The organism is Vibrio sp. 2433-A1, from assembly GCF_056726085.1.
This window is the reverse complement of the sequence record NZ_JBRESC010000017.1, coordinates 1-57,671: the sequence shown is the minus strand read 5'-3', so window position 1 is coordinate 57,671 and position 57,671 is coordinate 1. Positions and strand designations below refer to the sequence as shown.

General features: G+C 45.5%; 53 protein-coding genes, 1 rRNA gene and 1 pseudogene (1 of these 55 running past the window's edge). 40 read left to right on the top strand and 15 right to left on the bottom strand.

The window, feature by feature from the left end:
• Both ACU01J_RS16515 and ACU01J_RS16510 read right to left on the bottom strand, forming a co-directional pair.
• Positions 1-126, bottom strand: the start of a protein-coding gene (locus tag ACU01J_RS16515) for a hypothetical protein (protein ID WP_029790001.1). It extends 216 nt beyond the left edge of the window; 126 of the gene's 342 nt are visible here — the first part of the coding sequence; it begins with the start codon at positions 124-126; the stop codon falls past the left edge of the window.
• 259 nt (positions 127-385) lie between these two features.
• Positions 386-586, bottom strand: a pseudogene (locus tag ACU01J_RS16510) (magnesium chelatase domain-containing protein); the annotation flags it as partial.
• Between the two features lie 472 nt (positions 587-1,058).
• On the opposite strand from ACU01J_RS16510, the gene ilvG reads away from it, so the two are divergent.
• From ilvG to acuI, 6 genes are all read left to right on the top strand, one after another.
• Positions 1,059-2,705 carry an acetolactate synthase 2 catalytic subunit gene (gene ilvG / locus ACU01J_RS16505; RefSeq protein WP_481086706.1) on the top strand — a complete coding sequence of 549 codons (1,647 nt, stop codon included), beginning with the start codon at positions 1,059-1,061 and terminating at the stop codon, positions 2,703-2,705.
• Position 2,706: 1 nt separating this feature from the next.
• Positions 2,707-2,991: an acetolactate synthase 2 small subunit gene (gene ilvM / locus ACU01J_RS16500; RefSeq protein WP_004411027.1), complete on the top strand. Its 285-nt coding sequence runs from the start codon at positions 2,707-2,709 to the stop codon at positions 2,989-2,991.
• Positions 2,992-3,003: 12 nt separating this feature from the next.
• The gene (ilvE, locus tag ACU01J_RS16495; protein WP_481086705.1) at positions 3,004-3,948 is read left to right on the top strand and encodes a branched-chain-amino-acid transaminase; all 945 of its coding nucleotides are present in this window, start codon (positions 3,004-3,006) and stop codon (positions 3,946-3,948) included.
• Between the two features lie 11 nt (positions 3,949-3,959).
• Positions 3,960-5,801 carry a dihydroxy-acid dehydratase gene (ilvD, locus tag ACU01J_RS16490; protein ID WP_481086704.1) on the top strand — a complete coding sequence of 614 codons (1,842 nt, stop codon included), beginning with the start codon at positions 3,960-3,962 and terminating at the stop codon, positions 5,799-5,801.
• 3 nt (positions 5,802-5,804) lie between these two features.
• On the top strand, positions 5,805-7,352 hold the full coding sequence (ilvA, locus tag ACU01J_RS16485) for a threonine ammonia-lyase, biosynthetic (RefSeq protein ID WP_481086703.1): 1,548 nt from the start codon (positions 5,805-5,807) through the stop codon (positions 7,350-7,352).
• A 194-nt stretch (positions 7,353-7,546) separates the two neighbouring features.
• Positions 7,547-8,527, top strand: a complete 981-nt coding sequence (gene acuI / locus ACU01J_RS16480; RefSeq protein ID WP_481086702.1) for an acrylyl-CoA reductase (NADPH) — start codon at positions 7,547-7,549, stop codon at positions 8,525-8,527.
• A 113-nt stretch (positions 8,528-8,640) separates the two neighbouring features.
• Here the strand turns inward: acuI and ACU01J_RS16475 are convergent, their stop codons facing one another.
• Entirely contained in the window at positions 8,641-9,582 is a 942-nt protein-coding gene (locus ACU01J_RS16475) for a LysR family transcriptional regulator (protein ID WP_481086701.1), read from the bottom strand.
• Between the two features lie 153 nt (positions 9,583-9,735).
• Complete coding sequence (locus ACU01J_RS16470; protein ID WP_481086700.1) at positions 9,736-9,927, bottom strand: hypothetical protein; 192 nt, start codon at positions 9,925-9,927, stop codon at positions 9,736-9,738.
• Between the two features lie 135 nt (positions 9,928-10,062).
• On the opposite strand from ACU01J_RS16470, the gene tusA reads away from it, so the two are divergent.
• Positions 10,063-10,311, top strand: coding sequence for a sulfurtransferase TusA (tusA, locus tag ACU01J_RS16465; RefSeq protein WP_053439990.1), 249 nt, complete (start codon positions 10,063-10,065; stop codon positions 10,309-10,311).
• Positions 10,312-10,356: 45 nt separating this feature from the next.
• On the opposite strand, the gene ACU01J_RS16460 is transcribed toward tusA, so the two are convergent.
• On the bottom strand, positions 10,357-10,617 hold the full coding sequence (locus tag ACU01J_RS16460; protein WP_004417254.1) for a hypothetical protein: 261 nt from the start codon (positions 10,615-10,617) through the stop codon (positions 10,357-10,359).
• A 161-nt stretch (positions 10,618-10,778) separates the two neighbouring features.
• A complete protein-coding gene (locus ACU01J_RS16455) occupies positions 10,779-11,333 on the bottom strand; it encodes a TMEM165/GDT1 family protein (protein ID WP_481086699.1) in 555 nt (184 codons plus the stop codon).
• A 453-nt stretch (positions 11,334-11,786) separates the two neighbouring features.
• Between ACU01J_RS16455 and glyQ the strand changes: the two genes are divergently transcribed.
• The 5 genes from glyQ (at position 11,787) to ACU01J_RS16430 (ending at position 20,743) form a co-directional block, all read left to right on the top strand.
• On the top strand, positions 11,787-12,707 hold the full coding sequence (glyQ, locus tag ACU01J_RS16450; RefSeq protein ID WP_481086698.1) for a glycine--tRNA ligase subunit alpha: 921 nt from the start codon (positions 11,787-11,789) through the stop codon (positions 12,705-12,707).
• A 2-nt stretch (positions 12,708-12,709) separates the two neighbouring features.
• Positions 12,710-14,776 (top strand): glycine--tRNA ligase subunit beta, encoded by a 2,067-nt coding sequence (gene glyS / locus ACU01J_RS16445; protein ID WP_481086697.1) that lies wholly within the window; start codon positions 12,710-12,712, stop codon positions 14,774-14,776.
• 191 nt (positions 14,777-14,967) lie between these two features.
• Positions 14,968-17,055, top strand: a complete 2,088-nt coding sequence (locus ACU01J_RS16440) for an alpha-amylase (RefSeq protein WP_481086696.1) — start codon at positions 14,968-14,970, stop codon at positions 17,053-17,055.
• A gap of 193 nt (positions 17,056-17,248) precedes the next feature.
• The gene (locus tag ACU01J_RS16435; protein ID WP_481086695.1) at positions 17,249-18,496 is read left to right on the top strand and encodes a valine--pyruvate transaminase; all 1,248 of its coding nucleotides are present in this window, start codon (positions 17,249-17,251) and stop codon (positions 18,494-18,496) included.
• A 90-nt stretch (positions 18,497-18,586) separates the two neighbouring features.
• A complete protein-coding gene (locus ACU01J_RS16430; RefSeq protein WP_481086694.1) occupies positions 18,587-20,743 on the top strand; it encodes a bifunctional diguanylate cyclase/phosphodiesterase in 2,157 nt (718 codons plus the stop codon).
• On the opposite strand, the gene ACU01J_RS16425 is transcribed toward ACU01J_RS16430, so the two are convergent.
• The 6 genes from ACU01J_RS16425 to ACU01J_RS16400 form a co-directional block, all read right to left on the bottom strand.
• Complete coding sequence (locus ACU01J_RS16425) at positions 20,740-21,174, bottom strand: Hsp20 family protein (protein WP_481086693.1); 435 nt, start codon at positions 21,172-21,174, stop codon at positions 20,740-20,742. The two genes, ACU01J_RS16430 and ACU01J_RS16425, sit on opposite strands and share 4 nt — an antisense overlap.
• 420 nt (positions 21,175-21,594) lie before the next feature.
• On the bottom strand, positions 21,595-24,012 hold the full coding sequence (gene gyrB / locus ACU01J_RS16420) for a DNA topoisomerase (ATP-hydrolyzing) subunit B (protein ID WP_481086692.1): 2,418 nt from the start codon (positions 24,010-24,012) through the stop codon (positions 21,595-21,597).
• A 13-nt stretch (positions 24,013-24,025) separates the two neighbouring features.
• Entirely contained in the window at positions 24,026-25,108 is a 1,083-nt protein-coding gene (recF, locus tag ACU01J_RS16415) for a DNA replication/repair protein RecF (RefSeq protein ID WP_134836163.1), read from the bottom strand.
• A 1-nt stretch (position 25,109) separates the two neighbouring features.
• Positions 25,110-26,210, bottom strand: a complete 1,101-nt coding sequence (gene dnaN, locus ACU01J_RS16410) for a DNA polymerase III subunit beta (protein ID WP_481086691.1) — start codon at positions 26,208-26,210, stop codon at positions 25,110-25,112.
• 71 nt (positions 26,211-26,281) lie between these two features.
• Positions 26,282-27,688 (bottom strand): chromosomal replication initiator protein DnaA, encoded by a 1,407-nt coding sequence (dnaA, locus tag ACU01J_RS16405; RefSeq protein ID WP_481086690.1) that lies wholly within the window; start codon positions 27,686-27,688, stop codon positions 26,282-26,284.
• A 44-nt stretch (positions 27,689-27,732) separates the two neighbouring features.
• Complete coding sequence (locus tag ACU01J_RS16400) at positions 27,733-27,963, bottom strand: hypothetical protein (protein WP_481086727.1); 231 nt, start codon at positions 27,961-27,963, stop codon at positions 27,733-27,735.
• 127 nt (positions 27,964-28,090) lie between these two features.
• Here ACU01J_RS16400 and ACU01J_RS16395 point away from each other — a divergent pair, with 127 nt between their 5' ends.
• The 23 genes from ACU01J_RS16395 to glmU all read left to right on the top strand — a co-directional run bounded on the left by ACU01J_RS16395 (position 28,091) and on the right by glmU (position 48,264).
• Positions 28,091-28,837: an amino acid ABC transporter substrate-binding protein gene (locus ACU01J_RS16395; protein WP_481086689.1), complete on the top strand. Its 747-nt coding sequence runs from the start codon at positions 28,091-28,093 to the stop codon at positions 28,835-28,837.
• Positions 28,838-28,957: 120 nt separating this feature from the next.
• On the top strand, positions 28,958-29,629 hold the full coding sequence (locus ACU01J_RS16390; protein ID WP_134836158.1) for an amino acid ABC transporter permease: 672 nt from the start codon (positions 28,958-28,960) through the stop codon (positions 29,627-29,629).
• Complete coding sequence (locus ACU01J_RS16385) at positions 29,626-30,363, top strand: amino acid ABC transporter ATP-binding protein (RefSeq protein WP_053440003.1); 738 nt, start codon at positions 29,626-29,628, stop codon at positions 30,361-30,363. The genes ACU01J_RS16390 and ACU01J_RS16385 overlap by 4 nt, the downstream gene beginning before the upstream one ends.
• A gap of 230 nt (positions 30,364-30,593) precedes the next feature.
• Positions 30,594-30,728 (top strand): 50S ribosomal protein L34, encoded by a 135-nt coding sequence (rpmH, locus tag ACU01J_RS16380; RefSeq protein ID WP_004411068.1) that lies wholly within the window; start codon positions 30,594-30,596, stop codon positions 30,726-30,728.
• Positions 30,729-30,773: 45 nt separating this feature from the next.
• On the top strand, positions 30,774-31,097 hold the full coding sequence (rnpA, locus tag ACU01J_RS16375) for a ribonuclease P protein component (RefSeq protein ID WP_004411073.1): 324 nt from the start codon (positions 30,774-30,776) through the stop codon (positions 31,095-31,097).
• Positions 31,064-31,327, top strand: coding sequence for a membrane protein insertion efficiency factor YidD (gene yidD, locus ACU01J_RS16370; protein ID WP_134836157.1), 264 nt, complete (start codon positions 31,064-31,066; stop codon positions 31,325-31,327). Before rnpA ends, yidD begins: the two co-directional genes overlap by 34 nt.
• Before the next feature lie 2 nt (positions 31,328-31,329).
• Positions 31,330-32,952, top strand: coding sequence for a membrane protein insertase YidC (yidC, locus tag ACU01J_RS16365; protein WP_481086688.1), 1,623 nt, complete (start codon positions 31,330-31,332; stop codon positions 32,950-32,952).
• Between the two features lie 120 nt (positions 32,953-33,072).
• Entirely contained in the window at positions 33,073-34,434 is a 1,362-nt protein-coding gene (gene mnmE, locus ACU01J_RS16360; protein WP_481086687.1) for a tRNA uridine-5-carboxymethylaminomethyl(34) synthesis GTPase MnmE, read from the top strand.
• A gap of 49 nt (positions 34,435-34,483) precedes the next feature.
• A complete protein-coding gene (gene mioC / locus ACU01J_RS16355) occupies positions 34,484-34,924 on the top strand; it encodes an FMN-binding protein MioC (RefSeq protein WP_481086686.1) in 441 nt (146 codons plus the stop codon).
• Between the two features lie 470 nt (positions 34,925-35,394).
• Entirely contained in the window at positions 35,395-37,290 is a 1,896-nt protein-coding gene (mnmG, locus tag ACU01J_RS16350; RefSeq protein WP_481086685.1) for a tRNA uridine-5-carboxymethylaminomethyl(34) synthesis enzyme MnmG, read from the top strand.
• On the top strand, positions 37,290-37,922 hold the full coding sequence (gene rsmG, locus ACU01J_RS16345; RefSeq protein WP_481086684.1) for a 16S rRNA (guanine(527)-N(7))-methyltransferase RsmG: 633 nt from the start codon (positions 37,290-37,292) through the stop codon (positions 37,920-37,922). Before mnmG ends, rsmG begins: the two co-directional genes overlap by 1 nt.
• 14 nt (positions 37,923-37,936) lie before the next feature.
• Entirely contained in the window at positions 37,937-38,710 is a 774-nt protein-coding gene (locus ACU01J_RS16340; RefSeq protein WP_481086683.1) for a ParA family protein, read from the top strand.
• Between the two features lie 24 nt (positions 38,711-38,734).
• Positions 38,735-39,616, top strand: a complete 882-nt coding sequence (locus ACU01J_RS16335) for a ParB/RepB/Spo0J family partition protein (RefSeq protein ID WP_481086682.1) — start codon at positions 38,735-38,737, stop codon at positions 39,614-39,616.
• A 189-nt stretch (positions 39,617-39,805) separates the two neighbouring features.
• The gene (locus ACU01J_RS16330) at positions 39,806-40,201 is read left to right on the top strand and encodes a F0F1 ATP synthase subunit I (RefSeq protein WP_481086681.1); all 396 of its coding nucleotides are present in this window, start codon (positions 39,806-39,808) and stop codon (positions 40,199-40,201) included.
• Between the two features lie 3 nt (positions 40,202-40,204).
• Complete coding sequence (atpB, locus tag ACU01J_RS16325) at positions 40,205-41,017, top strand: F0F1 ATP synthase subunit A (protein WP_053440011.1); 813 nt, start codon at positions 40,205-40,207, stop codon at positions 41,015-41,017.
• A gap of 44 nt (positions 41,018-41,061) precedes the next feature.
• Complete coding sequence (gene atpE, locus ACU01J_RS16320) at positions 41,062-41,319, top strand: F0F1 ATP synthase subunit C (RefSeq protein ID WP_004411110.1); 258 nt, start codon at positions 41,062-41,064, stop codon at positions 41,317-41,319.
• Between the two features lie 73 nt (positions 41,320-41,392).
• Entirely contained in the window at positions 41,393-41,863 is a 471-nt protein-coding gene (atpF, locus tag ACU01J_RS16315; protein WP_481086680.1) for a F0F1 ATP synthase subunit B, read from the top strand.
• 14 nt (positions 41,864-41,877) lie between these two features.
• Positions 41,878-42,411 (top strand): F0F1 ATP synthase subunit delta, encoded by a 534-nt coding sequence (atpH, locus tag ACU01J_RS16310; protein WP_481086679.1) that lies wholly within the window; start codon positions 41,878-41,880, stop codon positions 42,409-42,411.
• A gap of 13 nt (positions 42,412-42,424) precedes the next feature.
• The gene (gene atpA / locus ACU01J_RS16305; RefSeq protein ID WP_481086678.1) at positions 42,425-43,966 is read left to right on the top strand and encodes a F0F1 ATP synthase subunit alpha; all 1,542 of its coding nucleotides are present in this window, start codon (positions 42,425-42,427) and stop codon (positions 43,964-43,966) included.
• 42 nt (positions 43,967-44,008) lie between these two features.
• Positions 44,009-44,875 carry a F0F1 ATP synthase subunit gamma gene (gene atpG, locus ACU01J_RS16300; protein WP_053440013.1) on the top strand — a complete coding sequence of 289 codons (867 nt, stop codon included), beginning with the start codon at positions 44,009-44,011 and terminating at the stop codon, positions 44,873-44,875.
• Positions 44,876-44,909: 34 nt separating this feature from the next.
• On the top strand, positions 44,910-46,313 hold the full coding sequence (gene atpD / locus ACU01J_RS16295; protein WP_481086677.1) for a F0F1 ATP synthase subunit beta: 1,404 nt from the start codon (positions 44,910-44,912) through the stop codon (positions 46,311-46,313).
• 18 nt (positions 46,314-46,331) lie between these two features.
• A complete protein-coding gene (locus tag ACU01J_RS16290; protein WP_481086676.1) occupies positions 46,332-46,754 on the top strand; it encodes a F0F1 ATP synthase subunit epsilon in 423 nt (140 codons plus the stop codon).
• A gap of 148 nt (positions 46,755-46,902) precedes the next feature.
• Entirely contained in the window at positions 46,903-48,264 is a 1,362-nt protein-coding gene (gene glmU, locus ACU01J_RS16285; RefSeq protein ID WP_134836147.1) for a bifunctional UDP-N-acetylglucosamine diphosphorylase/glucosamine-1-phosphate N-acetyltransferase GlmU, read from the top strand.
• A 61-nt stretch (positions 48,265-48,325) separates the two neighbouring features.
• Here the strand turns inward: glmU and punC are convergent, their stop codons facing one another.
• Entirely contained in the window at positions 48,326-49,525 is a 1,200-nt protein-coding gene (gene punC / locus ACU01J_RS16280; protein ID WP_481086675.1) for a purine nucleoside transporter PunC, read from the bottom strand.
• 151 nt (positions 49,526-49,676) lie between these two features.
• Between punC and punR the strand changes: the two genes are divergently transcribed.
• The gene (gene punR, locus ACU01J_RS16275) at positions 49,677-50,588 is read left to right on the top strand and encodes a DNA-binding transcriptional activator PunR (RefSeq protein WP_481086674.1); all 912 of its coding nucleotides are present in this window, start codon (positions 49,677-49,679) and stop codon (positions 50,586-50,588) included.
• Between the two features lie 122 nt (positions 50,589-50,710).
• Here the strand turns inward: punR and fadA are convergent, their stop codons facing one another.
• Positions 50,711-51,886, bottom strand: coding sequence for an acetyl-CoA C-acyltransferase FadA (gene fadA / locus ACU01J_RS16270; RefSeq protein ID WP_481086673.1), 1,176 nt, complete (start codon positions 51,884-51,886; stop codon positions 50,711-50,713).
• A 15-nt stretch (positions 51,887-51,901) separates the two neighbouring features.
• A complete protein-coding gene (fadB, locus tag ACU01J_RS16265) occupies positions 51,902-54,073 on the bottom strand; it encodes a fatty acid oxidation complex subunit alpha FadB (RefSeq protein ID WP_481086672.1) in 2,172 nt (723 codons plus the stop codon).
• Between the two features lie 266 nt (positions 54,074-54,339).
• Here fadB and ACU01J_RS16260 point away from each other — a divergent pair, with 266 nt between their 5' ends.
• The 4 genes from ACU01J_RS16260 to ACU01J_RS16245 form a co-directional block, all read left to right on the top strand.
• Complete coding sequence (locus ACU01J_RS16260; RefSeq protein ID WP_481086671.1) at positions 54,340-54,957, top strand: YigZ family protein; 618 nt, start codon at positions 54,340-54,342, stop codon at positions 54,955-54,957.
• 51 nt (positions 54,958-55,008) lie between these two features.
• Positions 55,009-56,466, top strand: coding sequence for a TrkH family potassium uptake protein (locus ACU01J_RS16255; protein ID WP_481086670.1), 1,458 nt, complete (start codon positions 55,009-55,011; stop codon positions 56,464-56,466).
• A gap of 9 nt (positions 56,467-56,475) precedes the next feature.
• Complete coding sequence (gene hemG, locus ACU01J_RS16250; RefSeq protein ID WP_481086669.1) at positions 56,476-57,003, top strand: menaquinone-dependent protoporphyrinogen IX dehydrogenase; 528 nt, start codon at positions 56,476-56,478, stop codon at positions 57,001-57,003.
• A 543-nt stretch (positions 57,004-57,546) separates the two neighbouring features.
• Positions 57,547-57,671: ribosomal RNA gene (locus ACU01J_RS16245) — 16S ribosomal RNA — on the top strand; the annotation flags it as partial.

Here is a 57,671-nt window from a genome sequence, read left to right as displayed (position 1 = left end):
TATCATCTCATCATTCGCAATTTCTTTCACTAGGTCTGTCGTTTCAGAGTCACCACACTTTGGTACAGATGGAGAGCACCCTCCTAGTAGGACAATCAAAGGTAGGGCCAATGCAGCTTTTTTCATAGAAAATTCCTTGTAACATTATGATATTAGAAAACATATTCTATATCATTCCATTGCATAACAAAATGTGTCATATCAAATTTCTATTGAATCCGACCAGAGCGAAAGACAAAATATAGGTCTCTGTGAACCATCCTAAACGACTTTTCTCAAGCTGTTGAGCCAATAGCTCAAACACTTTCAAAAACTCCCTCTATATATAGCAATGCATAAAAAAATATAGCAATGCATAAAAAACTTTCCTGTAAACTTTACATAGCATAGTAATCCGCTTGGCGGGAAACTCAAAGCGAGAGTTAATGATCGCGCTGCGCACTCTATCTCTGGACTCTTTGACCGTTGTCTCGGGCAAGCCAACCAATGTAAAGCCTGGCATGCCATTACTAATGTGGACTTCGACCGTCACCGCAGGCGCTTCAACCCCGACACAGGCTCGGCTATGGATAACTGCTAGGCCCATAATCTGACCACCTGACTATTGTTGTTCATTTATACCCCTGATAGTTCGTTCATTTTGATATTAATGTTGTTATATAGCTTGGCTAGATGCTGAAAGAATGTGAAAAAAGAATGAGTTTTTGCTTGTCATTTAACGGAATTGTATGTTACCACTAGAGACGCAGACATTTTCGTGCCTAACTAGGCACACATATAACTAAAGAAATAAAGATGAACTTCAACGCCCGCACTAACGCACTGATTGCCCTGATTATCGTGGTCATTATTGACACCACGCGGGGTCTAGTGGGCGAAAGATAGCCACAGAATAGAAAAAACCCCCGCACTGAAAAGTCCGGGGGTTTTTTACAATTAGTACGCCGTAAATTTAGGCATATAACGAATTTAAAAGCTCATATAAGGGCTGCAGGAAGAATGGGAGCGCACATGATGTGCAACACAACAACAAATGAAAGACCACCAGGAGGTTTACGATGACAGGTGCTGAGTTAGTCGTAGCCGCTTTGGCACAGCAGGGGATAAAAACGGTATTTGGTTACCCAGGCGGGGCCATCATGCCAATCTATGATGCTCTATATGATGGTGGGGTTGAACACATCCTCTGTCGTCATGAACAAGGTGCAGCAATGGCTGCTATCGGTATGGCCCGCGCAACACAAGATGTCGCTGTCTGCATGGCGACATCAGGTCCAGGAGCAACCAACCTAGTCACAGGTTTAGCGGATGCCTTTATGGACTCTATCCCTCTAGTGGCAATCACAGGTCAGGTTGCAAGCTCTCACATTGGTACTGACGCATTCCAAGAAATGGATGTGATCGGCATGTCTCTCTCATGTACTAAGCACAGCTACCTAGTGACTGACATTAATGAACTGGCGCCAACCTTAGCCGAAGCCTTCGAAGTCGCTAAAACAGGTCGCCCTGGTCCTGTCATTGTCGATATCGCCAAAGATGTCCAGCTTGGTCAGGCTCCTGTAGACGCATTGCCTAGCTATACCCCACCAAAAGCACCCGTTGCTGACGCTGAGGGCATCGCAAAAGCTCAAGAATTATTGTCACAAAGCTCTCGTCCTGTTTTGTACGTTGGTGGTGGTGTACAACTTGGCCACGCGACTGACTCTGTGCGTGAATTCCTACGTTTAAATCCAATGCCATCAGTAAGTACCTTGAAAGGTCTAGGCACAATTGAACGTCATGACCCACACTACCTTGGCATGCTAGGTATGCACGGCACTAAAGCCGCTAACCTAGTGGTACAAGAGTGTGACTTGCTGATTGCAGTGGGCGCACGCTTTGATGACCGAGTAACAGGCAAGCTCGATACTTTTGCACCAAACGCTAAAGTCATTCACATCGATATCGATGCCGCGGAGCTGCACAAGTTGCGCACCGCAAATGCAGCGGTTCGCGCTGAGATCCCAGCCGCTCTTCCTCAGCTAGAGTTAACTCACGACATCACGCCTTGGGTTAAACACAGCGAAAGCCTACGTAGTGGCTTTAAATGGCGCTACGACCATCCGGGTGAACTTATCTACGCTCCGGGATTACTAAAACAGCTTTCCGATCTAATGCCAGATAGCTCAATCATCTCAACCGATGTGGGTCAGCATCAAATGTGGGCAGCGCAACATATCCAGCCGCGCGATCCACAAAACTTCATTACATCAGCTGGTCTAGGCACCATGGGCTTCGGGCTTCCTGCTGCGATGGGTGCTGCCGTCGCTCGCCCTGATGATCAATCTATACTTATTACTGGGGATGGCTCATTTATGATGAACATCCAAGAGCTCGGTACGCTAAAGCGTCGCCAGATCCCGGTAAAAATGGTGTTACTAAACAACCAACGCCTTGGCATGGTTCGTCAGTGGCAATCACTGTTCTTTGACGGCCGCCATAGCGAGACCATCCTAGATGACAATCCTGACTTTGTAATGCTAGCTAAAGCCTTTGATATTCCTGGCAAAACCATCACTAAGAAAGAAGAAGTTGAGCCGGCACTAAAAGAAATGCTAGAAAGTAAGACGTCTTATCTTCTTCATGTTCTAATCGATGAGGAAGAAAACGTCTGGCCACTTGTACCACCAGGTGCTTCAAACAATGAGATGCTGGAGAATACATAACATGGAAAGATACCTAATCGACATCAAAGCAGACGATAAACCTGTTCTGTTAGAGCGTGTTCTTCGCGTTGTTCGCCACCGTGGCTTTATTGTTAAACAAGTGGCAGGCACACAAAACCACGAAAGCAAAGTCGCGAGCGTTGAGATCATCGTTGATAGCGATCGCCCAATTTCATTTCTCACTAATCAGATCGAGAAACTTTGGGACGTACGCACCGTTGAAGTGACGCAAATTGCGCGCGACGAACTACCGAATAACAACCTACAACAAAAGATTTGTGCATAAGGAAGGCAATAAATGGCTACAAAAACTGCAGATTACATTTGGTTCAATGGTGAAATGGTTCCTTGGGCAGAGGCAAATGTACACGTGTTAACTCACGCGATGCACTACGGTACTTCGGTTTTCGAAGGGGTTCGCTGTTACAACACACCAAAAGGTCCAATTGTCTTCCGCCATCTAGAGCACGCAAAACGTCTAAAAGATTCAGCGAAGATTTACCGCTTCCCGATTCCTTACACGGTTGAAGAGATCATGGAAGCGACGCGCGAAACACTACGTCAAAACAAACTGGACAGTGCATACATTCGCCCATTGGGTTTTGTTGGTAACGTTGGCCTTGGCGTTTGTCCTCCAGCAGATACTGAAATGGATCTGATTATTGCTGCCTTCCCTTGGGGTTCTTACCTAGGTGAAGAAGCACTAGAAAATGGCGTAGATGCAATGATCTCAAGCTGGAACCGCGCTGCACCTAACACGATTCCTACTGCAGCAAAAGCGGGGGGTAACTACCTGTCATCACTACTCGTCGGCGGTGAAGCTCGTCGCCACGGTTATGCTGAGGGTATCGCTCTAAGTGTCGACGGTTACCTCTCTGAAGGTGCCGGTGAAAATATTTTCGTAGTTAAAGATGACGTGATCTGCACTCCACCAGCAACCAGCGCAATCCTACCGGGTATTACTCGTGACTCGATTATGACGATTGCACGCGATCGCGGCTACGAAGTTCGTGAAGCGAACATTGCACGTGAAGCGCTGTACCTAGCAGATGAAGTGTTTATGACGGGCACTGCAGCGGAAATCGTTCCTGTTGCAACCATCGATAAGATTGAAGTGGGCACAGGTAAACGCGGACCAATCACCAAAGAGCTGCAAGAAGCATACTTTGGCCTATTCAACGGCACCACCGAAGATAAGTGGGGCTGGTTAGATTACATTTACCCAGAAGACGCGGCGAAATAAGGAAATAGAAGATGCCTATATATAGATCAGCAACCACCACTCATGGCCGTAACATGGCGGGTGCTCGTGCCCTTTGGCGTGCAACTGGGGTAAAAGACGAAGATTTTGGTAAACCAATTATTGCCGTTGTTAACTCATTCACTCAATTTGTACCGGGCCATGTCCACCTAAAAGATATGGGCCAATTAGTAGCGGGTGAAATCGAAAAAGCCGGTGGTATTGCGAAAGAATTCAACACAATTGCGGTCGATGACGGTATCGCAATGGGTCACGGCGGTATGCTTTACTCACTGCCATCTCGTGAACTGATCGCAGACTCGGTAGAGTACATGGTCAACGCACACTGTGCTGATGCGATGGTCTGTATATCTAACTGTGACAAAATCACTCCAGGGATGCTAATGGCATCAATGCGCCTCAACATTCCAGTAATTTTCGTCTCTGGTGGTCCGATGGAAGCGGGTAAAACTAAGCTTTCTGACCAGATCATCAAGCTCGACCTTGTTGATGCAATGATCCAAGGCGCAGACCCGAAAGTATCGGACGAGCAGAGTGAGCAAATCGAGCGTAGCGCATGTCCAACTTGTGGCTCATGTTCAGGTATGTTCACCGCGAACTCAATGAACTGTCTGACTGAAGCGCTGGGCCTTTCTCAACCGGGTAACGGTTCAATGCTAGCAACCCACGCCGACCGTGAGCAGCTATTCATCAATGCAGGTAAACGTATCGTTGAACTGACGCGTCGTTACTACGAGCAAGATGACGAATCAGCACTACCACGCAATATCGCTACCTTTGATGCGTTTGAAAACGCGATGGCGCTAGATATCGCGATGGGCGGTTCAACCAACACCATTCTTCACCTACTCGCAGCCGCACAAGAAGGTGAGATTGACTTCGATATGGAAGATATCGATCGCCTATCTCGCAAAGTGCCACACTTATGTAAAGTGGCACCATCAACGCAAAAATATCACATGGAAGACGTACACCGCGCAGGTGGTGTCATGGCTATCCTTGGTGAACTAGACCGTGCAGGTCTACTGCATAATGACGCTCGCACCGTGCTTGGTCTTTCAATGAAAGAGCAGCTAGCGAAGTACGACATCATCCAAACTGAAGACGCAGAGGTACTGAAGTTCTTCCGTGCTGGCCCTGCTGGTATTCGTACCACTAAAGCATTCTCTCAAGATTGTCGTTGGGATCGTCTTGATGATGACCGTGCTGAAGGTTGTATTCGTACCAAGGAAAATGCCTTTAGCCAAGAAGGTGGTCTCGCGGTACTTTCAGGCAACATCGCTCTTGATGGCTGTATTGTTAAAACAGCAGGCGTTGATGAAAGCATCCATAAATTCACAGGCCCAGCAGTCGTCTTTGAAAGCCAAGAAGATGCCGTAGAAGGCATCTTAGGTGGCAAAGTAAAAGCAGGCGATGTTGTGATCATCCGTTACGAAGGTCCTAAAGGTGGTCCGGGTATGCAAGAAATGCTTTACCCGACTACCTACCTAAAATCTATGGGTCTGGGTAAAGAGTGTGCACTTCTGACTGATGGTCGTTTCTCTGGTGGTACATCTGGTCTATCAATCGGTCACGCTTCTCCTGAAGCAGCAAACGGCGGCGCAATTGGTCTGGTTAAACAAGGCGATATTATCGCGATTGATATTCCAAACCGTTCAATTTCTTTACAAGTTTCTGAACAAGAGCTTGCTGAGCGCCGTGCGAAACAAGATGAGTTAGGCTGGAAACCAGTCGACCGTCAACGTGAAGTTTCATTTGCACTAAAAGCGTACGCAAGTATGGCGACCAGTGCTGACAAAGGTGCAGTACGAGATAAATCAAAGCTAGAGGACTAGCTTATGAGTGACTCAATACTTTCAGGGCAAGAACCTCAAACTGGCGCGGATTACCTGCGCCAGATCTTAAGAGCGCCTGTATATGAAGTGGCAACGGTAACACCACTTCAAGAAATGCCCCGCCTGTCGGCACGTATTGGTAACAATGTGCAGATCAAGCGAGAAGACCGCCAGCCGGTACACTCGTTTAAACTGCGCGGCGCGTACAATATGGTCTCGAGCCTGACTGAAGAACAAAAAGCCGCGGGTGTGATTGCAGCATCTGCGGGTAACCATGCTCAAGGTATGGCGCTATCAGGCACAAAGCTTGGCATTAAGACCACTATAGTGATGCCTAAAACCACCCCTGACATAAAGGTCGAGGCGGTACGCAGCTTTGGCGGTAACGTGGTTCTACATGGCAGCAATTTTGATGAGGCGAAAACCGAAGCTGAGCGACTATCAGAGCAATATGGCTACACCTTTGTGCCACCATTCGATCACCCACTGGTGATTGCGGGGCAAGGTACGATTGGTATGGAGATGCTGCAGCAAAATGGTCACCTCGACTACATCTTCGTTCCTGTCGGTGGCGGCGGTCTTGCAGCCGGTGTTGCGGTGCTGGTGAAACAGCTAATGCCAGAAATCAAAGTGATTGCTGTTGAACCAGAAGATTCAGCCTGTCTAAAAGCAGCGCTAGATGCCGGTGAGCCAGTAGTACTCGATCAGGTCAGCATGTTTGCCGATGGTGTTGCGGTTAAGCGCATTGGTGAAGAGACCTATCGTTTATGTGAAAAGTACATTGATGGTCATATCGCTGTTTCTAGTGATGAAATCTGCGCGGCAGTCAAAGACATCTTTGAAGACACCCGTGCGATTGCTGAACCTTCTGGTGCACTCGCCCTTGCAGGTCTTAAGAAGTTCGCTGAGCAGAATAAGCTCGAAGGCAAGCAGCTAGGCACTGTGCTGTCAGGGGCTAACACCAACTTTCATGGTCTGCGTTACGTCTCAGAACGTTGTGAGCTAGGTGAAAAGCGTGAAGGTCTGTTGGCTGTCACCATCCCTGAGCGTCAAGGTGCATTCTTTGAGTTCTGTAACTTGATTGGTGGCCGAGCAGTGACTGAGTTTAACTATCGCTACAACGACAACAAACTGGCGAACATCTTTGTTGGTGTCCGTCTGCAAGGTGGTCAAGAAGAGTTAGACAACATCATTCATGATCTGCGTGACGGCGGCTACCCTGTCGTTGACCTCTCTGATGATGAGATGGCAAAACTGCACGTACGCTACATGATTGGTGGTAAACCATCGAAGCCGCTTAAAGAACGTCTATACAGCTTTGAGTTTCCAGAATACCCAGGTGCCCTAGTGAAATTCTTAAGCACCCTTGGTACTCACTGGAATATCAGCCTATTTAACTACCGTAACCACGGTGCTGACTATGGTCGGGTACTGTGTGGCTTTGAGCTTGATGAGTCAGACTTATCCCGCTTCTCTGCCCATTTACGGGAGTTAGGCTATCAATGTAAGGACGAAACCGACAACCCGTCGTACAAGTTCTTCCTTTCATAAAGTATTAAGCCCTTAACCCACTCGGTTAGGGGCTTTTTTGTTATCCCCCCCTAAACAACGTTTCACTTGCTTATACTTTGGTCAAAATGCGTAATACGCATAGATATAATGCTAAAGTTTCATTTTTGTCATAGCCAGTTTAGGTCTACACTGAATCCAGTTTTTAAATTGCTGCTCTATTTGTGGAGATAACTATGTTTAACGCACTGATTCTAAACCAAGAAGAAAAACGTACTATTGCAACCATCGAACAGATCGATGAAGCACTATTGCCAGAAGGCGAAGTACTGATCGATGTTGATTACTCATCACTAAACTACAAAGACGGTTTAGCAATCACGGGTAAAGGTAAAATAATTCGCAACTTCCCGATGGTGCCAGGTATCGATCTCGCAGGTACGGTAGTGAGTTCTGAAGATGACCGCTACCAAGCAGGTGACAAAGTTGTCCTAACTGGTTGGGGCGTGGGTGAAAACCATTGGGGCGGCATGGCACAGCGCGCACGTCTAAAAGCAGACTGGCTAGTCCCACTACCACAAGGCCTAGATAGCAAAAAAGCGATGATGGTCGGTACAGCTGGCTTTACTGGCATGCTGTGTGTTCAAGCGCTACTTGATGCTGGTATCAAACCAGAAGATGGTGAAATCCTAGTGACTGGCGCAAGTGGCGGCGTAGGCTCTGTAGCAGTAACACTGCTAGCTCAACTAGGCTACCAAGTTGCTGCAGTAACAGGCCGCGTTGAACAAAACGGTCCACTACTAGAAAAACTTGGCGCTAGCCGCATTATCGACCGCGTAGAATTTGAAGAACCAGCACGTCCGCTTGAAAAGCAAATCTGGGCAGGTGCGGTTGATACTGTCGGCAGCAAAGTACTAGCGAAAGTACTGGCGCAAATGGATTACAACAGCGCAGTAGCTGCTTGCGGTCTGGCTGGTGGTTTTGATCTACCAACTACAGTAATGCCGTTCATTCTACGCAATGTACGTCTGCAAGGTATCGATTCAGTATCGTGCCCAACCGAAAAACGTATCGCGGCATGGGAAAAACTGGTTGAGCTACTACCTGACAGCTACTTCGAGCAAGCATGTACCGAAGTAGAGCTAGCTGAAGCACCAAAATACGCTGAAGACATCACTAACGGTCAAGTGACAGGCCGCGTAGTTATCAAGCTTTAATCGCTTCTGTCATTGCTTACAGTGAGGAACGAGCGAGTAAGGAATCTCTCAACGTAAGAGATTCCGGACATTTCGTTCCTCAATTTCGGAATGACGTCTCTCGTTATTTTCGGTCAATCCAAACCAATATCTTCTATTCGTTTAGCAATCAAGCGACTGCATTCTTCCTTTACGATTCCACGTAACCACTCCTGAGCAGGTGAGTGCTCACAACGCGGGTGCCATATCATCGAGTAATCAAACGGAGTAAATTGAAACGGTAACGGCTTTATCACTAAGTCGTAACGCTCAGCGACCAGATAGGCCAAATCAGCGGGTACAGTAATAATGATTGGCATGGTATCAACAATCGCTAGCGCCGCTTCAAGGTGGTATGCGCGCAGCGCCATCTTACGTCTTGGCTGGTCAACTAAAGCGCCTTCAATTAACGCCTTAACACCATCACTGATCGCAATCATCGCATGGGGATAAGTCAGATAGTCTGCCAGACTCATCTCTTCATCGGCAAGCGGGTGCTGCTTTGAAAGCAAACATAACACACCAACACGACCGAGTATTTCACTACGTAGCGGCGCAACTGGACCAATTGGACGACAAATGGCTAAATCTGCACCCTCTGCGGTGAGCTGATCCGCCAAACGGTCATGCTGCAGCGGTAAGAAATTAAACGATACATTGGGCGCTTCTTGATAGATACGCGGCAGGGCAAACGGCAAGATGGTTTGCATCGCATAATCTGTGGTCGCAATGGTAAAGGTTTGGTCACAACTTTGCGGCTCAAACTCAATCGGTGATAACAACTGGCGCAGTGACTCTAGAGGCTCACCCAGAGAGCGATCAATCTCTAACGCTTTCTCTGTCGGGATTAAGTGCTGTCCTTGGCGGGTAAATAAAGGATCGCCAAGCATCTCTCGTAATCGACCAAGCACTCGACTCATCGCTGACTGACTGAGGTTCAAACGATGGGCAGCTTTACTCACACTGCACTCTTCAATTAACACTCGCAGTGCGACTAGCAAGTTAAGATCACGACGATAAATGTCTTCTAATTCCACGTTGAGCCACTAATTTCTATAAGGGATTAACTTGATTGTACCTTTTTCAGGCAAAAAAAATCCCGCTTTTCAGCGGGGAAGCCCAAGAAAACTGGGGATAGTGTCGGAATGTAGTTGAGCGTAGTGGTAAACAGATAACAGTTGGAAGTGCTATTATCCGTCCTCTTGTTCTTCAGATGCGCTCGGCCAGCGATGCATCTCAAGCCAAATCCCTACAACCGTCGCGCCCATACCAAGTAATGGCATAAACGAGGACGATTCTGCTGGTGAACGTAAAACAAGGGCACAAAAAGAGATAAAACACAGCACTGAGTAGATGGTTAAACGATCTAGAGCTGTCAACATACTTTGCTTTCCTTGTTAATTGTTACCAACTTGTTAACTAAGTTAAAACAAATTGTTCACTTTGCCAAGGGGTTATTGAATATTTTTTCTTCACTAGTATTATCTAGGCCAAATTGAGTAACCAAAGATACGACCATGACATTCAATCCACAGCAGGCAGACAAAACCCTAGAGGCAGAAGGATTACGCTGCCCAGAGCCAGTTATGATGGTCAGGAAGACAATTCGAAATATGCAGGATGGAGAAGTGTTGCTTGTGAAAGCCGATGATCCATCGACGACACGCGACATTCCTAGTTTTTGCCGCTTTATGGATCATCAACTGATAGATTCTCAAACTGAAGAGCTACCTTTTCAGTACCTAATCAAGAAAGGCATGGAGTAATCCCTGCCCCTGAAAACAAAACGGCAGCCAAATGGCTGCCGTTTTTTATTCATCATATTCGAGGGTGCGGACTTCGCTTTGCAGTTTGTTGAGCTGTTTTCTCATCGTGCGCATCTCCTCATGCATAGGAATAATATGCGCAACGCGAATCCAAGCTTCGACCGTCAATCCAGTTAAGATAAACGACCCTGCGACTATCGGTAGCCACATATCAGTCAACACCATTGCCAATAGGCATAGCGCCAAACCGAAGGTGAACAAATAACTCTGACTCTTAGGGGTCATCCCCATATAACGTGTAAGCATAACCTTGCCCTCTCGCTATCATCCACAAGGTTAAATTACCATGACAACTGTGACACTAATATGTCAGTGATCACGGTTCAGTTCGAATTTAAGTCAAAGTTTGATCGAACGCGATTTCATCTCCAGTTATTGATATTTAACCCCGTTATCGCAGCTTTTGGCTACAGTACTGCTGCGCCAATCGCCAAGGCGACAAACAACAAAGCAGTGATTTTACGAATCAGAGCCAGCGGCATTTTATCGGCGGAAAGTTTACCAATCAGTACCACAGGGACATTAGCTAGCAGCATACCAATGGTAGTGCCAAGAATCACCCAAGCCAATGCATCCGCATACTGCGCACCAAGAATCGAGGTCGCGATTTGTGTCTTATCACCAATCTCAGCAACAAAGAACGCGATAAAACTGGCAATAAATGGGCCTCGGTTAGAGATCTGTTCGTCGTCGTCCAATTTATCAGGGATGAGTACCCACGCCGCCATGGCAATAAAACTCACCACCAGCACCCATTTTAAGGTTTCAGGAGTCATGTAATCTGCGACAACCACGCCAAGCCATGCAGCTAGGGCATGATTGGCAATAGTGGCTAAGAAAATAGCGGCAATAATAGGGATTGGTTTGCGGTATCGACTGGCTAGCAGTAATGATAACAACTGAGTTTTATCACCGATCTCCGCCAGTGCGACGGTGGTGATTGAGATAGCTAAAACGCTCACGACATGCTCTTCATGGGGCGGGAATATTATATTTAACCAAAGACAAATCTCATGCCCCACCCCGGTTCATGATGATTTGTCTAAGGTCTTGCTAAACCACATCGGCATGTTGTTATTGTGCGCCGATATCGGGTCTCGAATGCCATGATGATTTTGCATCAATTATGTTGACAGACGAACCTATCATCCCAGTGTTGATAAATAGGTAAGCTACTCCCCAAAGACGGCGTGATTCTAACCAGCTCTAAGAGGATTCTCAACCGCCAAACTACAAATAAACTCCCTTTTAAGAAAATTTGGTTAGATAAGTCGGAAAAATTCCACTAAAGGAGATTTTCGCCTACCAATTAATCAAGATTAGCTCTACTCCCATGCCAAATATCTGGGTATACTTGATTGTTATTTTTCTCTGTTTTAGACAGACCTTTTACTCAAAGAATCGCGCGAATTACTATGCAAAAATACGATATCAAAACCTTCCAGGGAATGATCCTCGCGCTGCAGGATTACTGGGCACAAAACGGTTGTACCATTGTTCAACCTCTAGATATGGAAGTAGGTGCAGGCACCTCTCACCCAATGACATGTCTACGTGCACTTGGCCCAGAGCCAATGTCGACAGCTTACGTTCAACCTTCACGTCGTCCTACCGATGGCCGTTACGGTGAAAACCCGAACCGTCTGCAGCACTATTATCAATTCCAAGTAGCCCTAAAACCTTCTCCAGACAATATTCAGGAGTTGTACCTAGGCTCACTTGAAGTTCTTGGTATCGACCCGCTAGTTCACGATATTCGTTTCGTAGAAGACAACTGGGAAAACCCAACGCTAGGCGCATGGGGTCTTGGTTGGGAAGTTTGGCTAAACGGTATGGAAGTGACTCAGTTTACTTACTTCCAGCAAGTTGGTGGCCTTGAGTGTAAACCAGTGACTGGTGAGATCACTTATGGTATCGAACGTCTAGCAATGTACATCCAAGAAGTAGACTCAGTTTACGACCTAGTATGGAACGTAGCACCAGACGGCTCTAACGTGACTTATGGTGACATCTTCCACCAAAACGAAGTTGAGCAATCAACCTACAACTTTGAGCACGCTGACGTAGATTTCCTATTCTCGTTCTTCGACCAGTGTGAAAAAGAGTGTAAAGAGCTACTTGAGCTAGAGAAGCCACTTCCGCTTCCAGCATACGAGCGCATTCTAAAAGCTGGCCACGCATTCAACATTCTTGATGCGCGTAAAGCTATCTCTGTTACAGAGCGCCAACGTTACATCCTTCGTATCCGCAACCTGACTAAGTCTGTTGCTGAAGCGTACTACGCATCACGTGAAGCACTTGGCTTCCCAATGTGCCGTAAGGAAGAGGAGAAGTAATCATGGCTAAAGAATTTCTAATTGAACTGGGTACTGAAGAGCTACCACCAACGCAACTGCGCACTCTAGCGGAAGCGTTCGCAGCAAACTTCGAAGCTGAGCTAAAAGGCGCAGACCTAGCACACGAAGGTGTGAAATGGTACGCCGCTCCTCGTCGTCTAGCACTTAAAGTTTCAGCGCTAGCTGAAGGCCAAGCAGACAAAGTGGTTGAGAAACGTGGTCCTGCCGTTTCTGTCGCATTCGATGCTGACGGTAACGCAACCAAAGCGGCTCAAGGTTGGGCGCGTGGTAACGGCATCACTGTTGAGCAAGCTGACCGTCTAGTAACAGACAAAGGCGAATGGCTTCTTTTCAAACAAGAAGTAAAAGGCCAAGCAACGTCTGAAATCGTTGTTGAGCTGGCAGCAAAAGCGCTGGGTAACCTACCTATCGCTAAGCCGATGCGTTGGGGTAACAAGACCACTCAGTTTATCCGCCCGGTTAAAACACTAACGATGCTGATGGGCTCTGACCTTATTGAAGGTGAGATCCTAGGCGTAGCATCAGACCGCACTATCCGTGGTCACCGCTTCATGGGTGAGCAAGAGTTCACTATCGAATCTGCAGAGCAATACCCTGCGATCCTAGAAGAGCGCGGTAAAGTAATGGCAGATTACGAAGCGCGTAAAGCGATCATCCTTGCTGATTCGCAAAAAGCAGCAGCAGCGGTTGGTGGTACTGCGGATTTAGAAGATGACCTAGTTGAAGAAGTAACTTCTCTGGTTGAGTGGCCAGTCGTGCTAACAGCAAAGTTTGAAGAAGAGTTCCTGAAGGTTCCTTCTGAAGCATTGGTTTACACCATGAAGGGTGACCAGAAGTACTTCCCAGTTTATGACGAAAACAAGAAGCTACTGCCTAACTTCATCTTCGTTTCAAACATCGAATCTAAAGAGCCTCGCTACGTCATCGAAGGTAACGAGAAGGTTGTACGCCCACGTCTTGCGGATGCGGAATTCTTCTTTAACACTGACCGTAAGCGTCCTCTGATCGATCGTCTACCTGAGCTAGAACAAGCTATCTTCCAAAAGCAGCTTGGTACTATCAAAGACAAAACTGACCGTATTACTGAACTTGCTGGCTACATCGCTGAGCAAATCGATGCTGACGTTGAAAAATCTAAGCGTGCAGGCCTACTGGCTAAGTGTGACCTAATGACCTCTATGGTATTCGAATTTACCGATACTCAAGGTGTAATGGGCATGCACTACGCAACTCATGACGGTGAAGACCAAGAAGTCGCACTAGCACTTTACGAGCAGTACATGCCTCGTTTCGCAGGTGATGACCTACCAAGCACAGGTATCTCTTCTGCGGTAGCCATGGCAGATAAGCTAGATACTATCGTTGGTATCTTTGGTATCGGCCAAGCACCTAAGGGCTCTGACCCATTCGCTCTACGTCGTGCATCACTAGGTGTGCTGCGTATTATCGTTGAAAACGGCTACAACCTAGACCTAACAGATCTAATCGCAAAAGCGAAAGAACTACTAGGCGACAAGCTAACCAACGACAACGTAGAAGCTGACGTTATCGACTTCATGCTAGGTCGTTTCCGCGCATGGTACCAAGATGCAGGCTTCAGCGTGGATATCATCCAAGCGGTACTAGCGAACCGTCCAACTAAGCCAACTGACTTTGACCAACGTGTTAAAGCGGTTTCTCACTTCCGTGAACTAGAAGCCGCAGAAGCACTAGCAGCAGCGAACAAACGTGTAGGTAACATCCTTGCGAAATTCGATGGTGAGCTAGCAGCAGAAATCGATCTAGCACTTCTACAAGAAGACGCAGAGAAAGCACTCGCTGAAAGCGTTGAAGTGATGACAGAAGCGCTAGAGCCAGCGTTTGCAACAGGTAACTACCAAGAAGCGCTAAGCAAGCTAGCAGGTCTACGTGAACCAGTTGATGCATTCTTCGATAACGTAATGGTAATGGCAGACGACGAAGCTCTGAAGAAGAACCGTCTAACGCTACTTAACAACCTACGTAACCTGTTCCTACAGATTGCCGATATTTCCCTACTGCAGAAATAATCACTGCGATAAGGTACAACTCAAAAGGGAAGCTTAGTGCTTCCCTTTTTATTTAGCGATTAAGGCTAAAAATGCGTTTTGTGAACTCTATAAAATTGTGTAGGGATAAATTCGCCCACCAGTAGGATCATCACTCGGACTGTAGTGGCACTGTTTTGTTATAAACAGCGTAAATATTCGGGAAGGATTCTATGAAAAAGTCTATTTTAGCCCTATCAGCCTCTCTTTTGGCTGCTTGTAGCCAAACACCCAATAATGCCCTGACTCTAACCATTGGAGAAACCCAGGCCACCTTTGAACGGCAAGATAATGGCCTACTTGTTGCAGAGCAAACACTGACAAAAGGCAGCTACTCGCTCTCTATCGCAGACCACCAGCAAAGTTGTGGCAGTCGCTACGCACTGCAAGATGCCGCGCGCATCAAGTTCAATAAAGCGCTTATGCTTGATAACTGTGCTGATTCTGCAGCGATCCCGATGCGAGTATTCCGTGCCAATACCTACCAGTTTATTCTCAACCAAGACTCCAACCAACTTACCGTTAAAGTAAAACCTAAAGCAGACGCGATTGCTCGTTATCAATGTCCTGTTGCTAGTGAGCAACCTACCGTCATTGATGTCTCCGCGACCTTCGCCAATGGCAGCACCATTCGTGATGCCTTAACCGGCCAGCAAGCTATCGTAAGCAACGGCAAAGTAAGCTTAAAAGCGGGTGTAATGAGCCAAGGGATGATGCTACTAGAGCAAGTGGAATCGCCGCAATCTGCCGCATTTAGTTGGGATAATGCGACGGTCTACTTTGTTATGACTGACCGCTTTTACAATGGCAATCCAAACAATGACCATAGCTATGGCCGCAGCAATGATGGCGATAAAGAGATCGCCACTTTCCACGGTGGCGATCTGGCTGGGTTAACCGAAAAGTTAGATTATCTTGAACAATTAGGTATTAATGCCCTGTGGATCACCTCACCCTTAGAGCAAATTCATGGCTGGGTTGGCGGCGGTAGTAATGGCGATTTCAAACACTATGGTTACCACGGTTATTACCACCAAGATTGGACGAAACTTGATGCCAATATGGGCACTGAACAAGAGCTTAAAACCTTCATCGATACCGCACACAGCAAAGGGATTCGCATTATCTGGGATGTGGTGCTCAATCATACGGGTTACGCAACCTTAGCTGATATGCAGGAGTTCGATTTTGGTCAGTTGTATTTAGATGATCAGAAAGCGCAAGATATTCTCGGTGAACAGTGGACGGATTGGACACCAAAGCAAGGTCAAAACTGGCACAGCTTTAATGACTATATTAACTACCGTAATGGTGAAGCGTGGCAAAAATGGTGGGGCAAAGATTGGATTCGCACCGATATTGGAGATTATGATCAGCCCGGCTATAACGACCGCACCATGTCATTGGCACATTTACCAGATATCAAAACTGAGTCTCAGCAAGCCACTGGGCTGCCCAATTTCTATCACAATAAATCGACTAACGCACAGGATATCAGCCAAACACCACAACAGCACTTAATTACTTGGCTATCTGATTGGGTTAGAGAATATGGCATTGATGGCTTTAGAGTCGATACCGCCAAGCATGTCGAGTTTGAAACTTGGCAACAGCTAAAACTCGAATCGACAGCAGCGCTCGCGGAGTGGAAGCAAAATAATCCAGACAAAGCGCTCGATGATCTGCCTTTCTGGATGACAGGTGAAGTGTGGGCGCACAGTGTGGTCAAGAGCCCCTATTTCGACCACGGCTTCGATTCGATCATCAACTTTGAGTTCCAAGGTGATGTCGCACCTAAAGCACTGAGCTGCTTTGCCGACCTCGACCGTGATTACCAGCGCTATGCAGAGCGAATCAATCAAGACAGCAGCTTTAACGTCTTAAGCTACTTATCATCCCACGATACTTCTCTGTTTTGGGGTAGCCGAGCCAAAACCATTGAACAGCAAGTTAGAGCTGCCAACGCATTAATGCTGGCACCCGGCGCGATTCAGATCTATTACGGTGATGAGATCGCACGCGACTTTGGCCCGACAGGCTCCGACCCTCATCAAGGGACGCGTTCAGATATGCCATGGGATCAGATAACCGGTGAGCGCCAGCAACTGCTTGAACACTGGCAAAAGCTTGGACAATTTAGACAGCGCCACCCTGCTGTCGCGCAGGGCGAACACATTACCCGCCATCAGCAAGGTTACTATGCCTTCGAGCGCCGCTATCAAGATGACAAAGTGCTTGTGGTTTACACTGGCTCGCAATAAGTACGCTGCTAGATATTCGCCCCCTTCTTCACTAAGCCAACATCACTATGTTGGCTTTTTTTCACTCAATACGAATTCTCGCTTTGCTCTATTTGCACATTAAGGTATGTTCAGGGGTTACACTATTGGTCAGCAACGCACTGACTGTTCGATACATAAAGCAATGACAACAATGAATTAGGTACAACAAGTAATGCAGTTCTCAAAATTTGGTGAAAAATTTAATCAGTATTCAGGCATCACCCAACTAATGGATGATTTAAATGATGGTCTACGCACTCCTGGTGCCATCATGCTCGGGGGAGGTAATCCAGCCGCCATTCCAGCCATGCTCGACTACTTTCACCAAGCCAGTGAGGATATGCTCGCCAGTGGAGAACTCGTCTCCGCGATGGCCAACTATGATGGGCCCCAAGGCAAAGATGCCTTTGTCAAAGCACTAGCCAAGCTGCTGAAAGATACCTATGGCTGGGACATTTCAGAAAAGAACATCAGCTTAACCAACGGCAGCCAGAGTGGATTTTTCTACCTATTTAACCTGCTTGCTGGTCAACAACCTGATGGCTCACACAAAAAGATTCTACTGCCACTCGCCCCAGAATATATTGGCTATGGCGATGCTGGAATTGATGAGGATATCTTCGTTTCCTACCACCCAGAAATCGAACTACTTGATAATGGCCTGTTTAAATACCACGTTGATTTTGAACAGCTTAAAATCGATGACTCAGTTGCAGCGATTTGTGCCTCTCGCCCAACCAACCCAACCGGTAACGTACTGACGGACGAAGAGGTCCATAAACTGGATAAGCTGGCGCGTGAAAACAACATTCCACTGATCATTGATAACGCCTACGGCCTACCATTCCCAAATATTATCTTTGAAGACGTGCAACCGTTTTGGAATGAGAACACGATTCTATGCATGAGCTTATCTAAACTGGGTCTGCCAGGCGCGCGCTGCGGTATTGTGATTGCCAGTGAAGAAGTGACCCAAGCTATGACCAATATGAATGGTATCATTAGCTTAGCCCCGGGTAGCCTTGGTCCAGCTCTGGCCAACCATATTATCGGTAAAGGCGATCTATTAAAGCTAAGCTCTGATGTGATCAAGCCATTCTATAAGCAGAAATCATTACGTGCGGTCGAATTGCTGCAAGGTGCCATTACTGATCCTCGCTTCCGCATCCATAAGCCGGAAGGAGCAATCTTCCTTTGGCTGTGGTTTGACGAACTACCTATCACAACGATGGAGCTCTACAAGCGCTTGAAAGCGCGCGGAGTATTGATCGTTCCAGGAGAGTACTTCTTTATTGGCCAAGAAGACGATTGGGTTCACGCTCACCAGTGTCTACGCATGAACTACGTTCAAGACGACGAAATGATGCAAAAAGGCATAAAGATTATTGCAGAAGAAGTAACAAAAGCATATTTAGAGTAGAATTCAGGGTTAAATTAGACATAAATTATTAACTTTTATAAAGAAATTGGTCTATTTTCCCTTTAGCTATATCAACATGGTCTATAATATATGCGCCTTTTATTAAATGTAAAGCATCCAATAGTTACTACTGTGAGTGTGTTTATATTAACATTCTCAGTTAGCTTGTGGGTTATTCAATTAATTAATAATGCAGATCTACGAGAAAAAAAACTATTGGTAAACCAAGTTGCTGTGACTCAAGGGAAAATTTTAGAGAAAGAACTGCGCACTGCACTTATATCCTCCACGCAACTCTTAGGTCGTGAAATCATTGATAGTAAGGGGCATTTGGAAAACCTTTCTGAATATGCACAGGAGATTATCTCCTTAAGTAAGGTGATTGATAATTTAAGAGTTGCTCCAAATGGAGTTGTTAAATTCACTTACCCGATGAATGAAAATGAGAGAGATATAAGCGAAGATATAATTAAAGGTGATATTCAAGAAGAAGAAATATTTAGTAAAAGCTTATCAAGAAAGCCAATTGTAGATCCTATAATATTAAAACAAGATGAAGTCGAAGTTATAGCTCGTCGCCCTATTTATATAAAGCAGAAAGATAAGACCGTATTCTGGGGATTTGTATCTGCAACGGTATTAATTGATGACTTAATTAACAATAGCGATCTAAAAGACATTAAAAAAGAAAACCTACGTTTTAAGCTTTCACATATAAATCCAAAGACAAATAAAGTCGATATCTTCTATGGTGAGTCTATTCAACCTGATTGGGTCAGTGGTGAGGACATTATTGATATATCAGATAATCACTGGTCGTTATCCATCGCACTACCTGAAAAGTATCAATTTTTTGGCTCTTCAATCTTAGAGCTGTTCATTGCTTCTATTATTAGCCTTCTCGTGAGTCTTTGGTTTTTCTACTACGCCTCATTACCGAAAAAACTACAATCAGCGGTAGAACGAAAGACCTTTCAGCTAAAAGAATTAGCGAATACTGATATGCTAACAGGCCTTGATAATCGCCGAAAATTCACAGCGGAACTCAATCAAGTCCTACAGAAAGCGAATGAACAAAAACAATATGCCATTCTTTTTTTTGATATAGATAACTTCAAACAAATTAATGATCAACTAGGCCATCACGCAGGGGATCAGGTACTGATAGTGCTGGCACAGAGATTACGCAAACTCCTGTTAGATGCTCAATCTATCACTCGGATTAGCGGTGATGAATTTGCGATCATTATAAAATATCAGAATATAGCCAGTCTCAAGTCACGCTTATCATCCTTGATTGAGTCAATATCTCAACCAAGTAATGACCTCCCAACGAATAATATAACTGTTTCTCTTGGAGCGGCTCTCATTCCTCAAGATGGAAACGATGTTATAACCTTGATGCAAAATGTCGATTTTGCAATGTATCACGCGAAAAGCCTAGGTCGAAATCAATTTTGCTTCTTTGATAAGCAAATCAAGTTCAAAAACGATGAAAGAAGCCAACTAATTAAAAGCTTGAAGCTCGCAATTAAAGAAAATCAATTTGAACTTCATTATCAGCCTATTTACGATATCAAGACACAGGAAATTCATTGCTACGAAGCTCTCATTCGTTGGCAACATCCAACTAAGGGACTACTATATCCCGACAGTTTTATAGAGCTCGCAGAACAAACGGGCCTAATCTATGACATTGGTAGCTGTGTTTTGGATCAAGCATGCCAATTTATCACACAGGCTAAACCAAATAGCCCAGTTATATCAGTCAATATATCCGCACGACAATTAGCGAACCCAAATTTTTACGAACATGTTACTAGCATCATTAATCGTCACGATACAGATGCCCGTTTATTAAAGTTTGAGCTAACAGAAACAGCATTTATGACAAATATAGAGGCTTGTACAAAGACGTTGATCAAATTTAAGCAGTTAGGTATTCAGATTGCTATTGATGATTTTGGCACAGGCTATTCTTCTTTAGCTGTGTTGAAAGATGTACCTGCAAATTACTTAAAGATTGACAAATCTTTCATTAAACATATCAATTCAGATCTAGGTGACCAAAAGGTTGCACAAAGTATTATTACGCTAGCACATCATCTTGATATGAAAGTAATTGCTGAAGGTATTGAGGATATTGAACAGGAAAAGTTGCTTACTTTATTTAAATGCGATTTTGGGCAGGGCTATCTATTTGGACGCCCTGCTCCACTTAGCTCCAATAGCTTGAAAGTCAATTAACCTTCGATTAGGTTTTGACCGTTAATTGCAATCTTACGCGGTTGCATTGCTTCAGGGATTTCACGCTCTAGGTCAATGTGCAACAGACCATTTTCCATACTAGCACCCACTACTTTAACGTAGTCTGCTAACTGGAATTTACGTTCGAAATCACGCTCTGCGATACCTTGATAGACGTAGGTCTTTTCAGCTTCTGTTTTACGCTCACCCTTGACGATCAACATATTTTCTTTTTGAGTCAGATCGAGCTGCTCTTCAGCAAAGCCAGCAACTGCCATAGTAATACGGTAGTGGTTCTCATCTTTTTGCTCAATATTGTACGGAGGGTAACCTCCAGAAGAGTTCTTCGACGTGTTCGCTTCCATCATGTTGAATAGACGATCGAAGCCAATTGCGTTGCGGTAAAGTGGAGTGAAATCTACAGTTCTCATAATGCTATCCTTTTAGTAAGCAATAGTCTTAGTCGTGAGTTTGCGCGAATCGATGTTATGAGCGCACCTGACTGACTAAGTGATTTATCCGCTACTCCTCGGGCTCTGTTAGCACAGGGACGTAGTAATAAATCGATTCAATTGTGAGCCTCTAAAGTCATCCTCTCTTGAGCGATACCTTATCAGCGGGTCCAGAGGTCTGTTTCTTCTCTGCTTGAGCAAGACAGCTTTCCTCTTCAACAATAGATATGTGGTTAGAGCAAATTAGTTTCAAGGGATAAAAGTAAAAAAAGTTCCTAGTTTCGAGTTCCTAGTGGCTAGATTAATACTAACTGATTGTTTTAATTATCCTCCAATAAAAAAGCGCAAATCTTTCGACCTGCGCTTTTTCTAGGGACTCGCTACTAGTAACTGGGAGCTTTATACATCCAAATTAGCAACTTTCAGTGCATTCTCTTCGATGAAGTTACGACGCGGTTCAACTTGGTCACCCATTAGCGTCGTGAACAGCTGGTCAGCACCAACTGCATCTTCGATCGTGACTTGCATCATGCGGCGTGTTTCTGGGTCCATAGTGGTTTCCCAAAGCTGATCTGGGTTCATCTCACCTAGACCTTTGTAGCGCTGTAGACTTAAACCACGACGTGACTCTTTAATTAGCCACTCTAGTGCGTCAACAAAGCTTGATACAGGCTGAGTACGCTCACCACGTTTGATGTAAGCACCCTCTTCAATCAGACCTTCTAGCGCTTCAGAAAGAGAAGCTAGCTTGCCGTACTCTTTCGAGTTGATTAGGTCGATGCTCAGTGCATGCTCATGAGTCACACCGTGAGTACGAACGACAATCTTAGGTAGGTTTAAACCTAACTCAGCGTGTTGTTCTACTTCGAAGCTGTATTGGCTTGCGCCTACTTCTTTGGCATTTAATTGCTCAACAAGCTGCTTAGTCCAAGCTTCTACTGTTGATGCATCGTGACACTGCTCTGCGGTTAGTCGAGGCGTGTAGATTAACTCATGAATGAGCGCACGTGGGTAACGGCGGCTCATACGATCCACTAGCTTAATACCCGCATTGTATTGCTGTACTAGCGTCTCTAGAGCTTCACCTGATAGCGCAGGCGCTTCTGGGTTAACATGTAGAGCTGCATTATCTAGAGCAAGAGCCACTTGATACTGGTTCATTGCATCTTCATCTTTGATGTACTGCTCTTGTTTACCTTTCTTCACTTTGTAAAGCGGTGGCTGAGCGATGTAGATGTAACCACGCTCAATAAGCTCTGGCATTTGACGGTAGAAGAAGGTCAATAGTAACGTACGGATGTGCGAACCATCGACATCGGCATCGGTCATGATGATGATATTGTGGTAACGCAGTTTATCTGGGTTGTACTCGTCACGACCGATACCACAACCAAGTGCTGTAATAAGCGTTGCGACTTCTTGAGAAGAAAGCATTTTGTCGAAACGTGCTTTTTCAACGTTAAGAATCTTACCTTTCAGCGGTAGGATTGCTTGATTCTTACGGTTACGGCCTTGTTTTGCGGAGCCGCCTGCCGAGTCACCCTCCACTATGTATAGTTCAGAGAGTGCTGGGTCTTTTTCCTGACAGTCAGCCAGCTTGCCTGGTAGACCGGCTAAATCTAGCGCGCCTTTACGACGTGTCATTTCACGAGCTTTACGCGCTGCTTCACGAGCACGTGCTGCGTCGATGATTTTAGAACAAACCATTTTCGCTTCTGTCGGGTTCTCAACTAGGAACTCAGACAGTTTCTCACCCATTGCCGATTCAACCGCAGACTTCACTTCTGAAGAAACCAGCTTGTCTTTCGTTTGGCTTGAGAACTTAGGATCTGGCACTTTCACCGAAACAACCGCAGTTAGACCTTCACGCGCATCATCACCTGATGTCGCAGTCTTCGCTTTCTTCGAGAAGCCTTCTTTGTCCATAAACGAGTTCAGTGTACGTGTCAGCGCAGCACGGAAGCCCGCTAAGTGCGTACCACCATCACGTTGAGGGATGTTGTTGGTGAAACAGTAGATGTTCTCTTGGAAACCATCGTTCCACTGCATCGCAACTTCAACTGAAATGCCATCTTCACGTTCAAAGTCGAAGTGGAAGATTTTCTCGATGATAGGCGTTTTGTTGGTGTTTAGGTGCTCAACGAACGCTTGGATACCACCTTCAAACATAAAGTGGTCACTCTTGTCTTCTTCACGCTCATCTTTAAGCTTGATAGAAACACCAGAGTTTAGGAATGATAGCTCGCGTAGGCGTTTTGCTAGAATATCGTAGTGGAATTCAGTGTTAGTGAACGTCTCGCCACTTGGCCAGAAACGGATTTGAGTACCGGTTTTATCGGTATCACCAATCACAGCTAGTGGCGCTTGAGGCTCACCGTGATGGTAAGTTTGAGTATGGATATGACCACTGCGGTGGATAGTTAGCGTCACTTTTTCTGATAGCGCGTTTACTACCGAAACACCTACACCGTGTAGACCACCCGATACCTTGTATGAGTTGTCATCGAACTTACCACCAGCGTGAAGTACCGTCATGATAACTTCTGCTGCTGAGACCTTCTCTTCTGGGTGCATTTCCGTTGGGATACCACGGCCGTCATCGCTCACAGAAACTGAGTTGTCCTCATGAATTGTCACAATGATGTCTTTACAGTGACCTGCCAACGCTTCATCAATTGAGTTATCCACCACCTCGAAAACCATGTGGTGCAGACCGGTACCATCATCCGTGTCGCCGATGTACATACCAGGACGCTTACGTACCGCGTCCAGACCTTTTAGTACTTTAATACTCGATGAATCGTAATTTTCAGACATGAGTTATCTTCCGCTATATATTTTGTTCTATTGTGCCATGTTCCACATGGAACATCCTGCCATTTTCATCTCGCATATCTGCAATCTGACTGTCAGTAATAGAACTTACAAAAACTTGAGCCCCCGTCTCTTTCAAGCAGTCAGCAAGACGCTTGCGACGTTGGCTATCTAATTCAGATGCAAAGTCATCAATTAAGTAGATACATTGCTTGCCAGTCATTTCAGTCAGGTGTTGCCCCTGCGCAACCCGCAGCGCACACACCATCAGCTTTAACTGACCTCGTGACAACACGTCCTCTACGGGAGTGCCATTCACTTTTATGCGTAAATCCGCTTTATTTGGTCCACTAAAGGTGTAACCAAGCGCTTGATCACGCTCAAAATTCTTTTCTAGTATTTCTTGATATGGGGTCTCTTTATCCCAACCACGATAATACTTTAATTGGATATCAAATTCTGGCAAAAACTCTTGGCAGATCTGCTCCGCTTTGACTTTCATCTGCTCAATATAGGTCGCTCGCCACTGACTGATGTTTTCAGCCAACCTGGCCATCTCTTGATCCCAGTAGCTGAGCTCTCGATAGCTAGTGGCGGTTTTCAACAAGGCATTACGTTGCTTGTTGAGGCGCTTAAATCGCCCCCACGCATCATAAAAAGCAGACTCAGTATGAAACACGCCCCAGTCAATAAATGCACGGCGATGTTTCGGCCCGTCCGTTAGTAGATCAAACCCTTCCGGATGAATCAACTGCAAAGGTAAGACTTGGGCCAGTTGTGCCAACTTTTGTCCAGATTGACCGCCTATTTTAACCTCTGTTGAGCCGTCACGCTGCTTATTAATGCCAATTGGTAGCTCAAATTGATCCGAGTTCAAAAAACGACCGTGAACAAACAGTTCATTACACTCATTTTGAATCACTCTTCCGGTCAATGAGCTTTTAAACGAGCGACCATGACCAAGCAGATAAATAGCTTCTAAGACACTGGTTTTGCCACTGCCATTAGGCCCAATAAGAAAGTTAAAGCCTGCTGACAGGTTAATGTCACAGGCTTCGATGTTTCTAAATTGTTTTATGATTAGACGAGAAAGCGGCATGCTAGAGTCGAATCGGCATTACCACATACATGGCGCTGTCGTCGGCGGCATTCTCAATCAGTGCACTGGCGTTGGCATCAGACATAGATACTCGAACCGTTTCACAGCGCAATGTATTAAGCACATCCAATACGTAGCTGACGTTGAAACCAATCTCAATTGGCTCTCCTTCAAAGCTAACGTCAAGCATCTCTTCCGCTTCTTCTTGCTCTGGGTTATTGGCGGTAATGCGCATTTCGGTATCCGCTAGGTTCACGCGTACACCACGGAACTTCTCGTTAGACAGAATCGCGGCACGCGAGAAAGCTTGGCGCAGTTCATCACAGCCCGCTTCTAGCGTTTTACTGGTGCTTTGTGGCATTACGCGGCGGTAGTCAGGGAAGCGACCATCCACCAGCTTAGACGTAAAAACATAGTTATTGACTTCAGCACGTACGTTTGAACTGCCAATCTGTAGTACAACTGGCTGTTCTGGCGCATCAAGTAACTTAACTAGCTCAAGCACACCTTTACGCGGCACAATGATTTGCTTTTGTGCAAAGTCTGCGCCTAGCTGAGTTTGAGATACCGCCATACGGTGACCGTCAGTAGCCACACTACGTAGTGTCGTACCTTCGATTTCAAATAGCATACCGTTTAGATAGTAACGTACGTCTTGGTTTGCCATCGAAAATTGGGTCTTTTCCACTAAGCCACGCAGCTCTGCTTGAGTCAACGAGACTTCAACTTCACTCTGCCAATCTTCGATATTTGGAAAATCATTGGCTGGCAATGTAGATAGTGAGAAACGGCTACGGCCAGAGCGGACTTGCACGCGATCACCTTCCAAGACGAAAGTAATCACAGAATCATCAGGTAAACCACGACAAATATCGAGGAATTTACGTGAAGGAACAGTAATGCTGCCGGCTTCAAATTCGCCTTCCAAAGTGACACGACTAATCAGCTCAACTTCTAAGTCTGTTGCCGTCATCGATAGCACGTTATCTTCTACTTTGAGTAATAGGTTGCCTAGAATTGGCAAAGTAGGACGACCACCTAGTGCACCAGACACTTGTTGAAGTGGTTTAAGCAGGTGGCTACGCTCAATGGAAAATTTCATAGGATACTCTTATCCGAATTCGTTGTTGTTGCTCGATGCTTAGAATACTGTGAATCAAGAAATAGTGCGAATTAAGAAGAAAGAGTACGAATCAGGTTCGAGTAATCTTCTTTAATATCGTGGCTCTCTTCACGCAGCTGCTCAATCTTACGGCAAGCATGCAAAACCGTCGTATGGTCACGACCACCGAATGCATCACCGATTTCCGGTAGGCTGTGGTTGGTAAGCTCTTTCGCCAGTGCCATCGCCAGCTGACGCGGACGCGCAACCGAACGTGAACGACGTTTCGACAGTAAATCAGCGACTTTAATCTTGTAGTATTCCGCCACTGTCTTTTGGATATTGTCGATAGTGACTAACTTCTCTTGTAGAGCTAGCAAATCACGCAACGCTTCACGCACGAAGTCGATAGTAATCGGACGACCGGTGAAGTTGGCATTGGCAATAACGCGGTTTAGTGCACCTTCTAGCTCACGAACATTAGAACGTAGACGCTTAGCAATAAAGAACGCCACTTCATCCGCAAGGTGGATTTGGTGGTCTTCCGCTTTTTTCATCAAGATCGCGACGCGAGTTTCAAGCTCAGGTGGCTCGATCGCCACGGTTAGACCCCAACCAAAACGAGATTTTAGACGATCTTCTACGCCGCTGATCTCTTTAGGATAGCGATCCGAAGTCAAGATGATCTGTTGATTGCCTTCAAGCAAAGCGTTGAATGTGTGGAAGAACTCTTCCTGAGAACGCTCCTTGTTAGCGAAGAATTGAATATCATCGATAAGCAGCGCATCAACACTGCGGTAGTAACGCTTAAACTCTTCAATCGCGTTATTTTGCAGTGCTTTTACCATGTCTTGCACGAAACGCTCAGAGTGCATGTAAACCACTTTCGCGTTTGGCTTATTATCAACAATGGCATTCCCAACCGCATGCAGAAGGTGTGTCTTACCCAGGCCTGTACCACCGTATAGGAACAGCGGGTTATAAGCAGAACCAGGGTTATCAGAAACTTGACGCGCCGCAGCCAAACCCAGTTGGTTTGACTTACCTTCAACGAAGTTAGTGAATTTGTGTTTCGGGTTGACGTTCGAGCGGTGATTGATGTCAGCGATCGCTTGTGCATCATCATCCCAAGTTTTATGTACTGGTTTACGCGCTTGTAGCTGCGCTGGTGCTGAAGACTCTGCGGCCACATCGGCTGGCGTACGTTTCGGCGCAGGCTTTGGTGCCGCAACACGGCGACTGCCGACTTCAAAACGCAGGCTCGGTACGTCATTGCCGCAATACTCTTGCAGTAGACGATTAATGCTATTTAGGTATTTATCGCGAACCCAGTCCAAAACAAAACGGTTTGGGGCAAATAAAGTGAGCGTATTGTCATTGAGCTCTGCCTGTAACGGACGAACCCACATGCTGAATTCCGTTGCTGGTAGCTCTTCTTGAAGCTGTTGCAAACATTGCAACCAAAGCGAAGATGACACGGTGCCCCCACTCGAAAGTAATTGATCTGAAAAGATTGGCAATTTTACCTGTTGATAACCAAGATCGCCAGCAAATGATCGACGATCCAGTGAATAAGATCTAAGTTATTCACAATATTTTTGACATTATTCGCTGGATCCCCACATCCAGTCCCATTTTTACTCACACCTTGATCCACAAAGTGACCAAATTGCGCTGATCTTTCATCTGGTGATAACTCTGTGAATGAATATTTTTTCACAGTGCAATTTCGTCTTTTTTCTGCTGAGTTCATCTAACCTGTTACTAGTGACCATTTCTCCACCTTATTACTCTACTGTCTAGGTTATTGCTCTTGGTTATTTATCTAATTAACTAAAGAGACAGTAGTATTTATCCCCATAATTATATGGAGTTGTACTATGAAAAACTGGATTAAGGCTGCAGTTGCAGCAATCGCGCTTTCTGCTGCTACTGTTCAAGCGGCAACTGAAGTTAAAGTCGGCATGTCTGGCCGCTACTTCCCATTCACTTTTGTTCAGCAAGATAAGCTACAGGGCTTTGAAGTTGATTTATGGGATGAGATCGGCAAGCGCAATGACTACCAAGTAGAATACGTGACTGCAAACTTTTCTGGTTTATTTGGTCTTCTAGAGACAGGTCGTATTGATACTATTTCAAACCAAATCACCATGACGGATGCACGTAAGGCGAAATACCTATTTGCTGACCCATATGTTGTTGATGGCGCACAAATCACCGTTCGTAAAGGTAATGACAACATCCAAGGTGTTGAAGATCTAGCGGGCAAGACGGTTGCAGTCAACCTAGGTTCGAACTTTGAACAACTACTGCGTGATTACGATAAAGATGGCAAGATCAATATCAAGACTTACGACACAGGTATTGAGCACGATGTCGCACTAGGTCGTGCAGATGCATTTGTAATGGATCGTCTTTCAGCACTAGAGCTGATCAAGAAAACAGGTCTACCACTACAGCTAGCAGGTCAGCCATTTGAAACAATTCAAAACGCATGGCCATTTGTTGATAACGACAATGGTAAGAAACTGCAAGCAGAAGTAAATCAAGCTCTTGCAGCAATGCGCGCTGATGGTACGCTAGCAAAAATCTCTGAGAAATGGTTTGGTGCTGATATCACCAAATAAGCTGATACTCGATTTCTAGCCGACTGACTTAATAAGTGTTGGCTAGCCTTTAACCCACTGCTTTCCTTCCTTTGCAGTGGGTTTTGCTTTTTATTTTTGTGATTTATTTTGGGACACGTTATGGGATTCGATTTTAATTACATGCTGGATCTGATGCCGATACTGCTCAGGTATCTTGGCACAACCATGGAAATGGCGACGTGGGGTTTAATCTTTTCACTGATTTTATCCGTCATTTTGGCGAATATTCGTGTATTTCGCGTCCCAGTACTTGATCAACTTAGCCAGCTATACATCAGCTTTTTCCGTGGTACGCCGCTACTAGTGCAGTTGTTCCTGCTTTATTATGGCTTACCACAAATCTTCCCATTCTTAGTCGGTCTTGATGCCTTCGGTGCAGCGGTGATTGGTTTAACACTTCACTTTGCCGCTTACATGGCAGAGAGTATTCGCGCCGCAATTATCGGGATTGATCGTAGCCAAATGGAAGCGAGCCTTTCTGTCGGAATGACTACGCCTCAGGCAATGCGCCGCGTGATCTTACCTCAAGCAACCCGTGTCGCTTTACCTTCGTTGATGAATTACTTTATCGATATGATCAAATCCACCTCTTTGGCTTTTACCTTAGGCGTGGCCGAAATCATGGCCAAAGCGCAAATGGAGGCGTCTTCAAGCTTTCGTTTCTTTGAAGCTTTCCTCGCGGTTGCCCTCATCTACTGGGGTGTTGTAGTAATCCTAACCCGCGTGCAAATTTGGGCAGAAGCCAAACTGAATAAGGCGTATGTACGATGATTAAGCTAGACAATATTCATAAGCGCTTTGGCGACACTGAAGTACTAAAAGGGATCGACCTGGAAATTAACCAAGGTGAGATTATCGTTATCATTGGCTCTAGTGGTACGGGTAAATCAACCCTACTGCGCACGGTCAACTTTCTTGAAAGCGCCGATAAAGGGGTGATTACGATTGATGATGTCAGCGTCGATAGTGAAAAGCACTCCAAAGCAGAAGTGCTCGCCCTGCGCCGTAAAACCGGCTTTGTTTTCCAAAATTACGCCTTGTTCGCACATATGACGGCAAGACAAAACATTGCCGAAGGCCTGATTACCGTGCGTGGCTGGAAAAAATCAGACGCCTTAACTCGCGCTCAAGAGATTCTTGATGATATTGGCTTAGGCGATAAAGGCGAAAGTTATCCAGCGGCACTATCAGGTGGCCAGCAGCAACGTGTGGGTATCGGACGCGCCATGGCACTGCAACCTGAGCTGCTGCTTTTTGATGAGCCGACATCGGCACTTGATCCTGAATGGGTCGGAGAAGTTCTTAATCTAATGAAGGACTTAGCAACAAAACATCAGACCATGCTAGTGGTCACTCATGAAATGCAATTTGCTAGAGAGGTCGCCGATCGGGTGATCTTTATGGCTGAAGGCAATATTGTTGAGCAAGGTTCTCCACAGGATATCTTTGGTAATCCACAAGATCCTCGCTTACAAAAATTCCTTCGACAAGTTGGTGCTGAATAAAGATCGCCTCAGAAGATCGTTTGATCCTTGAGATTTTGCTCACACTACGTATAATCGCTCGGCCGGAATTTAGCGCTTGCACAAAGATTGACACTTTGTGTGACTGTGATTACAATTCCGCCTCTTTGTTGAGAGGCGTCGGTTTTGTCCTCTTTATATATAAAGAAGACGTTACTACCCACGCCGGGTTAACATTGACCTAAAACTACTGATCAGTAAAGGTATTTATCATGAAACGCACTTTTCAACCTTCAGTTCTAAAGCGCAAGCGTACTCACGGTTTCCGTGCACGTATGGCTACTAAGAACGGTCGTGCAACAATCAATGCACGTCGCGCTAAAGGCCGTAAGCGTCTTTCTAAGTAATCTTCGATTATTTTGAATACGTACGCGTTCAATCGGGAGTTACGCTTGTTAACTCCCGAGCATTATCAAAATGTCTTCCAGCAAGCTCACCGAGCTGGCTCACCTCATTTCACCATCATTGCCCGTAAAAATAGCCTATCTCATCCTCGACTAGGTTTAGCCGTTCCTAAAAAGCAGATTAAAACCGCCGTCGGTCGTAATCGTTTTAAACGCCTTGCTCGTGAAAGCTTTCGTAACAATCAACATCAACTTGCACACAAAGATTATGTTGTTATTGCCAAGAAAACCGCGCAAGATTTAAGCAATGAAGAAATATTCAAATTGTTTGATAAATTATGGCAGCGCCTGTCTCGCCCTTCACGTGGGTAGCAATCGGCATAGTTCGATTTTACCAAGGCTTTATTAGTCCAATTCTTGGACCACGTTGTCGTTTTTCCCCAACTTGCTCTACTTATGCCCTAGAAGCGTTGAAAGCTCACGGTTTTGTAAAAGGGTGTTGGTTATCAAGCAAACGTCTATTAAAATGCAACCCTTTAAATAAGAAGGGTTGGACATACGATCCCGTACCACCAGTCCAACAACAAGACAGAGATAAATAACGATGGATTCTCAACGTAATATCCTGTTAATCGCGCTAGCACTGGTTTCTTTCCTATTGTTCCAGCAATGGCAAGTTGCAAAGAATCCAACGCCTCAGCCGGTTGAGCAGGCTCAATCAAGCAGTACTCTACCTGCACCATCATTTGCCGATGAGCTAGACCCTGCGCCAGCGCAGCAGCAAGCTTCAGCAAAAACTATTACCGTTACAACTGATGTATTGACTCTGTCGATTGATACGGTTGGTGGTGATGTGATTAATGCAGACCTAAACCAATACTCAAACGAGCTTGATTCAGAAGACCCATTTGTTCTACTTAAGAACGAAGCTGGTCATCAATTCATTGCTCAGAGTGGCTTGGTTGGTCCTCAAGGTATCGACCTAAGCAGCACAAACCGTCCAGCTTACTCTGTAAGCGCAGACAGCTTCACGCTTGCTGATGGCCAGGATGAACTACGCATTCCAATGACGTTCACGGCTAACGGTCTTGAGTACACTAAGACATTCGTTATGAAACGCGGCAGCTACGCTATCGACGTTGAATACGACATCGTAAACAAATCTGGTAACAACGCGACATTTGGTATGTACGCTCACCTACGTCAAAGCTTACTTGACGCAGGCGGTAGTATCACAATGCCAACGTATCGCGGTGGTGCATACTCTACTGAAGATACTCGCTACAAGAAGTACAAATTTAAAGATATGCAAGATCGCAACCTGTCTCTAAATCTGACCAACGGTCAAGGTTGGGCAGCGATGATCCAGCACTATTTTGCTTCTGCATGGATCCCTCGCAATGCTCCAGGTACTAATCTATACACTCGCGTGATCGGTAACCTAGGTGATATTGGTGTTCGTATGCCAAACAAAACCATCAGTGACGGTGAGAGTGCAAAATTCCGAGCAACACTGTGGGTTGGTCCTAAACTACAAGACCAAATGGCTGAAGTGGCGCCAAACCTAGATCTAGTGGTCGACTACGGTTGGTTATGGTTTATCGCAAAACCACTGCACACACTACTGTCATTTATCCAAAGCTTTGTGGGTAACTGGGGTGTGGCAATCATCTGTTTGACCTTCATCGTACGTGGTGCCATGTACCCACTAACGAAAGCGCAATACACGTCTATGGCGAAAATGCGTATGCTGCAGCCAAAACTGCAAGCAATGCGTGAGCGTATCGGTGATGACCGTCAGCGAATGAGCCAAGAGATGATGGAACTGTATAAGAAAGAGAAAGTGAACCCACTGGGTGGTTGTCTTCCTCTTGTTCTACAGATGCCTATCTTCATCTCACTGTACTGGGCACTGATGGAATCGGTTGAGCTACGTCACTCACCATTCTTTGGTTGGATTCACGACCTTTCAGCGCAAGACCCTTACTACATCTTGCCGCTACTGATGGGTGCTTCTATGTTCCTAATTCAGAAGATGAGCCCGACAACAGTAACGGATCCGATGCAGCAGAAGATCATGACCTTTATGCCGGTTATGTTTACCTTCTTCTTCCTGTTCTTCCCATCAGGTTTGGTTCTATACTGGCTAGTATCGAACGTAGTAACACTGATTCAACAGTCGCTGATTTACAAGGCACTGGAGAAAAAAGGCTTACACTCTAAGTAACCTTTGAGCAGAAATAGCAAGAAAGGCGGCCTAAGGGTCGCCTTTTTTATTTGAGCTGATTACAATTCAACACATTACTTATTTGCCACGATATGGCACCAAGAATAGACAGGCACAACTATGACAACTGATACCATTGTTGCACAGGCAACCGCCCCAGGGCGTGGTGGCGTGGGCATTATCCGCGTATCTGGCCCGCTCGCCGCGAAAGTCGCACTCGAAGTGACAAATAAAGAGCTGCGCCCACGTTATGCTGAGTACCTGCCATTTACTGCAGAAGATGGTACTCAACTCGATCAAGGTATCGCACTCTACTTCCCTAACCCACACTCTTTTACTGGGGAAGATGTCCTTGAGCTACAAGGTCATGGTGGCCCCGTTGTCATGGATATGCTGATTAAGCGTATCCTTAAAATTTCTGGCATCCGCACCGCGCGTCCAGGTGAATTCTCTGAGCGAGCATTCTTAAACGATAAGCTCGATTTAGCGCAAGCAGAGGCAATTGCCGACCTTATTGATGCCAGTTCAGAAGAAGCAGCAAAGTCAGCACTACAATCGCTGCAAGGAGCCTTCTCAGGCCGAATCAATACCTTGGTCGAATCACTGATTCATCTACGCATTTATGTCGAAGCCGCTATCGATTTCCCTGAAGAAGAGATCGACTTCCTCGCTGATGGTAAAGTCGCTGCAGACCTACAAACCATCATAGATAACTTAGCCGCCGTACGAAAAGAAGCGAATCAAGGCGCAATTATGCGTGAAGGGATGAAGGTGGTCATCGCAGGCCGACCAAACGCTGGCAAATCTAGCCTATTGAACGCGCTATCAGGTAAAGAGTCCGCGATTGTGACCGATATTGCAGGTACTACGCGTGACGTTCTACGCGAACATATCCATATTGATGGTATGCCGCTGCATATTATCGATACCGCAGGCTTACGTGATGCATCCGATGAAGTTGAAAAAATCGGTATTGAGCGAGCATGGGATGAAATAGCACAAGCTGACCGCGTACTATTTATGGTTGATGGCACTACCACAGATGCCACTGACCCTAAAGAGATCTGGCCCGATTTCGTTGATCGTCTACCAGGCAACATCGGCATGACAGTTATTCGTAATAAAGCCGATCAAACCGGTGAAGATCTCGGCATCTGCCATGTTAACGATCCTACCCTAATTCGCCTCTCAGCTAAGACGGGGGAAGGTGTGGAAGCGCTGAGAACACACCTAAAAGAGTGCATGGGATTTGCTGGTGGACATGAAGGTGGCTTTATGGCGCGTCGTCGTCATTTAGAAGCACTTGAAAGCGCCTCTGAGCACCTAAATATCGGCCAACAACAACTTGAGGGCTATATGGCTGGCGAGATACTGGCAGAAGAGCTACGCATCGCGCAGCAGCATCTGAGTGAAATCACCGGCGAGTTTAGTTCCGACGATTTGCTCGGCAGAATCTTTACTTCATTCTGTATTGGTAAATAACCTAAAACGCGGCCTTGTAGCCGCGTTTTTTATTCGAAAAGGAATAGAAATGATCCACATTATTACCGGCAGTACGCTAGGTGGCGCTGAATATGTTGGCGATCACTTGAGTGACCTACTGATTGAAAACGGCCTAGAAACAACTATCCATAACCAACCCGAGCTTTCTAATATCGAAGCAAAAGGCATCTGGTTACTGATAACATCAACTCACGGCGCTGGTGAATACCCAGACAATATCCAGCCATTTATTGCATCTTTACAAGCGACACCGCCAAAAATGAATGATGTTAAATACGCAATCATCGCGATTGGAGATTCAAGTTACGACACCTTTTGCGCAGCTGGTTTACACGCTCATGAGCTACTTTCTGACATCGGTGGTAGTGCACTAGCTGATTGTTTTACTATCGACATTCTTAGCCATAACGTCCCTGAAGACGCTGCTGAAAAGTGGCTAAAAACGCATGTTCATCTCTTTCAAGCCTAATTAAAGTGGCCGTTCTAACGGCCATTTTCCTCTCCCTCTTTTAAATGTGAATAACTTTTCTCCCTTTCCAACAAACTGTTTGCTCATTATTCAACCAAAAGAGTTGTGGATAAACTACGATCTATCCGGTGATTAACCTATAGTTATCCAAAGAATAACTTAGATCCTTTTTCACCCCTGTGCATAACTAGCCATTTTGATCCCAGCTAATCCTCGATCTGATCAAAGCAAGATCACATGATATGATCCACATAAGATCCATGATCTTGTTGATCATTTTCTACTTATCCACAGAAACTGGTGATCTTAATAATAGATCTAATAAAAGATCATATATATAGATCTTATATATATTAGAGCTTTCAAGCTTTGAATGAAAAGCGTCAAAAGCATTTTCTCTCTTCGTGAAAGAAGGTAGAATAGCGCTCTTTTATCTGTCCAACTCTCTCTTGAATACCTGAGGTCGGTTCATGCTTTATCACGAAAAATTTGACGTCATTGTTGTTGGTGGCGGTCACGCAGGAACGGAAGCCGCACTCGCATCAGCTCGAACAGGGCAAAATACGCTTTTGCTCACACACAATATTGATACTTTAGGCCAAATGTCATGTAACCCAGCGATTGGTGGTATTGGCAAAGGGCACTTAGTCAAAGAAGTCGATGCTATGGGCGGGTTAATGGCTCAAGCCATTGATTATTCGGGTATTCAGTTTAGAACATTAAACGCATCCAAAGGACCAGCAGTTCGAGCAACACGCGCTCAAGCAGATCGAGCGTTATACAAAGCCTATATACGTCATGCGTTAGAAAACACGCCCAACTTAACTTTGTTCCAGCAATCCGTTGATGATCTGATTGTCGATAATGATCAAGTTACAGGTGTTGTCACTCAAATGGGTCTGCGTTTTCATGCCAAAGCGGTAGTTTTAACTGTAGGTACTTTCCTTGGTGGTAAGATCCACATCGGTATGGAAAGTTCTTCAGGTGGCCGAGCTGGGGATCCACCATCGATCGCTTTAGCGGATCGTTTACGTGAGTTGCCTTTCCGAGTTGATCGTCTTAAAACAGGTACACCACCTCGTATTGATGCACGTAGTGTCGATTTTTCTGATTTGGAAGTGCAGCACGGTGACAATCCTGCACCTGTATTTTCATTCATGGGTAAACGTGAACACCACCCACGTCAGATTCCGTGTTTTATTACTCATACCAACGAAAAAACTCACGACGTTATTCGCAATAACCTAGATCGTAGTCCTATGTATGCTGGGGTTATTGAAGGTATTGGCCCTCGTTACTGCCCTTCGATAGAAGACAAGGTGATGCGTTTTGCTGATAAAAATAGTCATCAGATCTTTATTGAGCCAGAAGGACTGAATACACACGAGCTTTACCCGAACGGTATTTCCACCAGCTTGCCATTCGATGTGCAGGTGCAAATCGTTCGTTCAATGAAAGGTTTCGAGAACGCGCATATTGTTCGTCCAGGTTATGCGATCGAATACGATTTCTTTGATCCACGTGATTTGAAACAGACTTATGAAACCAAATTTATTAATGGCTTGTTCTTTGCTGGCCAAATTAACGGCACGACAGGCTATGAAGAAGCGGCAGCACAAGGTCTAATGGCTGGTCTTAACGCAAGTTTACATAGTCAAGGCAAGGAAGGTTGGAACCCTCGCCGCGATCAAGCTTACATGGGCGTATTGATTGATGACTTATCAACCATGGGCACCAAAGAACCGTACCGCATGTTTACCTCACGCGCGGAATACCGCTTGTTGCTACGTGAAGACAACGCTGATCTGCGTTTGACTGCTCAAGCACGTGAGTTAGGTTTGATTGATGATGCTCGTTGGGCTCGCTTCAATGAAAAAATCGACAACATGGAAACGGAACGTCAACGTTTAAAAGATATTTGGATGAACCCAAAATCAGCAGATGTCGATGCGCTCAATGGGCTGCTGAAAACCCCAATGGCACGCGAAGCAAGTGGGGAGGATCTTCTACGTCGCCCTGAGATCACTTATGCACAGCTAACTGCATTGGACGCTTTTGCTCCGCCTCTAGAAGATCAACAAGCGGCTGAACAGGTTGAGATCCAAGTTAAGTACGAAGGTTACATTAAGCGTCAGCAGGATGAGGTTGAAAAATCACTGCGTCATGAGAACACTAAATTACCCCTCGATCTCGATTATTCACAGGTGAAAGGTTTGTCGAATGAGGTTGTGGCTAAGTTAGGTGAAGCGAAACCTGAATCAATCGGTATTGCTGCGCGTATTTCTGGTATTACCCCAGCGGCGATTTCGATTCTTCTTGTTCATCTCAAGAAACACGGCATGCTAAAAAAGGGTAAGGAAGAATAATGTCTCAGCTACGTACACAACTTGATGCGCTGATTGCTCAAACAGATTTAGACGTCTCGGCACACCAACGTGAACAGTTGGTGGGCTATGTTGAAATGCTCAATAAATGGAATAAGGCGTATAACTTAACTTCCGTTCGTGATCCGCAAGATATGCTGGTTAAACACATTATGGATAGCATCATTGTTAGTACTCACTTACAAGGAGAGCGTTTCATTGATGTCGGTACTGGGCCTGGATTACCAGGTATTCCTCTAGCGATCATGAATCCGACCAAACAGTTTTGTTTACTCGACAGTTTAGGAAAGCGAATTCGATTCATTAAGCAAGTTCTACATGAACTAAAGATTGATAATGTGAATCCGATTCAAAGTCGAGTCGAAGAGTATCAACCTGAAGATAAGTTTGATGGTGTACTAAGCCGAGCCTTCGCGTCCATCACGGATATGGTTGAGTGGTGCCACCACTTACCGAAAGCGGATACAGGACACTTTTTAGCTTTGAAAGGCCAACTACCACAGGATGAGATTGACCAATTACCTGAGTGGTGTTCTGTGACCGATATCAAAGCTTTGAATGTTCCTCAATTGGAAGGCGAGCGTCATCTAGTAATCTTATCGCGCAAGGGATAATAGCGAGGTTCATTGTGGGAAAAATCGTAGCAATTGCCAATCAGAAAGGCGGGGTTGGTAAAACAACAACATGTATCAACTTAGCCGCGTCAATGGCCGCGACTAAGCGTAAAGTTTTGGTGATTGATCTCGATCCACAAGGGAACGCGACCATGGCCAGCGGTGTTGACAAATACCAAGTCGACGCCAGTGCCTACGAACTGTTGGTCGAGGATGTACCATTCGAAGAGGTGGTGTGCCGTAAGACTTCGGGTCACTATGATTTGATTGCCGCTAATGGCGATGTGACGGCGGCTGAAATCAAGCTAATGGAAGTCTTTGCGCGCGAAGTTCGTTTAAAGCATGCTTTAGCGTCTGTTCGTGATAGCTATGACTTTATCTTTATCGACTGTCCTCCTTCTTTAAACCTTCTTACTATCAACGCGATGGCTGCGGCCGATTCGGTTTTAGTCCCTATGCAGTGTGAGTATTTCGCACTAGAAGGTTTGACAGCACTCATGGATACCATCAGCAAGCTTGCTGCTGTTGTAAACGAGAATTTAAAAATCGAAGGCTTACTCCGTACGATGTATGATCCTCGAAACAGATTGTCTAACGAAGTATCCGACCAACTTAAAAAGCACTTTGGCAACAAGGTGTACCGCACTGTTATTCCGCGTAATGTACGCTTAGCTGAAGCGCCTAGTCATGGTAAGCCTGCAATGTACTATGACAAATATTCGTCAGGTGCTAAGGCGTATCTTGCTCTTGCCGGTGAAATGCTTCGCCGTGAAGAAGTCCCTGCATAACGACAACCAAAGGAATTTTGTCTCATGTCTAAACGTGGTTTGGGTAAAGGGCTTGACGCTCTGCTCTCTACCAGCTCATTGGCGCGTGAAAAGCAGCAAAATGCTCAGCATAGCCAAGAGCTTTCTTCGGACGGCCAATTGACCGACCTAAATATCAATAGTTTGAAGCCAGGTGTTTATCAACCTCGTAAAGATATGGAAGCGGAAGCGCTTGAAGAACTTGCCGCTTCTATCGAGTCTCAAGGCATTATTCAGCCGATAGTTGTTCGCCAGGTAGAGAGCGATAAGTTTGAGATTATTGCAGGTGAACGTCGCTGGCGCGCTGCACGCAAAGCAGGTCTAAAGCAAGTCCCATGCGTAGTAAAAAATGTTGAAGATCGCGCGGCGATCGCGATGGCGTTGATCGAAAATATTCAACGTGAAGATCTTAACGTTATCGAAGAAGCGCAAGCGTTAGATCGTTTACAGGTTGAATTTAAGCTGACCCACCAGCAAGTGGCAGAAGTGATCGGTAAGTCGCGCACTACGGTGAGTAACCTATTACGTCTAAATCAGCTTGAAGATGACGTAAAAAGCCTAGTTGCCGATAAAAAAATTGAAATGGGGCATGCTCGTGCTCTACTGGCGCTACAAGGTGAACAACAGGTAGAAGTTGCTCAGGAAGTGGCGAAGAAGCAACTGACGGTACGTCAAACTGAGCAACTAGTGAAAAAATGTCTCCAGCCTGTTGTTGAAGATAAAAATGAGCCTCATGACGCAGAGATACAAGAATTGTCACAAAAATTGAGTGCAATGCTTGGGGGGAAAGTTGCTATTGTAAGAGGACCAAGTGGAAAGTCCAAAGTGACGATAAGTCTTGATGAGCCTCACAAATTAGAGCAACTGATTGCCAAGCTCGAGAGCTAAATGAGATAATTGATCTCAGTCAATTATGTAAAAAAACATTTTTTGTGTGAAAGTTGTCGGTTTGTATACAAAAATGTAACTTTTTGCGGGGTTTTAATTGCAATAAGGTGCACTAGCCGTATAATTTTTGCCAATTTCCATGCACAGAGTGATGTAGTGCGAAGTGGATACTATTAGAGGTACGAATACATGGTAGCTGCGTTAGCGAGACCAGGACGAGAGCTTGCAAAGCGATTGTTGTTGATCGAAACATGCGCGGTTACGTTAGTGGCAGCAGGAATGACAGTTGCTGTGAATACTGAATGGGGAGTTTCAGCGTTAATTGGAGGGAGCATTTTTGTTGTCGCCAATGCTGTATTTGCCTTGTGTGCATTTCTTTATGTAGGAGCGCGTGCCACAAAAATGGTCGCTGTGTCTTTCTACACGGGAGAAGCATTAAAGATCCTCATTACAATAGCACTCTTTTCTGCCGTTTACATGTATATGCAGGTGGAACTTGTTCCCCTCAAACTAACCTATTTGCTGGTATTAGGGATTAACATCTTTGCTCCAGCGCTATTCATTAACAACAAAAAAATAGGATGAGTTATGGCTGCGCCAGGTGAAGCGCTAACATCGTCCGGATACATTGCCCACCACTTATCGAACCTTTCTTTAGCTAAGTTAGGCTTGGTAGCGGATGAAGCAAGTTTCTGGAACGTACATATCGATAGCCTGTTTTTTTCTTGGTTTACTGGTTTAATTTTCTTAGGAATTTTTTACAAAGTAGCGAAGAGAACGACAGCGGGTGTACCAGGTAAGCTTCAGTGTGCTGTTGAAATGATCGTAGAATTTGTCGCGGAAAACGTCAAAGATACGTTCCATGGACGCAACCCATTGATTGCACCTTTAGCACTAACTATCTTTTGTTGGGTATTTTTGATGAACGTGATGGACTTAGTTCCTATCGACTTCTTACCTTACCCAGCAGAGCATTGGCTTGGTATTCCTTACCTTAAGGTTGTACCGTCAGCTGATGTGAACATCACCATGGCTATGGCTCTAGGCGTATTCGCTCTGATGATTTACTACAGCATCAAAGTGAAAGGTCTAGGTGGTTTCGCCAAAGAACTTGCTTTACATCCATTTAATCACTGGACAATGATTCCGTTTAACCTACTGATTGAAGTGGTGTCGCTACTAGCGAAGCCTCTATCACTTGGTATGCGTCTATTCGGTAACATGTTCGCAGGTGAGGTTGTATTCATTCTTTGTGCGGCAATGTTACCATGGTATTTACAATGGATGGGTTCACTACCGTGGGCGATTTTCCATATTCTGGTAATTCTGATTCAGGCCTTCGTGTTTATGATGCTAACGATTGTTTATATGTCGATGGCACACGAAGACGGCGATCACTAATTTTTTAAACTCTTATTAGTCAAAAGTTATATTTGGAGATAGTAATGGAAACTGTACTGAGCTTTTCAGCAATCGCAGTAGCAATCATCGTTGGTTTATGTGCAGTAGGTACTGCAATTGGCTTCGCAATCCTAGGTGGTAAATTCCTTGAGGGTGCTGCGCGTCAACCAGAAATGGCTCCTATGCTACAAGTTAAGATGTTCATCATCGCTGGTCTACTAGATGCGGTTCCAATGATCGGTATCGTAATCGCTCTACTATTTACTTTCGCAAACCCATTCGTTGGTCAACTAGCTGGTTAATCATTGCTTTTCGAAGGCAAACACTGGTTTGTCATTGATTAACACTAAGTCCAATTAAAGAGGGGTAGCTGTTGTGAATATGAACGCAACTCTGCTAGGTCAAGCAATCTCATTCGCGCTATTTGTGTGGTTCTGCATGAAGTATGTATGGCCGCCAATCATGCAAGCGATTGAAGAACGTCAGAAGAAAATTGCTGACGGTCTACACGCTGCTGAGCGTGCTGAGAAAGACTTAAACCTAGCGCAAGCTAATGCTTCTTCTCAAATGAAAGAAGCGAAGCGCACAGCAACTGAGGTCATCGAGCAAGCAAACAAGCGTAAAGCTCAAATTCTTGATGAAGCTCGCGAGGAAGCTCAGGCAGAACGCCAGAAAATCCTTGCGCAAGCAGAAGCTGAACTTGAAGCTGAACGCAACCGTGCGCGCGATGAACTGCGCAAACAAGTTGCAACTCTGGCTTTAGCTGGTGCTGAGAAAATCCTTGAGCGTTCAATCGATAAAGATGCGCACAAAGATCTTCTCGACAACATTACTGCAAAACTTTAAGTCTGGGGGCGCATATGTCTGATATGACTACTATCGCACGCCCCTATGCTAAAGCAGCATTCGACTTTGCTGTTGAAAAAGGCCAACTAGACCAATGGGGTCAAATGTTGTCTTTTGCAGCGGAAGTTGCCAATAACGAACAAATTCATGAGCTACTAACGAGCTCAACCTCTGCTGCAAAAGTAGCAGAAATATTTGTTGCGGTATGTGGCGAGCAAGTTGATGCGTTCGGTCAAAACCTAATTAAGGTGATGGCTGAGAATGGCCGATTACAGGCCCTTCCTGATGTGTGTGCTGAATTCCTGCTTCTTAAGCAAGAACATGAGAAAGAAATCAGTGTTGAAGTGACTTCAGCAACGGAACTTTCAGAACAGCAAAAAGCAGATATCAGCAGCAAACTTGAAACGCGTCTTGAACGCAAAGTCCAGCTGAATTGCAGCGTAGATGAGACCCTACTTGGTGGGGTTATTATTAGAGCCGGAGACTTAGTCATCGATAACTCAGCACGTGGCCGTCTAAGCCGCCTGAGCGATGCATTGCAGTCTTAATGGGGATTGGAGCATGCAACTTAATTCCACGGAAATTAGCGATCTAATCAAACAACGTATCGAATCTTTCGAAGTTGTTAGTGAAGCTCGCAATGAAGGTACTATCGTATCGGTAAGCGACGGTATCATTCGCATTCACGGCCTAGCGGACGTGATGCAAGGTGAAATGATTGAATTACCGGGTGGCCGTTATGCACTAGCACTTAACCTTGAGCGTGACTCGGTTGGTGCGGTTGTAATGGGCCCATATGCTGACCTTAAGGAAGGCATGAAAGTTACAGGTACTGGTCGTATTCTTGAAGTACCAGTTGGTCCTGAAATGCTTGGTCGTGTTGTTAACACGCTAGGTGAACCGATTGATGGTAAAGGTCCGATTGAAGCTAAACTGACTTCGCCTGTAGAAGTGATTGCACCAGGTGTAATCGACCGTAAATCGGTAGATCAACCTGTGCAAACTGGTTACAAATCTGTTGACTCAATGATCCCAATCGGTCGTGGTCAGCGTGAGCTTGTAATCGGTGACCGTCAGACTGGTAAAACAGCAATGGCGATCGATGCAATCATCAACCAGAAAGACTCTGGTATTTTCTCTATCTACGTAGCTATCGGTCAAAAAGCATCGACTATCGCTAACGTAGTTCGCAAACTAGAAGAGCACGGCGCGCTAGCAAACACTATCGTTGTTGTTGCATCTGCTTCTGAATCTGCAGCGCTACAATACCTAGCGCCATACGCAGGTTGTGCGATGGGTGAATACTTCCGTGATCGCGGTGAAGATGCACTGATTGTTTATGATGACCTATCTAAGCAAGCGGTAGCTTACCGTCAGATCTCTCTACTACTAAAACGCCCACCAGGCCGTGAAGCATTCCCAGGTGACGTTTTCTACTTACACTCTCGTCTTCTAGAGCGTGCTGCTCGTGTAAGCGAAGAGTATGTAGAAAAGTTCACTAACGGTGAAGTGAAAGGCAAAACGGGTTCTTTGACAGCATTGCCTATCATCGAAACTCAAGCTGGTGACGTTTCAGCATTCGTACCGACAAACGTAATCTCGATTACTGACGGTCAGATCTTCCTACAGACTGAGCTATTCAACGCGGGTGTTCGCCCAGCCGTTGACCCTGGTATCTCAGTATCTCGTGTTGGTGGTTCTGCACAGACGAAAATCATCAAGAAGCTATCAGGCGGTATCCGTACTGCACTAGCTCAGTACCGTGAACTAGCGGCATTCGCACAGTTCTCGTCTGATCTTGATGAAGCGACAAAGAAACAGCTAGACCACGGTCAAAAAGTTACAGAACTAATGAAGCAGAAGCAGTACGCTCCAATGTCTGTATTTGACCAAGCTCTAGTAATCTTTGCGGCAGAGCGCGGCTACTTAGCAGATGTTGAACTAAGCAAACTGCTAGATTTTGAAGCGGCTCTACTATCGTACGCTCGCGGTCAATACGCTGAATTTGCAGCTGAGATCGACAAGACGGGTGCATACAACGATGAAGTTGAAGCACAGCTTAAAAAGCTGGCTGATGACTTTGTAGCAACCCAAACTTGGTAATAGGTCGGTGGCAGTAATGCCACCAACTAATGGAGAGTAACGATGGCCGGCGCAAAAGAGATACGTAATAAAATCGGTAGTGTTAAAAGCACTCAGAAGATTACGAAAGCAATGGAAATGGTAGCAGCTTCAAAAATGCGTCGTTCTCAAGATGCAATGGAAGCTTCTCGTCCATACGCTGAAACAATACGTAAAGTGATCGGTCACGTAGCAAACGCAAGCCTAGAGTATCGTCATCCTTACCTAGAGGAGCGTGAAGCTAAACGTGTTGGTTACATCATCGTTTCGACAGACCGTGGCCTATGTGGTGGCTTGAACATTAACGTGTTCAAAAAAGCTGTCACAGACATGCAAAGCTGGAAAGAGAAAGGTGCTGAAGTTGAACTTGCATTGATTGGTTCAAAAGCAACTGGCTTCTTTAATAACAGCGGTGCAAAAGTAGCGGCACAGGTTTCTGGTTTAGGCGATAGCCCAAGCCTTGAAGACCTAATCGGTTCTGTAAGCGTAATGCTGAAGAAATACGATGAAGGTGAATTGGACCGTCTATATGTTGTGAGCAACAAGTTTGTGAACACCATGGTTCAACAACCAACGATCGATCAATTACTACCTTTGCCTAAATCGGACAGTGAAGAGATGCAGCGTACCCACCAGTGGGACTACATCTACGAGCCAGAACCAAAAGCACTACTAGACACGCTTCTAGTGCGCTATGTGGAATCTCAAGTATACCAAGGTGTGGTTGAGAACCTTGCTTGTGAGCAAGCGGCTCGAATGATTGCAATGAAAGCTGCAACTGACAATGCGAGCAACCTGATTGATGACTTGGAGCTTGTGTATAACAAGGCGCGTCAAGCGGCGATTACACAAGAACTATCAGAAATCGTTTCAGGTGCAGCAGCGGTTTAAGCTTAGGTAAAACTAAATAGTTAGAGGATTAACGATGGCTACAGGTAAGATCGTACAGATCATCGGTGCAGTAGTCGACGTAGAGTTCCCACAGAGCGATGTACCAAGTGTATACGACGCTCTAAACGTAACGGACTCAAAAGAGCGTCTAGTTCTTGAGGTTCAGCAACAGCTAGGCGGTGGCGTAGTTCGTTGTATCGTAATGGGTAGCTCTGATGGTTTACGTCGTGGAGTTGAAGTAGTAAATACAGGCGCTCCAATTTCAGTACCAGTAGGTACTAAGACCCTTGGTCGTATCATGAACGTACTTGGTGATGCGATTGATGAGTGTGGTGAAATCGGTGCGGAAGAGACTTACTCTATCCACCGTGAAGCACCAAGCTACGAAGAGCAATCAAACGAGATCGCACTTCTAGAAACGGGCGTTAAAGTAATCGACCTAGTTTGTCCATTCGCTAAGGGTGGTAAAATCGGTCTATTCGGTGGTGCAGGTGTAGGTAAGACCGTTAACATGATGGAACTTATCAACAACATCGCACTACAACACTCTGGTCTATCAGTATTCGCAGGTGTTGGTGAGCGTACTCGTGAAGGTAACGATTTCTACTTTGAGATGCAGGAAGCGGGCGTTGTAAACGTTGAGAATCCTGAAGAGTCTAAAGTAGCGATGGTTTACGGTCAGATGAACGAGCCACCAGGTAACCGTCTACGTGTTGCACTGACTGGTCTAACAATGGCAGAGCGTTTCCGTGATGAAGGTCGTGACGTTCTACTGTTCGTAGATAACATCTACCGTTACACGCTTGCAGGTACAGAAGTATCAGCACTTCTAGGTCGTATGCCTTCTGCGGTAGGTTACCAGCCAACTCTTGCAGAAGAGATGGGTGTACTTCAGGAGCGTATCACGTCAACAAAATCTGGTTCTATCACGTCAGTACAGGCGGTATATGTACCAGCGGATGACTTGACTGACCCGTCTCCAGCAACAACGTTCGCGCACTTGGATGCAACGGTTGTACTTAACCGTAACATCGCTGCAATGGGTCTATACCCAGCAATTGACCCACTAGATTCAACATCTCGTATGCTTGACCCTCTAGTTGTAGGTCAAGAGCACTACGATATTGCACGTGGCGTTCAGCAGACTCTTCAGCGCTATAAAGAGCTGAAAGATATCATTGCTATTCTAGGTATGGACGAGCTATCTGAAGACGATAAGCAAGTTGTATCTCGTGCACGTAAGATTGAACGTTTCCTAACTCAGCCTTACCACGTAGCAGAAGTATTTACTGGCGACCCAGGTGTTTACGTAGCGCTTAAAGAGACTCTACGTGGCTTCAAAGGTCTACTGGCTGGTGATTACGATGACATTCCAGAGCAAGCTTTCATGTACTGTGGTGCAATTGAAGACGCTATCGAGAATGCGAAGAAGCTATAAGGCTAACTAGGAGGCGATATGGCAGCAATAACCTTTCACTTAGACGTAGTTAGCGCAGAGAAGAAAATCTTTTCTGGCCTAGTTGAAACGTTTCAGGTGACCGGTAGCGAAGGTGAGCTTGGTATTTACCACGGCCACACTCCGCTGCTAACCGCTATCACGCCTGGTATGGTGCGACTTGTTAAGCAGCACGGCCACGAGGAATTTATTTATGTTTCTGGTGGTATGGTAGAAGTTCAGCCGGGTACAGCGACTGTACTGGCTGATACTGCTATCCGTGGTGATGAACTGGACGCAGCTAAGGCTGAAGAAGCTAAACGTCGTGCTCAAGAAGCAATTCAGAATCAGCATGGCGATATGGACTTCGCTCAAGCGGCTAGTGAACTGGCTAAAGCCATTGCTCAGCTACGAGTTATCGAGCTGACACAGCGACGTCGATAATCGACAAGTTGTTATAAAAATAAAGGCGGTCATATGACCGCCTTTTTGCTTATTTTTTACTAGAAATTTAACCCATTCGATTAACTAATCCTCGATTAGTGTCTAGAATACCTCTCAGCTTTAATACAACGTCTATATAGGTAACCTAATGAAATTTAGCGCGGTCATTCTCGCGGCGGGTAAAGGTACTCGCATGTATTCTAATATGCCAAAGGTACTGCATACTTTAGCCGGCAAACCGATGGCAAAGCATGTTATCGATACTTGTAATGGCTTAGGTGCGCAGAATATTCATCTGGTCTACGGTCACGGCGGTGATCAAATGCAAGCTAAGCTTGCTGAAGAGAGCGTAAATTGGGTACTTCAGGCTGAGCAGTTGGGTACGGGTCACGCAGTGGATCAAGCATCGCCTCAATTTGAAGATGATGAAAAGATCTTAGTACTTTACGGTGATGTTCCGTTGATCTCTGAGGAGACGATTGAGAACTTGCTAGATGCTCAGCCTAATGGTGGTATCGCGCTATTAACAGTTGTACTAGATAACCCAATGGGATACGGCCGTATTGTACGTCGTAATGGCCCTGTGGTTGCGATCGTAGAACAAAAAGATGCGACAGATGAGCAAAAGCTTATCAAAGAGATCAATACTGGTGTGATGGTTGCTACTGGCGGTGATCTGAAACGTTGGCTTGCCGGGCTAAACAACGAAAATGCCCAAGGTGAATATTATTTAACTGACGTAATAGCCGCCGCTCACGACGAGGGTCGCGCAGTAGAAGCGGTTCACCCGGTAAACCCTATTGAAGTGGAAGGGGTGAATGACCGAGCTCAGCTTGCTCGTCTAGAGCGTGCGTTCCAGTCTATGCAAGCGCAGAAGTTGCTTGAGCAAGGTGTGATGCTACGTGATCCGGCACGTTTTGATCTGCGTGGCGAACTGCAATGTGGTATGGATTGTGAAATCGATGCTAACGTGATCATTGAAGGTAAAGTATCACTTGGTGATAACGTGGTTATTGGTGCAGGCTGTGTGCTAAAAGACTGTGAAATCGATGACAATACTGTGGTTCGTCCATACAGTGTGATTGAGGGTGCGACCGTTGGTGAAGAGTGTACCGTTGGTCCATTCACTCGTCTTCGTCCAGGAGCTGAGATGCGCAATGACTCTCACGTAGGCAACTTTGTTGAAGTGAAGAATGCACGTATCGGTGAAGGTTCAAAGGCTAACCACCTAACCTATCTTGGTGATGCAGAAATCGGTCAGCGCACTAACATCGGTGCAGGCGTGATCACTTGTAACTACGATGGTGCGAATAAGTTTAAGACCACTATTGGTAACGATGTGTTTGTTGGCTCTGACTGTCAACTGGTGGCTCCGGTAACGGTAGCCGATGGCGCAACCGTTGGTGCGGGTACCACATTGACTAAAGATGTCGCGGAAGGTGAGTTAGTAATTACTCGCGCGAAAGAGCGTAAAATTACTGGTTGGCAGCGACCTGTTAAACAAAAGTAATCGCTTAGAATAGTAAAAAGGCCCTAGCATCGAACATGCTAGGGCCTTTTATATTTATTGTTTACTCATCACTGACCACACGTGAGTTATCAGGTGTACTGAAGTGCTTTGATAGCTCTTTGTTGGAAAGAATGTAGCCAGCCCATAGTCCTGCCATACAGATGATGATGGCAAAACCAGTTACTACTTGAGCTTGACTAGCCATCGCTGCCACAAGCGCACTTGATAGGCTGCTGACACTGATTTGCAGGCTGTTTTGTAAGCCTGCTGCGGTCGCAGGGCTCTGCTTAGCACTTGCAAGTGCACGGTTAACGACAATCGGATACAGAGCGCCGTTAGCCACAGCAATCAAACAGAATGGCGCTAAGATTGGCCAAATAGAACTCAATTGCCACTGAGAAGCGATAAAGATCAGCAGAGAGGCTACACTAAATAGGCCAATCAGCTGACGAAGTACCTTCTCATCCCCAAACTTTTTCACGCCGACTTTACCTAGGTAGCCACCCACCATAAATGCAATAGTTTGCGGAATAAAGCTTAGGCCTATATCTTTTGCAGCATAGCCTAACTGAGCCATGATTTCCGGCATACCAGTTAAGTAAGCAAAGAAAGCAGCAGATGCTGTAGCAAACATCAACACGTTACCAAGGTAAGTCTTGGAGCCAATCAGAGCTTTAATATCATTAGAGACTGATGTTGGTTTCGTTGTGGTTGACTCACTTTTCTGCGCCATAGTTACCGCAAACAGCAATACACCCATGATCGTCAGTGCAACAAAGATACTATGCCAACCAAAATTGTCGGCAAGCAGTACGCCTAGCTGAGGGGCAAGGGCTGGTGATAGAGCCACTAATGGCATGATAGTGGCGAAAATTTGCTGGCTTTGATTAGCGTGGCGTTTGATGACCATTGCTTGCCATATCACCGCTGGGGCACATACGCCGATCGCTTGAACAAAACGGAGTGTGAGTAGTTGCCATACTTGATCGCTAAATGCTAGCCCGAACGAGGCAAGAGTGAAAAGGGTTAAACCAGCGGCAAGTGTGTTTCGATGGCCAAATTTGTCTGATGCCAGCCCCCACAGGAGTTGGCCAATCGCCATGCCAACCAAAAACACGGTCAGTGAAAGGGCGATGTACTCGGGACCTGTAACAAAGTCGACTTCCATTGCTTTAAATGCTGGTAAGTACATGTCAGTGGCAATAAAGCCCAGCATAGAGAGCGCAGCAAGGTAAACGAGTTGTAGTTTAGAAATTGTCATGATTTTTCCAATCAAATAATTTAATCATTAATTAATCAGTATCAGTTTGTTTTGACCCTGATTTATTTACCTTGCCATTCTATTTTTCGATTCTTAGAATTAGAAACGCTAAAATTATTAGTTATTAATCAAATTTTTTGATGGATAGAAAATGTTTTCAAAATCTTCGCTAGAGATGTTGGATACTGTTGCTCGACTAGGTAGTTTTACTGCAGCAGCTGACGTATTACATAAGGTCCCTTCTGCTATCAGCTATGGAGTGAGGCAGGTTGAGCAAGAACTTGATGTGGTTTTATTTCGCCGTTTGCCACGTAAGGTAGAGCTCACTCCTGCTGGGGAGCTGTTTATTGCTGAAGCGCGAATGCTATTGCGACAAATGGAAGATTTGAAGTCACAAACTCGCCGCGCCGCGCATGGTTGGCAGTCGACTCTAAAGCTGACCCTAGATAATGTGGTTAAACTCGACAAGCTTAAACCTATGGTTGAGAGTTTTTACCAACAGTTTGAGTTTGCAGAGCTGCAGATCAATATGGAGGTGTTTAACGGTTCTTGGGAAGCGATTGCCCAAGAACGTGCGGACATCGTGATTGGTGCAACTTCTGCTATTCCTATTGGTGGTGACTTTGAAGTGAGAGATATGGGTGTACTGGATTGGGCCTTTGTTATGTCACCTGCTCACCCATGTGTTCGTCAGCAGCATTTAAATGAGGCGTATGTTAGTCAGTTTCCGGCTATTTGTTTAGATGACACTTCAAGTGTGTTGCCCAAGCGCCATACAGGACACTACGCCAAACAGCGAAGGTTACTACTACCCAATTGGTACAGTGCAATCGAGTGTTTAAAAAATGGCATTGGTGTCGGTTACATGCCTCGGCATATCGCTCAGCCGCTAATTACTGAAGGTGTATTGGTTGAGAAGGTATTGCCAGAAGAGAAGCCTCTTAGTCAGTGCTGTTTGGTGTGGCGTAAAGATGACAGCCACAAAATGATTGAGTGGATGGTCGACTACTTAGGCTCCAGCGACCAATTGTATCAAGATTGGATTCAAGCGCGACAGCCTTAGCTTCTGGAGTGAGGCCATAATAAATCACCGAGTGCCGGTGTTATTGAGCTAGAAGATAAGCTTTCTAGCAACCAATAAAAAAATGCCCGCTTTGCTGCGGGCATTTTATTCTGATGTTCAACTTATGGGCGTTCGAAAACTGTCGCGATCCCCTGACCTAAGCCAATACACATAGTCGCTAGACCATACTTGGCATCTTTGTCTTCCATAAGGTTGATTAGCGTTGTTGAAATGCGTGAACCCGAGCAACCCAGTGGGTGACCGAGTGCAATAGCACCACCGTTAAGGTTGACCTTTTCATCCATCACATCGAGCAGGCCAAGATCTTTCGCACAAGGAAGAGATTGCGCGGCAAACGCTTCGTTGAGCTCAATTACATCCATATCTTCAATCGATAGGCCGGCACGCTTGAGGGCTTTCTGCGTAGCAGGGACAGGGCCATAACCCATGATGGATGGATCGCAGCCAGCGATCGCCATGCCTTTAATACGAGCTCGGATCTTCAAACCGAGTTCGTTGGCTTTCTCTTCACTCATGATCAGCATTGCGGAAGCACCATCAGACAGCGCTGATGATGTACCTGCTGTTACCGTGCCATTTGCAGGATCAAACACTGGACGAAGTTGAGATAAGCCTTCCACTGAAGTTTCAGGGCGGATCACTTCATCGTAATCAAGAGTAAATAGCGTACCGTCTGCAGCATGAGCTTCAATCGGTAGGATTTCGTTCTTAAAACGGCCTTCTACGGTCGCCGCGTGTGCACGAGCATGAGAGCGTGCGGCAAACTCATCTTGCTGCTCGCGGCTGATACCATGCAACTTACCGAGCATCTCTGCGGTTAAGCCCATCATACCTGCGGCTTTAGCGACAGTTTTTGACATGCCTGGGTGGAAATCGACACCATGATTCATGGGTACGTGACCCATATGCTCGACACCACCAATTAAGCAAATCTCAGCATCGCCAGTCATGATGGCACGAGTGCCGTCATGCAGGGCTTGCATTGATGAGCCACACAGGCGATTTACCGTCACGGCACCAATCTCAATTGGCAGTCCAGCGAGAAGAGCTGCGTTACGCGCCACGTTGAAGCCTTGCTCTAGCGTCTGTTGAACACAGCCCCAATAGATATCTTCGATTTCGCTTGGGTTTACTTGCGGGTTGCGAGCAAGGATACCTTTCATCAAATGTGCTGATAGGTCTTCAGCACGAGTATGACGGAAAGCGCCCCCTTTAGAGCGACCCATTGGAGTACGTAGACAATCGACTACGACAACATTTCTTGTTTGATTAGTCATTTTTGGAATCCCTCTTTAGATAGAACCTTGCTGTTGTGTGCCGTAGAAGCTTTCGCCTTTAGCCGCCATATCAATTAGCATTTGTGGAGCTTGGTACATCGCACCTAAATCAGCATATTTCTTCGTTATCTCAACAAAGTTATCAATACCGATGCTATCTAGATAGCGGAACACACCACCACGGAAAGGAGGGAAGCCGAGACCATAAACTAGCGCCATGTCCGCCTCTTGAGGAGAAGCAATGATCTCTTCTTGCAGACACAACACGACTTCATTGATCATTGGTACCATCATACGCTCAATAATGGTCTGGTCATCAAACGCTTGTCTCTCATTACATACGCTGGCTAGTACAGGTAGGATGTTGTCATCGAAGCTTTTCTTTGGCTTACCGCGTTTGTCGACGCTGTAGCTGTAGAAACCGCTACCATTTTTCTGACCATATTTGTTGGCTTCAAACAGTGCATCAATCGCGTCTTTCTCTTGTTTACCCATTCGCTCTGGGAAACCTTGTGCCATGACAGCTTGCGCGTGGTTAGCAGTATCAATACCGACCACATCAAGTAAGTAGGCAGGGCCCATTGGCCAACCAAACTGACGCTCCATCACTTTATCGATTTTGGTGAAGTCTGCACCATCGTTGAGCAGTTTGCTGAAACCGCCAAAGTATGGGAACAGTACACGGTTAACAAAGAAGCCAGGGCAGTCATTAACAACGATAGGGGACTTGCCCATTTTAGCGGCATAAGCAACGACGCGGTTGATGGTTTCATCAGAAGTGTGCTCACCACGGATAATCTCAACCAATGGCATGCGGTGTACTGGGTTGAAGAAGTGCATACCACAGAAATTTTCTGGGCGTTTTAGTGACTTCGCCAGTAAATTAATTGGAATTGTCGAGGTGTTTGATGTGATAACGGTATCTTCACTAACGTGAGATTCTACTTCGCTAAGTACCGCAGCTTTCACTTTTGGATTTTCGACCACCGCTTCGACAATGACATCTGATTGTTCAATTCCTGCGTAGTGAAGACTTGGTGTAATCGATGCAAGAATACCAGCCATCTTAAAACCGTCGATACGACCGCGAGATAGACGTTTATTTAACAGCTTTGACGCTTCAGTCATACCGAGATCAAGTGATGGTTGCGCGATATCTTTCATTAGCACAGGTACACCTTTCAGTGCGGATTGGTAAGCGATGCCGCCACCCATAATACCTGCACCAAGCACAGCTGCACGCTGAGTATCTTTACTTGCTGATTTCGCAGCTTTTTTTGCAATGCCTTTGATGTATTGGTCGTTTAGGAATAGGCCAACCAGTGATTTTGCTTCTTCAGATTTCGCCAGTTTGACGAAGTGCTTACGCTCAATATCGAGTGCTTCATTACGAGCAAAGCGCGCACCTTCTTCAATGGTAATAACCGCTGTCATCGGGGCAGGGTAATGAGGCCCCGCTTTTTGTGCCACAAGACCTTTTGCCATGGTGAAGCTCATCATCGACTCAAGTTTGCTCAATGATAGGGCTGAGGTTTTCTGCTTACGACGACCTTTCCAATCCAGTTTTTCGTTGATCGCTTGGTTAAGAGTCTGGATTGCTGACTCTTTTAATACTGCGGTGTCGACAATCGCGTCGAGTAAACCAATCTTGAGCGCTTCATCTGCTCGGCAAGCTTTACCTTGAGTGATGATTTCCATAGCGCTATCAGCACCAATAACACGAGGTAGACGAACACAACCGCCAAAGCCGGGCATAATGCCGAGTTTTGTTTCAGGTAGACCAATGCTGGTGGTTTTATCACCAATGCGCATATCAGTAGCAAGTACACACTCACAACCACCACCCAATGTATGGCCTTTTAGCACTGAAATAGTGGGTACGGGTAAGTCTTCTAATTTATTGAAGATGCTATTAGCAAATCTTAGCCATTCATCGAGCTCTGATTCTTGCTTAGCAAAAAGGCCAAGGAACTCGGTAATATCTGCACCTACAATGAAGGCATCTTTATCTGAGGTTAACAGTAGCCCTTTTAGTGATGAGTGGGTGCTAAGTGCGTCGAGAGCTTTATCAAGAGACTCTAGCGTCGCTAAGTCGAGCTTATTGACTGATTGAGGAGCGCAGAAGCTGAGCTCAGCAATGCCATCTTGTAATTCCTTTACCTGTAGGGTTTCGGCTTGGTAAATCATTGTCTATCTCCGTGACATACAATCTTTGATTGTGTGTATAGCGGCGAGCTGTGTGTTTCTCAACGTGGAGAGGCTCGCGTCTATCTAGGAAAGTGGTATTATTTTTGTTCTGGTTTGACCAGTGATTTTAGTGTGAACTTGCTGGAGGTTAAATTCAATACATTTTTTAAACAACTGTTTAACATTGTGCACTTGAACAGATCTTAGGCGACGCAGAAATCACTCTCATGCTAAACTGCAAGCATTGCGAGAAATGAAATAACACCATGAATGACCAGCCCTATTTGGTTCCAGCTTTACCAACTCAGTTTGAAGAAGAGATAAAGAAAAGCCTTTTTATCACCTACCTTGCTCGTACTCCTTCAATCGAGGCGGCAAAAGCGCTTGTTGAAGAAATTAAAACCAAACATTCGGATGCAAGGCATAACTGCTGGGGTTTTGTTGCTGGTCGACCTGAAGACTCTATGAAGTGGGGATTCAGTGATGACGGTGAGCCTTCTGGCACTGCGGGAAAGCCTATTTTGGCACAGCTCTCTGGCTCAGGGGTCGGTGAGATTACTGCGGTGGTAACCCGTTACTCCGGTGGAATTAAGCTTGGAACGGGTGGTTTGGTTAAAGCATATGGTGGTGGCGTACAACAAGCATTAAAGACGCTTCAAACTATTGAGAAAAAAATAACCACAAATCTACTACTGGAGTTAGACTATGGGTTTATGCCTATTGTTCAGTCCCTATGCCCACAATTTGGTGCTGTAGAAGTCAGTGCTGAATATAGCGAACTGGTAAAAATGGTGGTTGAAATCGAATTACGTCAAGTGAGTGACTTTTCTCAGACAATCATCAATAAAAGTGGCGCCAAGGTACATATTACCGCTTTGGATTAAAGATAAAGATAATCAGGAAGTCGGAAGCTACGCTTCACACATCATCTATTCATGCAGTTTCGTTCTATTATTCGCATCGTAGGGCTACTACTAGCCTTATTCAGTATCTCTATGCTCGCTCCTGCATTGGTGGCGTTGATCTATAGAGATGGTGCTGGTGTACCCTTTGTTACGACTTTCTTCGTACTACTTTTCTGTGGTGTCGTTTGCTGGTTTCCCAACCGTCGACACAAGCATGAGTTAAAAGCGCGTGATGGATTTTTGATTGTAGTGCTATTTTGGACCGTGCTGGGTAGTGCTGGCTCTTTGCCATTTCTCATTGCGGACAACCCTAATGTTTCTGTAACTGATGCGTTCTTTGAATCTTTCTCTGCATTAACCACTACGGGCGCGACAGTGATTGTCGGCCTAGATGATCTTCCTAAGGCGATTTTATTCTATCGTCAGTTTCTGCAGTGGTTCGGTGGTATGGGTATCATCGTTCTCGCGGTGGCTATTTTACCTGTACTTGGTATCGGTGGTATGCAGCTCTATCGTGCTGAAATTCCGGGACCAGTTAAAGATTCCAAGATGACACCAAGGATTGCCGAAACGGCAAAAGCGCTGTGGTATATCTATTTAAGTTTGACGATAGCTTGTGCGGTTGCCTTTTGGTTAGCCGGCATGTCGCCATTTGATGCGATAGGGCACAGTTTTTCTACTATCGCGATTGGTGGTTTTTCAACTCATGATGCCAGTATTGGCTATTTTGATAGTTACGCTATTAATATGATTACCGTGGTGTTCTTGCTGATATCTGCATGTAACTACTCACTTCACTTTGCCGCCTTTGCATCTGGTGGTGTTCATCCTAAATATTATTGGAAAGATCCCGAATTTCGCGCATTCGTCTTTATTCAAGTGTTGCTGTTTGTGGTGTGTTTCCTAATCCTTCTTAATCATCACTCATATGACACGGTTTATGAGGCTTTCGACCAGGCGCTATTCCAAACTGTATCAATATCAACAACGGCGGGCTTTACGACCACTGGTTTTGCTGAGTGGCCTTTGTTTTTGCCTGTGTTATTGCTTTTCTCATCGTTTATCGGTGGTTGTGCAGGTTCAACAGGTGGTGGCATGAAGGTGATTCGTATCTTGCTACTGACATTACAAGGTGTGCGTGAGTTGAAGCGCTTAGTCCACCCGAGAGCGGTTTACACCATTAAAGTTGGCGGCAGCGCCCTGTCACAACGTGTGGTCGATGCGGTATGGGGTTTTTTCTCTGCTTACGCGTTAGTGTTTGTAGTTTGTATGTTAGGGCTTATCGCTACGGGGATGGATGAGCTAAGCGCCTTTTCAGCGGTAGCAGCAACGTTAAATAATTTAGGACCAGGATTAGGTGAAGTTGCTCTGCACTTTGGTGACGTTAACGATAAAGCCAAATGGGTGCTGATTGTTTCGATGCTGTTTGGTCGACTAGAAATATTTACCTTATTAATATTACTTACGCCGACGTTTTGGCGTAGCTAAGGAGATTACGTGGCGAAAGCGCTATTTTTATACTCTAGCCGTGAAGGTCAGACCAAAAAAATCCTACATTATATAGAAGAGCAACTTACTGAGTTGGAATGTGAAGTCGTGGATCTGCACACAGCGACTGACATTGACTTCTCCCATTACGAGAAGGTTCTTATCGGTGCATCGATACGTTATGGTCACCTAAATAAAAAGCTTTACCAGTTTATTGCCAAGAACCAGTCTCATCTAGAAGGTAATAAAGTGGCGTTCTTTTGCGTTAATCTTACCGCGCGTAAAGAAGAACAGGGTAAAGATACCCCTGAAGGCAGTGCTTATATAAAGACGTTCCTTAACAAATCTCCGTGGCACCCCCAATTAATCGGGGTATTTGCTGGTGCTCTCTATTACCCGCGTTATAACTGGTTTGATAGAACGATGATTAAATTTATTATGTCGATGACTGGCGGGGAAACGGATACGTCCAAAGAGGTGGAGTATACCAATTGGGAAAAAGTGGCTCTTTTTGCTGATAAGTTTAAAGAACTGTAGAAATAACGTGCTCTTTTGAATGCTTTTGATGCAAATTTGTCCGAACGATAAAAAAGTAAGAAAAAACGTGAAAAAGGGCTTGCCAATGTGATCGCAATCTCTATAATGCCACCTCGCTGACACGGGAACCCATCGAAGCTTAGGTTTCGAAGAGAATGAAAGCCCAGTTAGCGAGGTCAATTAGCTAAGCGGAAACGCTTGAAAATAAGTTTGAAAAAGTGGTTGACACTAAACTTCAACTCGCTAAAATGGCCGTCCGATTTGAGCAGGGCTCAAGTCGAAAAGCTCTTTAACAATGTAAACCTATCAATCTGTGTGGGCACTCGTTGATGATAATCCAATTAGAAGCTTAGGCTTCAAATTAGGTTTCAATGAAACGAAGTGACCAATACAAATAATGACTTTCTTTATAGAGAGATGTTATTTGGCACAGTCAATTCATTATCGTTCTGTTGGAACGATGATAGCTTTAAAATTACACAGTAGTTTTGAAGTCAGTATTCATTAAGCCTTACCCTATTAATTTAGGGAATCAAAACTTTTAAATTGAAGAGTTTGATCATGGCTCAGATTGAACGCTGGCGGCAGGCCTAACACATGCAAGTCGAGCGGAAACGACTTAACTGAACCTTCGGGGAACGTTAAGGGCGTCGAGCGGCGGACGGGTG

What these genes read in the sequence shown, in the direction of transcription:
- ilvG (WP_481086706.1), top strand. Translation starts at nt 1,059, where the DNA reads ATGACAGGTGCTGAGTTAGTCGTAGCCGCTTTGGCACAGCAGGGGATA.
- ilvM (WP_004411027.1), top strand. Translation starts at nt 2,707, where the DNA reads ATGGAAAGATACCTAATCGACATCAAAGCAGACGATAAACCTGTTCTG.
- ilvE (WP_481086705.1), top strand. Translation starts at nt 3,004, where the DNA reads ATGGCTACAAAAACTGCAGATTACATTTGGTTCAATGGTGAAATGGTT.
- ilvD (WP_481086704.1), top strand. Translation starts at nt 3,960, where the DNA reads ATGCCTATATATAGATCAGCAACCACCACTCATGGCCGTAACATGGCG.
- ilvA (WP_481086703.1), top strand. Translation starts at nt 5,805, where the DNA reads ATGAGTGACTCAATACTTTCAGGGCAAGAACCTCAAACTGGCGCGGAT.
- acuI (WP_481086702.1), top strand. Translation starts at nt 7,547, where the DNA reads ATGTTTAACGCACTGATTCTAAACCAAGAAGAAAAACGTACTATTGCA.
- ACU01J_RS16470 (WP_481086700.1), bottom strand. Translation starts at nt 9,927, where the DNA reads ATGTTGACAGCTCTAGATCGTTTAACCATCTACTCAGTGCTGTGTTTT.
- tusA (WP_053439990.1), top strand. Translation starts at nt 10,063, where the DNA reads ATGACATTCAATCCACAGCAGGCAGACAAAACCCTAGAGGCAGAAGGA.
- ACU01J_RS16460 (WP_004417254.1), bottom strand. Translation starts at nt 10,617, where the DNA reads ATGCTTACACGTTATATGGGGATGACCCCTAAGAGTCAGAGTTATTTG.
- glyQ (WP_481086698.1), top strand. Translation starts at nt 11,787, where the DNA reads ATGCAAAAATACGATATCAAAACCTTCCAGGGAATGATCCTCGCGCTG.
- glyS (WP_481086697.1), top strand. Translation starts at nt 12,710, where the DNA reads ATGGCTAAAGAATTTCTAATTGAACTGGGTACTGAAGAGCTACCACCA.
- ACU01J_RS16440 (WP_481086696.1), top strand. Translation starts at nt 14,968, where the DNA reads ATGAAAAAGTCTATTTTAGCCCTATCAGCCTCTCTTTTGGCTGCTTGT.
- ACU01J_RS16435 (WP_481086695.1), top strand. Translation starts at nt 17,249, where the DNA reads ATGCAGTTCTCAAAATTTGGTGAAAAATTTAATCAGTATTCAGGCATC.
- ACU01J_RS16430 (WP_481086694.1), top strand. Translation starts at nt 18,587, where the DNA reads ATGCGCCTTTTATTAAATGTAAAGCATCCAATAGTTACTACTGTGAGT.
- ACU01J_RS16425 (WP_481086693.1), bottom strand. Translation starts at nt 21,174, where the DNA reads ATGAGAACTGTAGATTTCACTCCACTTTACCGCAACGCAATTGGCTTC.
- gyrB (WP_481086692.1), bottom strand. Translation starts at nt 24,012, where the DNA reads ATGTCTGAAAATTACGATTCATCGAGTATTAAAGTACTAAAAGGTCTG.
- recF (WP_134836163.1), bottom strand. Translation starts at nt 25,108, where the DNA reads ATGCCGCTTTCTCGTCTAATCATAAAACAATTTAGAAACATCGAAGCC.
- dnaN (WP_481086691.1), bottom strand. Translation starts at nt 26,210, where the DNA reads ATGAAATTTTCCATTGAGCGTAGCCACCTGCTTAAACCACTTCAACAA.
- ACU01J_RS16400 (WP_481086727.1), bottom strand. Translation starts at nt 27,963, where the DNA reads ATGAACTCAGCAGAAAAAAGACGAAATTGCACTGTGAAAAAATATTCA.
- ACU01J_RS16395 (WP_481086689.1), top strand. Translation starts at nt 28,091, where the DNA reads ATGAAAAACTGGATTAAGGCTGCAGTTGCAGCAATCGCGCTTTCTGCT.
- ACU01J_RS16390 (WP_134836158.1), top strand. Translation starts at nt 28,958, where the DNA reads ATGGGATTCGATTTTAATTACATGCTGGATCTGATGCCGATACTGCTC.
- ACU01J_RS16385 (WP_053440003.1), top strand. Translation starts at nt 29,626, where the DNA reads ATGATTAAGCTAGACAATATTCATAAGCGCTTTGGCGACACTGAAGTA.
- rpmH (WP_004411068.1), top strand. Translation starts at nt 30,594, where the DNA reads ATGAAACGCACTTTTCAACCTTCAGTTCTAAAGCGCAAGCGTACTCAC.
- yidD (WP_134836157.1), top strand. Translation starts at nt 31,064, where the DNA reads ATGGCAGCGCCTGTCTCGCCCTTCACGTGGGTAGCAATCGGCATAGTT.
- yidC (WP_481086688.1), top strand. Translation starts at nt 31,330, where the DNA reads ATGGATTCTCAACGTAATATCCTGTTAATCGCGCTAGCACTGGTTTCT.
- mnmE (WP_481086687.1), top strand. Translation starts at nt 33,073, where the DNA reads ATGACAACTGATACCATTGTTGCACAGGCAACCGCCCCAGGGCGTGGT.
- mioC (WP_481086686.1), top strand. Translation starts at nt 34,484, where the DNA reads ATGATCCACATTATTACCGGCAGTACGCTAGGTGGCGCTGAATATGTT.
- mnmG (WP_481086685.1), top strand. Translation starts at nt 35,395, where the DNA reads ATGCTTTATCACGAAAAATTTGACGTCATTGTTGTTGGTGGCGGTCAC.
- rsmG (WP_481086684.1), top strand. Translation starts at nt 37,290, where the DNA reads ATGTCTCAGCTACGTACACAACTTGATGCGCTGATTGCTCAAACAGAT.
- ACU01J_RS16335 (WP_481086682.1), top strand. Translation starts at nt 38,735, where the DNA reads ATGTCTAAACGTGGTTTGGGTAAAGGGCTTGACGCTCTGCTCTCTACC.
- ACU01J_RS16330 (WP_481086681.1), top strand. Translation starts at nt 39,806, where the DNA reads ATGGTAGCTGCGTTAGCGAGACCAGGACGAGAGCTTGCAAAGCGATTG.
- atpB (WP_053440011.1), top strand. Translation starts at nt 40,205, where the DNA reads ATGGCTGCGCCAGGTGAAGCGCTAACATCGTCCGGATACATTGCCCAC.
- atpE (WP_004411110.1), top strand. Translation starts at nt 41,062, where the DNA reads ATGGAAACTGTACTGAGCTTTTCAGCAATCGCAGTAGCAATCATCGTT.
- atpH (WP_481086679.1), top strand. Translation starts at nt 41,878, where the DNA reads ATGTCTGATATGACTACTATCGCACGCCCCTATGCTAAAGCAGCATTC.
- atpA (WP_481086678.1), top strand. Translation starts at nt 42,425, where the DNA reads ATGCAACTTAATTCCACGGAAATTAGCGATCTAATCAAACAACGTATC.
- atpG (WP_053440013.1), top strand. Translation starts at nt 44,009, where the DNA reads ATGGCCGGCGCAAAAGAGATACGTAATAAAATCGGTAGTGTTAAAAGC.
- atpD (WP_481086677.1), top strand. Translation starts at nt 44,910, where the DNA reads ATGGCTACAGGTAAGATCGTACAGATCATCGGTGCAGTAGTCGACGTA.
- ACU01J_RS16290 (WP_481086676.1), top strand. Translation starts at nt 46,332, where the DNA reads ATGGCAGCAATAACCTTTCACTTAGACGTAGTTAGCGCAGAGAAGAAA.
- glmU (WP_134836147.1), top strand. Translation starts at nt 46,903, where the DNA reads ATGAAATTTAGCGCGGTCATTCTCGCGGCGGGTAAAGGTACTCGCATG.
- punC (WP_481086675.1), bottom strand. Translation starts at nt 49,525, where the DNA reads ATGACAATTTCTAAACTACAACTCGTTTACCTTGCTGCGCTCTCTATG.
- punR (WP_481086674.1), top strand. Translation starts at nt 49,677, where the DNA reads ATGTTTTCAAAATCTTCGCTAGAGATGTTGGATACTGTTGCTCGACTA.
- fadA (WP_481086673.1), bottom strand. Translation starts at nt 51,886, where the DNA reads ATGACTAATCAAACAAGAAATGTTGTCGTAGTCGATTGTCTACGTACT.
- fadB (WP_481086672.1), bottom strand. Translation starts at nt 54,073, where the DNA reads ATGATTTACCAAGCCGAAACCCTACAGGTAAAGGAATTACAAGATGGC.
- ACU01J_RS16260 (WP_481086671.1), top strand. Translation starts at nt 54,340, where the DNA reads ATGAATGACCAGCCCTATTTGGTTCCAGCTTTACCAACTCAGTTTGAA.
- ACU01J_RS16255 (WP_481086670.1), top strand. Translation starts at nt 55,009, where the DNA reads ATGCAGTTTCGTTCTATTATTCGCATCGTAGGGCTACTACTAGCCTTA.